General features: G+C 45.6%; 51 protein-coding genes and 1 pseudogene (2 of these 52 cut by a window edge). 21 read left to right on the top strand and 31 right to left on the bottom strand.

Annotation, left to right across the window (positions count from 1 at the left end; translation table 11 throughout):
* The 3 genes from R7093_RS05875 to murQ all read right to left on the bottom strand — a co-directional run.
* Positions 1 to 339 carry the beginning of a porin gene (locus R7093_RS05875; protein ID WP_033907247.1) on the bottom strand. It extends 717 nt beyond the left edge of the window, so the window shows 339 of its 1,056 coding nt (coding positions 1-339); its start codon is at positions 337 to 339; its stop codon lies beyond the left edge, outside the window.
* 148 nt (positions 340 to 487) lie between these two features.
* Positions 488 to 1,942 carry a PTS N-acetylmuramic acid transporter subunit IIBC gene (murP, locus tag R7093_RS05880; protein ID WP_025500819.1) on the bottom strand — a complete coding sequence of 485 codons (1,455 nt, stop codon included), beginning with the start codon at positions 1,940 to 1,942 and terminating at the stop codon, positions 488 to 490.
* A 28-nt stretch (positions 1,943 to 1,970) separates the two neighbouring features.
* Positions 1,971 to 2,873 carry an N-acetylmuramic acid 6-phosphate etherase gene (murQ, locus tag R7093_RS05885; protein WP_136976775.1) on the bottom strand — a complete coding sequence of 301 codons (903 nt, stop codon included), beginning with the start codon at positions 2,871 to 2,873 and terminating at the stop codon, positions 1,971 to 1,973.
* Between the two features lie 242 nt (positions 2,874 to 3,115).
* Between murQ and R7093_RS05890 the strand changes: the two genes are divergently transcribed.
* Entirely contained in the window at positions 3,116 to 3,967 is an 852-nt protein-coding gene (locus tag R7093_RS05890) for an SIS domain-containing protein (protein WP_005383578.1), read from the top strand.
* A gap of 19 nt (positions 3,968 to 3,986) precedes the next feature.
* On the opposite strand, the gene mpaA is transcribed toward R7093_RS05890, so the two are convergent.
* Positions 3,987 to 4,697: a murein tripeptide amidase MpaA gene (gene mpaA / locus R7093_RS05895; protein WP_033907251.1), complete on the bottom strand. Its 711-nt coding sequence runs from the start codon at positions 4,695 to 4,697 to the stop codon at positions 3,987 to 3,989.
* Positions 4,698 to 4,838: 141 nt separating this feature from the next.
* Between mpaA and R7093_RS05900 the strand changes: the two genes are divergently transcribed.
* Positions 4,839 to 6,464, top strand: a complete 1,626-nt coding sequence (locus R7093_RS05900; RefSeq protein WP_054576528.1) for an ABC transporter substrate-binding protein — start codon at positions 4,839 to 4,841, stop codon at positions 6,462 to 6,464.
* Between the two features lie 63 nt (positions 6,465 to 6,527).
* On the opposite strand, the gene R7093_RS05905 is transcribed toward R7093_RS05900, so the two are convergent.
* The 8 genes from R7093_RS05905 to R7093_RS05940 form a co-directional block, all read right to left on the bottom strand.
* Positions 6,528 to 7,112 carry a flavodoxin family protein gene (locus tag R7093_RS05905; RefSeq protein ID WP_054576529.1) on the bottom strand — a complete coding sequence of 195 codons (585 nt, stop codon included), beginning with the start codon at positions 7,110 to 7,112 and terminating at the stop codon, positions 6,528 to 6,530.
* A gap of 135 nt (positions 7,113 to 7,247) precedes the next feature.
* The gene (locus tag R7093_RS05910) at positions 7,248 to 7,841 is read right to left on the bottom strand and encodes a mechanosensitive ion channel family protein (RefSeq protein ID WP_258658510.1); all 594 of its coding nucleotides are present in this window, start codon (positions 7,839 to 7,841) and stop codon (positions 7,248 to 7,250) included.
* A gap of 493 nt (positions 7,842 to 8,334) precedes the next feature.
* On the bottom strand, positions 8,335 to 10,449 hold the full coding sequence (locus R7093_RS05915; protein ID WP_005374556.1) for a type I secretion system permease/ATPase: 2,115 nt from the start codon (positions 10,447 to 10,449) through the stop codon (positions 8,335 to 8,337).
* Between the two features lie 15 nt (positions 10,450 to 10,464).
* Positions 10,465 to 12,378 carry an EAL domain-containing protein gene (locus R7093_RS05920; RefSeq protein WP_005383568.1) on the bottom strand — a complete coding sequence of 638 codons (1,914 nt, stop codon included), beginning with the start codon at positions 12,376 to 12,378 and terminating at the stop codon, positions 10,465 to 10,467.
* A gap of 5 nt (positions 12,379 to 12,383) precedes the next feature.
* The gene (locus tag R7093_RS05925; RefSeq protein ID WP_005374561.1) at positions 12,384 to 13,067 is read right to left on the bottom strand and encodes a transglutaminase-like cysteine peptidase; all 684 of its coding nucleotides are present in this window, start codon (positions 13,065 to 13,067) and stop codon (positions 12,384 to 12,386) included.
* A gap of 114 nt (positions 13,068 to 13,181) precedes the next feature.
* Positions 13,182 to 14,573 carry an HlyD family type I secretion periplasmic adaptor subunit gene (locus R7093_RS05930; RefSeq protein WP_005374562.1) on the bottom strand — a complete coding sequence of 464 codons (1,392 nt, stop codon included), beginning with the start codon at positions 14,571 to 14,573 and terminating at the stop codon, positions 13,182 to 13,184.
* Positions 14,574 to 14,746: 173 nt separating this feature from the next.
* Positions 14,747 to 15,970 (bottom strand): sigma-54-dependent transcriptional regulator, encoded by a 1,224-nt coding sequence (locus tag R7093_RS05935; RefSeq protein ID WP_005374563.1) that lies wholly within the window; start codon positions 15,968 to 15,970, stop codon positions 14,747 to 14,749.
* Entirely contained in the window at positions 15,963 to 17,837 is a 1,875-nt protein-coding gene (locus tag R7093_RS05940) for an ATP-binding protein (RefSeq protein ID WP_262659789.1), read from the bottom strand. The genes R7093_RS05935 and R7093_RS05940 overlap by 8 nt, the downstream gene beginning before the upstream one ends.
* 115 nt (positions 17,838 to 17,952) lie before the next feature.
* Here R7093_RS05940 and pdxH point away from each other — a divergent pair, with 115 nt between their 5' ends.
* Positions 17,953 to 18,588 carry a pyridoxamine 5'-phosphate oxidase gene (gene pdxH, locus R7093_RS05945; RefSeq protein ID WP_005374570.1) on the top strand — a complete coding sequence of 212 codons (636 nt, stop codon included), beginning with the start codon at positions 17,953 to 17,955 and terminating at the stop codon, positions 18,586 to 18,588.
* A 73-nt stretch (positions 18,589 to 18,661) separates the two neighbouring features.
* On the opposite strand, the gene R7093_RS05950 is transcribed toward pdxH, so the two are convergent.
* Positions 18,662 to 19,381, bottom strand: a complete 720-nt coding sequence (locus R7093_RS05950) for a PAS domain-containing protein (protein WP_017820063.1) — start codon at positions 19,379 to 19,381, stop codon at positions 18,662 to 18,664.
* A gap of 974 nt (positions 19,382 to 20,355) precedes the next feature.
* Here R7093_RS05950 and R7093_RS05955 point away from each other — a divergent pair.
* From R7093_RS05955 to putP, 4 genes are all read left to right on the top strand, one after another.
* Positions 20,356 to 21,168 (top strand): AraC family transcriptional regulator, encoded by an 813-nt coding sequence (locus tag R7093_RS05955; protein WP_176311374.1) that lies wholly within the window; start codon positions 20,356 to 20,358, stop codon positions 21,166 to 21,168.
* Positions 21,169 to 21,574: 406 nt separating this feature from the next.
* Positions 21,575 to 24,706: a bifunctional proline dehydrogenase/L-glutamate gamma-semialdehyde dehydrogenase PutA gene (putA, locus tag R7093_RS05960; protein ID WP_042522267.1), complete on the top strand. Its 3,132-nt coding sequence runs from the start codon at positions 21,575 to 21,577 to the stop codon at positions 24,704 to 24,706.
* Between the two features lie 11 nt (positions 24,707 to 24,717).
* The gene (locus R7093_RS05965; RefSeq protein ID WP_005383557.1) at positions 24,718 to 25,425 is read left to right on the top strand and encodes a 1-pyrroline-5-carboxylate dehydrogenase; all 708 of its coding nucleotides are present in this window, start codon (positions 24,718 to 24,720) and stop codon (positions 25,423 to 25,425) included.
* A gap of 136 nt (positions 25,426 to 25,561) precedes the next feature.
* Positions 25,562 to 27,055, top strand: coding sequence for a sodium/proline symporter PutP (putP, locus tag R7093_RS05970; RefSeq protein WP_005374582.1), 1,494 nt, complete (start codon positions 25,562 to 25,564; stop codon positions 27,053 to 27,055).
* A gap of 124 nt (positions 27,056 to 27,179) precedes the next feature.
* On the opposite strand, the gene R7093_RS05975 is transcribed toward putP, so the two are convergent.
* Complete coding sequence (locus R7093_RS05975) at positions 27,180 to 27,713, bottom strand: GNAT family N-acetyltransferase (RefSeq protein ID WP_318146551.1); 534 nt, start codon at positions 27,711 to 27,713, stop codon at positions 27,180 to 27,182.
* Positions 27,714 to 27,861: 148 nt separating this feature from the next.
* On the opposite strand from R7093_RS05975, the gene R7093_RS05980 reads away from it, so the two are divergent.
* Positions 27,862 to 28,101: an RNA recognition motif domain-containing protein gene (locus R7093_RS05980; protein WP_005374587.1), complete on the top strand. Its 240-nt coding sequence runs from the start codon at positions 27,862 to 27,864 to the stop codon at positions 28,099 to 28,101.
* Positions 28,102 to 28,192: 91 nt separating this feature from the next.
* Here the strand turns inward: R7093_RS05980 and R7093_RS05985 are convergent, their stop codons facing one another.
* Positions 28,193 to 28,627 (bottom strand): hypothetical protein, encoded by a 435-nt coding sequence (locus tag R7093_RS05985; RefSeq protein WP_158155582.1) that lies wholly within the window; start codon positions 28,625 to 28,627, stop codon positions 28,193 to 28,195.
* Between the two features lie 18 nt (positions 28,628 to 28,645).
* Positions 28,646 to 29,179 (bottom strand): GNAT family N-acetyltransferase, encoded by a 534-nt coding sequence (locus R7093_RS05990; protein WP_318146552.1) that lies wholly within the window; start codon positions 29,177 to 29,179, stop codon positions 28,646 to 28,648.
* A 358-nt stretch (positions 29,180 to 29,537) separates the two neighbouring features.
* On the opposite strand from R7093_RS05990, the gene R7093_RS05995 reads away from it, so the two are divergent.
* Both R7093_RS05995 and R7093_RS06000 read left to right on the top strand, forming a co-directional pair.
* Positions 29,538 to 29,786, top strand: a complete 249-nt coding sequence (locus R7093_RS05995; protein WP_005374593.1) for a hypothetical protein — start codon at positions 29,538 to 29,540, stop codon at positions 29,784 to 29,786.
* 292 nt (positions 29,787 to 30,078) lie between these two features.
* Complete coding sequence (locus R7093_RS06000; protein ID WP_005374595.1) at positions 30,079 to 30,555, top strand: Lrp/AsnC family transcriptional regulator; 477 nt, start codon at positions 30,079 to 30,081, stop codon at positions 30,553 to 30,555.
* A gap of 102 nt (positions 30,556 to 30,657) precedes the next feature.
* Here the strand turns inward: R7093_RS06000 and R7093_RS06005 are convergent, their stop codons facing one another.
* Both R7093_RS06005 and R7093_RS06010 read right to left on the bottom strand, forming a co-directional pair.
* Positions 30,658 to 31,365: a DUF445 domain-containing protein gene (locus tag R7093_RS06005; RefSeq protein WP_005383549.1), complete on the bottom strand. Its 708-nt coding sequence runs from the start codon at positions 31,363 to 31,365 to the stop codon at positions 30,658 to 30,660.
* Between the two features lie 591 nt (positions 31,366 to 31,956).
* A complete protein-coding gene (locus tag R7093_RS06010; protein ID WP_005374597.1) occupies positions 31,957 to 33,807 on the bottom strand; it encodes an ABC transporter ATP-binding protein in 1,851 nt (616 codons plus the stop codon).
* A 404-nt stretch (positions 33,808 to 34,211) separates the two neighbouring features.
* Here R7093_RS06010 and R7093_RS06015 point away from each other — a divergent pair, with 404 nt between their 5' ends.
* Positions 34,212 to 35,213 (top strand): arginine deiminase-related protein, encoded by a 1,002-nt coding sequence (locus R7093_RS06015; protein WP_158173298.1) that lies wholly within the window; start codon positions 34,212 to 34,214, stop codon positions 35,211 to 35,213.
* 265 nt (positions 35,214 to 35,478) lie between these two features.
* Positions 35,479 to 36,717, top strand: coding sequence for a DEAD/DEAH box helicase (locus R7093_RS06020; protein ID WP_318146553.1), 1,239 nt, complete (start codon positions 35,479 to 35,481; stop codon positions 36,715 to 36,717).
* 65 nt (positions 36,718 to 36,782) lie between these two features.
* Here the strand turns inward: R7093_RS06020 and R7093_RS06025 are convergent, their stop codons facing one another.
* The gene (locus tag R7093_RS06025; RefSeq protein WP_005374601.1) at positions 36,783 to 37,475 is read right to left on the bottom strand and encodes an MOSC domain-containing protein; all 693 of its coding nucleotides are present in this window, start codon (positions 37,473 to 37,475) and stop codon (positions 36,783 to 36,785) included.
* 111 nt (positions 37,476 to 37,586) lie between these two features.
* Here R7093_RS06025 and R7093_RS06030 point away from each other — a divergent pair, with 111 nt between their 5' ends.
* Positions 37,587 to 38,402 carry an AraC family transcriptional regulator gene (locus R7093_RS06030; RefSeq protein WP_053350192.1) on the top strand — a complete coding sequence of 272 codons (816 nt, stop codon included), beginning with the start codon at positions 37,587 to 37,589 and terminating at the stop codon, positions 38,400 to 38,402.
* A gap of 88 nt (positions 38,403 to 38,490) precedes the next feature.
* On the top strand, positions 38,491 to 39,483 hold the full coding sequence (locus tag R7093_RS06035; protein WP_318146554.1) for a zinc-dependent alcohol dehydrogenase family protein: 993 nt from the start codon (positions 38,491 to 38,493) through the stop codon (positions 39,481 to 39,483).
* A gap of 73 nt (positions 39,484 to 39,556) precedes the next feature.
* Here the strand turns inward: R7093_RS06035 and R7093_RS06040 are convergent, their stop codons facing one another.
* The 3 genes from R7093_RS06040 to R7093_RS06050 form a co-directional block, all read right to left on the bottom strand.
* Positions 39,557 to 40,252: a VC0807 family protein gene (locus tag R7093_RS06040; protein ID WP_005383527.1), complete on the bottom strand. Its 696-nt coding sequence runs from the start codon at positions 40,250 to 40,252 to the stop codon at positions 39,557 to 39,559.
* Positions 40,253 to 40,418: 166 nt separating this feature from the next.
* Positions 40,419 to 40,949 carry a sigma-70 family RNA polymerase sigma factor gene (locus tag R7093_RS06045; protein WP_258616870.1) on the bottom strand — a complete coding sequence of 177 codons (531 nt, stop codon included), beginning with the start codon at positions 40,947 to 40,949 and terminating at the stop codon, positions 40,419 to 40,421.
* Between the two features lie 120 nt (positions 40,950 to 41,069).
* Positions 41,070 to 41,756, bottom strand: a complete 687-nt coding sequence (locus tag R7093_RS06050) for a DJ-1/PfpI family protein (RefSeq protein ID WP_005374612.1) — start codon at positions 41,754 to 41,756, stop codon at positions 41,070 to 41,072.
* Positions 41,757 to 41,881: 125 nt separating this feature from the next.
* Between R7093_RS06050 and R7093_RS06055 the strand changes: the two genes are divergently transcribed.
* A complete protein-coding gene (locus R7093_RS06055) occupies positions 41,882 to 42,838 on the top strand; it encodes a LysR family transcriptional regulator (protein WP_017820076.1) in 957 nt (318 codons plus the stop codon).
* A gap of 127 nt (positions 42,839 to 42,965) precedes the next feature.
* Positions 42,966 to 43,505, top strand: a complete 540-nt coding sequence (locus R7093_RS06060; RefSeq protein ID WP_017820077.1) for a CAP domain-containing protein — start codon at positions 42,966 to 42,968, stop codon at positions 43,503 to 43,505.
* A gap of 73 nt (positions 43,506 to 43,578) precedes the next feature.
* Here the strand turns inward: R7093_RS06060 and R7093_RS06065 are convergent, their stop codons facing one another.
* From R7093_RS06065 to R7093_RS06080, 4 genes are all read right to left on the bottom strand, one after another.
* Positions 43,579 to 43,998, bottom strand: a complete 420-nt coding sequence (locus R7093_RS06065) for a VOC family protein (RefSeq protein ID WP_005374615.1) — start codon at positions 43,996 to 43,998, stop codon at positions 43,579 to 43,581.
* A 1,249-nt stretch (positions 43,999 to 45,247) separates the two neighbouring features.
* Positions 45,248 to 46,816: an alkyl hydroperoxide reductase subunit F gene (ahpF, locus tag R7093_RS06070; RefSeq protein WP_005374617.1), complete on the bottom strand. Its 1,569-nt coding sequence runs from the start codon at positions 46,814 to 46,816 to the stop codon at positions 45,248 to 45,250.
* A 334-nt stretch (positions 46,817 to 47,150) separates the two neighbouring features.
* Positions 47,151 to 47,708, bottom strand: coding sequence for an alkyl hydroperoxide reductase subunit C (gene ahpC, locus R7093_RS06075; RefSeq protein WP_005374632.1), 558 nt, complete (start codon positions 47,706 to 47,708; stop codon positions 47,151 to 47,153).
* Between the two features lie 305 nt (positions 47,709 to 48,013).
* Complete coding sequence (locus tag R7093_RS06080; protein WP_047102448.1) at positions 48,014 to 48,472, bottom strand: MarR family winged helix-turn-helix transcriptional regulator; 459 nt, start codon at positions 48,470 to 48,472, stop codon at positions 48,014 to 48,016.
* 137 nt (positions 48,473 to 48,609) lie between these two features.
* Here R7093_RS06080 and R7093_RS06085 point away from each other — a divergent pair, with 137 nt between their 5' ends.
* The 3 genes from R7093_RS06085 (at position 48,610) to R7093_RS06095 (ending at position 49,888) form a co-directional block, all read left to right on the top strand.
* Positions 48,610 to 49,032 carry an organic hydroperoxide resistance protein gene (locus tag R7093_RS06085; RefSeq protein ID WP_047102447.1) on the top strand — a complete coding sequence of 141 codons (423 nt, stop codon included), beginning with the start codon at positions 48,610 to 48,612 and terminating at the stop codon, positions 49,030 to 49,032.
* 264 nt (positions 49,033 to 49,296) lie between these two features.
* On the top strand, positions 49,297 to 49,539 hold the full coding sequence (locus R7093_RS06090; RefSeq protein WP_005383516.1) for a type II toxin-antitoxin system Phd/YefM family antitoxin: 243 nt from the start codon (positions 49,297 to 49,299) through the stop codon (positions 49,537 to 49,539).
* A 13-nt stretch (positions 49,540 to 49,552) separates the two neighbouring features.
* Positions 49,553 to 49,888: a type II toxin-antitoxin system RelE/ParE family toxin gene (locus R7093_RS06095; protein WP_047102446.1), complete on the top strand. Its 336-nt coding sequence runs from the start codon at positions 49,553 to 49,555 to the stop codon at positions 49,886 to 49,888.
* A 53-nt stretch (positions 49,889 to 49,941) separates the two neighbouring features.
* Here the strand turns inward: R7093_RS06095 and R7093_RS06100 are convergent, their stop codons facing one another.
* Complete coding sequence (locus R7093_RS06100) at positions 49,942 to 51,039, bottom strand: YdcF family protein (RefSeq protein WP_047102445.1); 1,098 nt, start codon at positions 51,037 to 51,039, stop codon at positions 49,942 to 49,944.
* A 299-nt stretch (positions 51,040 to 51,338) separates the two neighbouring features.
* Positions 51,339 to 52,227, bottom strand: a pseudogene (locus tag R7093_RS06105) (GyrI-like domain-containing protein).
* A gap of 184 nt (positions 52,228 to 52,411) precedes the next feature.
* Here R7093_RS06105 and R7093_RS06110 point away from each other — a divergent pair.
* Together R7093_RS06110 and R7093_RS06115 are read left to right on the top strand one after the other, a co-directional pair.
* Positions 52,412 to 53,275, top strand: a complete 864-nt coding sequence (locus tag R7093_RS06110) for a helix-turn-helix domain-containing protein (protein WP_017820079.1) — start codon at positions 52,412 to 52,414, stop codon at positions 53,273 to 53,275.
* 91 nt (positions 53,276 to 53,366) lie between these two features.
* Positions 53,367 to 53,954 (top strand): GNAT family N-acetyltransferase, encoded by a 588-nt coding sequence (locus tag R7093_RS06115; protein WP_047102444.1) that lies wholly within the window; start codon positions 53,367 to 53,369, stop codon positions 53,952 to 53,954.
* A gap of 111 nt (positions 53,955 to 54,065) precedes the next feature.
* Here R7093_RS06115 and R7093_RS06120 read toward each other — a convergent pair whose 3' ends face one another.
* The 3 genes from R7093_RS06120 to R7093_RS06130 all read right to left on the bottom strand — a co-directional run.
* Positions 54,066 to 54,332 carry a DUF2999 family protein gene (locus R7093_RS06120; protein WP_004746427.1) on the bottom strand — a complete coding sequence of 89 codons (267 nt, stop codon included), beginning with the start codon at positions 54,330 to 54,332 and terminating at the stop codon, positions 54,066 to 54,068.
* 79 nt (positions 54,333 to 54,411) lie between these two features.
* Positions 54,412 to 55,521 (bottom strand): lipocalin-like domain-containing protein, encoded by a 1,110-nt coding sequence (locus R7093_RS06125; protein WP_047102443.1) that lies wholly within the window; start codon positions 55,519 to 55,521, stop codon positions 54,412 to 54,414.
* Positions 55,521 to 57,671: the 3' portion of an ABC transporter permease gene (locus tag R7093_RS06130; protein ID WP_318146581.1), read on the bottom strand. 381 nt of this gene lie beyond the right edge of the window; only the last 2,151 of its 2,532 coding nucleotides appear in the window; its start codon lies off the right edge, out of view; the stop codon is at positions 55,521 to 55,523. The genes R7093_RS06125 and R7093_RS06130 overlap by 1 nt, the downstream gene beginning before the upstream one ends.

Raw genomic sequence — 57,671 nt, forward strand, 5'->3', positions numbered from 1 at the left:
GCGACCATAATCTTTCGCATCAATACCTGCCCATACATAACGTGCGGTCAGAGACGGTTTGTCGTTTACTTGGTTTGCGTATTCAGCGGCACCCACTTGGTATTGCGCTTGGCCGATGATCGACGCGTACTCGTTGATGGTTTGTGAACCGTTTAAACCAATACGGCCATCAAACTCGCCATTTGCATCGCCATGCTCATCATTTTTACTGGTGACATTGAAACCAAGACGAGAGTAAATATTTAAAACTGACCCATCTTCCGCTTGATACAGCTGCGCTGCCATTGCGTTTGATGCCATCAATGTAGGGAGAAGTAGAGCCAAAATGTGCTTTTTCATGATTAACGACCTTTCATTTCTATTGTTTTAGGTACGACAAAGCCCCTTCCGAGTAACGGAATAAGAAAAATTGTCGTGAAGTAGAGAGAGGGTGCGCCCTTGTTTGCCAAGGACGCGAGCTAGTCCATTCCTATAGGGGAAGAATGATTTAGCTTAAATCGACGTCTTTGCAGCCAAAGAAGTAAGTCGCGAGGAAGCCGACGATGTAAGAGATAAGCAGGCCAGCAACAAACACCATCATGCCCGGGAAGATGCCATTTTCAGATGTCATGAGAGGAATCGCCACGATACCGGATGGGCCAAACACCGTATTAAGACCAACTGGTAAGCCAAGGTAAGAAACTAAACCGATAAAGAAGCCGCCCGCAGCACCACCAATACAAGCGGTAACGAATGGTTTTACACGTGGTAATGTCACGCCGTAAATCAATGGTTCGCCAATGCCTAGAAGACCCGGAATAATAGCGCCTTTAACTTGAGTGCGCAGTAGAGCGTCTTTTTTGGCTTTGAAATACAGCGCCATTGACGCGCCAACCTGACCGCCACCTGCCATCGCCAGGATAGGGAATAGTGAGTTAAAGCCCTGTGCTTCCATCAATGCGAAGTACACTGGAACAAAACCCTGGTGGATGCCAAATACCACAGAAATTAAGAACAAACCTGCCAAGATTGCAGCGCCTAATGGGTTATCGTTTAAGTTGAGGAACAACCAAGACATCCCTTTAAACAGCTCGCCGCCGATTGGCATGATGATCAAGAAGGTTACCGCACCCATGATCAATAGAGTGATAACGGACGTTAAGATCATGTCCAGATCATCAGGCATGTATTGACGAACCTTACGCTCGACTTGTGCACCGATGATCGCTGCCAAAAGTACGCCGATAATGTTGCCGCGCGGATCAATCGCAAAGCCGAAAAACTCGTTCATGCCAGAGTAAATGCCAGATGTTGCCTCTGGGTTGTAACCCAGCACAAACAAAGAGGCGAGAATGGCACCATTAACACCAGAGCCGCCAAACGCTTGCTGCGCGTTGTAACCAATCAGAATACTTAGGAAAGCAAAAAGACCCTTACCAAAGACTTTCATGTAGGCGATCAAATCTAGCATAAACTGGCTTGGTGTCTGGTCGAGAACAAACATTTGTTCCAATAACGTCGCAAAACCTAGCAACAAACCAGCGGCAATAAAGCCTGGGATCAACGGCGTAAAGATGGTAGCAAACTTGCTTAAAAAACGCTGAACCGCACTGGTTTGTTTGCTCTTCATCTGTTTTTTCTGCTCGGCTGCGACGGCAGAAAGATCTTGTTGCGGCATATCTGCTTCTTCACTGTCACCAGAGGTTAAGCTGTCGATCAGTTGATTCATCATCTCAGCCGCTTGTTGAGCTTTTCCAGGACCGAGAATGATCTGAAACTGCTCATCGCTTTCCACCACACCCATTACGCCGGGAATTTGCTTGATAACTGATTGATCAGCCAAGCCATTGTTGGCGAGCGATAAACGCAAACGCGTCATACAGTTACCACATTTGCTTACGTTGCTACTGCCACCCACTGCGGACAGCAACTGCGATACTGTGTTTGAAGTTATTTTTGCCATAGGGTCTATCCTTCAGAACTCGGATTATTTAATTATTATTTAGTGCTGCGCGAATAAAGCCGTTGTGCGCGGCGAGGCGTGATTTGGCTTGTTCGGCATCCAAATCGGCCAAAATCATTAAGATGGCGGTTTTGCAGTGGCGACCACAGGCATTTAATGCTCGCTCTGCTTCTTCTTTTGATGCGTCGGTTGCTTCCACAACAATGTTGGTTTGGCGTAGGATGAGCTTGGCGTTAGTGGCTTCTACATCCACCATTAAGTTGCCAAATACCTTACCGCTACGAATCATTGCGCCTGTCGTGAGCATGTTTAGCACCAGTTTTTGTGCGGTGCCGGCTTTCATTCGAGAAGATCCAGTGACAACCTCTGCGCCAACTATCGGCAGAATCGCGATGTCGGCCGCTTCTGCCATGGTACATTCTGGATTACAAGCGATAGATGCGGTCGTGGCTCCGATGGATTTAGCGTACTCCAAACCACCTAGCACATAAGGTGTACGGCCACTTGCAGCGATGCCTACAACCACGTCATTCTTGGAGAGGTGAAGTGCTTTTAAGTCGTCTTGGCCCATTTTCGCGTTGTCTTCTGCGTTTTCTACCGCTTTCAAAATCGCCTGATGTCCACCAGCAATTAAGCCAATCACCATATCTGGGTGCGTGCCGTAGGTAGGAGGACACTCGCTCGCATCAAGAATGCCTAAGCGACCTGACGTACCAGCTCCCATGTAAATTAAACGGCCACCATTTGCAAAAGCTTGGGTAATTGCGTCAACTGTCTCTGCAATTTGTGGTAGCACCGCTTTTAACGCGAGCGGGACTTTTTGATCCTCTTCATTAATGACTTGCAGCATCTCGATGGTCGAAAGCGTATCGATCTCGGCACTGGCTGGGTTACGGCTTTCTGTCACCAATCTGCTTAAATCAATTTTCATGTTTTGCACTCTTCGTAATGTTCAATCTGAGGGCGATTTTATGGAATAAAATATTCAGGTTTGGTGATAAAAATCACACTTGAGGTTATTCTTTATGCAGGAGAAATTTGGAATAATGAGAGAAAATATACGTCTATTACATCCGGGATTAACTGTCTTGGTTGGAATAATCAGGGGGTTAAATCAAACGCCTATTATTTCTGTTTTGGAATAATTTATTTAAAATTTTTGAGGTTTTTGTTGTGTCAGTTATCAATAGGATAGTAGCGAGGCGTACTCAGCTTTCGCAAAGCGGTCGTTTGGTTGGCGATTGGATTGTTGAAAACGCAGAAAAGGCGGCGCTGCTCACCAGCCAAGAACTTGCGGCGCAAGTAAAAGTGAGTCAATCGAGCATTGTGAAATTTACTCAGCGTATCGGCTTTAAAGGTTACAGCGAGTTTAAGTTAGCTCTGAATGAAGAGATTGGCCGTAAGCATGCGATGCAGTCGACACCGCTGCACAGTGATATTTTGGCTGACGACCCCATTGCGGTAATTTCACAGAAACTGGTGAAAGCGAAAACCGACGCTATGTTTCAAACTACCAATACGCTGTCTTACGAAGCGTGTCACCAAGCGGTGAAATGGTTGAGTGAAGCGCGTCGAGTGCAAGTGGTCGGGATTGGGGGCTCTGCACTGACCGCGAAGGATTTAAGCTTTAAACTGCTTAAACTTGGTATTACGGCGCTTTCTGAACAAGACAGCCACGTGCAGATTGCTGTTGCCCGCACGCTCTCTCCAGAAGATGTTCAGATCGCAATCTCGTTTTCGGGTGAGCGCAAAGAAATTCTCGTCGCGGCAGAAGCGGCAAAAGAGCAGGGCGCGAAGGTGATTGCGTTATCTGCGCCTGGAAGAAGTCGCTTGCGCGGTATTGCCGATATTACGTTTGATACGATTGCCAATGAAACGGAACATCGCAGCTCATCCATTGCTTCGCGTACCGCGCAAAACGTGATCACCGATTTGCTGTTTATCATCTTGGTTCAGCAAAGAGACGACAGTGCCCGTCAGTTGATCAGCGATATCAGTACCGACATCAAACAGATCCTCACATGATCGCTTGTTTAACAGCGGACTAGAGATCCGGATCGTGCCTCAGCAAAGCAATAAAAGCAGAGAGATGTTTTTCAATGGTGAGATCGGCAGAAATCGCTGGTAACTCCAACGTGATGCAAGGTAAATCACGTTCACTACACCAAGTGCCGAATGAGCCGGGTGTTTCGTAGTCGATATCGTCAACGATTGGCAGTTGGAACTGCTCGCCGAGCCATTTGGCAAGGTCGGAATGTTTGGGATCATCCACAAAAGCAAGCGGTTCATGAAACGACACCACAAACTTTGGCTTGCGCAGTTCAATCAAGTTAATTAATGCGCTAACTTCAGGCTCTAGTTGGTTTTTAGTGCCAGTTTTCACCTGTACGTCTCGAACGGGTGTGTGAGAGCTCCATCGATACACTGTGCCATGCTCAGTCCAATTTTGGGTTGGAAACGCGCGATTGAGATCCACTTGGTTTGCATTTGCGCGTGTGCCTAGTTGGTTGCCGTCAGGATTCATTGACAGAATCACATCATGTCGTAAGTTTTCAGCAGGCAAGCTTCTTAGCGCGCAGGACAAACCTGCAATCGAGGCCGTCTCGTCCCCGTGAGTGCCTGCCAAAATCAAACCTCGCGAAGCACTTTCGACTTGAGCCGGAAAATACAGTAATGGCGCACCAAGCACGGATTGACCGTATGATGTTGGCCGAATTAAAAATGCCGCTCTTTCCGTTCTTGGAATTAGACTCACCGTAATCTCCTGATTGATGAAGTAGTATCAATATCTAAGCTAATTACACCTAGCTAAACTGAACCGTTTAAACTCGTCAACGGTTGAAATGTTAATTGTGGAATTTGCTTCACAAGACTCGTTAGGAGAACGAAAAACGATATGGATTTTAAAAAACATTCAACGGCGTTGCTGATTTCCTCTTTATTCACCCCTTTTCTTGCTACATCAGTTGCTGCGGAGACCTTACCTAAAGGCATTCAACTTGCCGCAGAACAGCATTTAGTACGTGCGAATGACGCAGAGGCGGCGACGCTTGACCCAGCGAAAGCCGAAGGTCTGCCAGAAATGCATGTGATTCGTGACTTATTTGAAGGGCTTGTGATTCAAGATCGTGACGGAAACATCATTCCCGGTGTGGCAGAATCATGGGAAACCAAGGACAACCAAACTTTTACTTTTCACTTTCGCAAAGACGCGAAATGGTCGAATGGCGAGCCTGTGACAGCGGATGATTTTGTCTATTCACTGCGCCGAGCGGTAGATCCGAAGACCGCTTCTCCAAATGTTTGGTATCTCAAACTCACCAAGATCAAAAACATCGCCGATGTAGCAGAGGGCAAAAAGCCTTTGGACGATCTCGGTATCAAGGCAGTGGATAAATACACCCTACGTTTTGAGTTGGACAGTCAAGTGCCGTACTTTGTTGCTATGACTGGGCACACGTCCATGATGCCAGTGCATCAAGCGACAGTGGAAAACCGCGACAAGCCGTGGAGCGAACCAGACCAATTTGTTAGCAACGGTGCATTCACATTGGATAAGTGGGTCGTGAATGAACGCATTGAACTGGTTAAGAGTCCAAGTTACTGGGACAGCGCAGATACGCATCTAAACAGAGTGACTTACATTCCGTTTGAAAACCAAAACGCGTCGATCAATCGCTATGCGGCAGGAGAGCTGGATATCACGTCAGATGTGCCGACTCATATGGCGCAGAAGCTTAAACAAGATTACAAGCAGGCTTACACGGTGGTGCCATTATTGTGTACGTATTACTACGCGTTCAATACCACTCGTCCGCCATTTGATGATGTGCGAGTGCGTCAAGCGGTGTCGTACTCCATCATGCGCGATGTGATTACGAATGGTGTCACGCAAGTGGGCAACCTTCCTGCTTATACTTTTGCGCATCAGTACACCGCAGGGTTTGATGCGACGCCGCCTGAATACAGTAAGTGGAGTCAGCAACAACGTGACGAGAAAGCGCGTCAGTTGTTAAAAGAAGCGGGTTACAGCCAAGACAAGCCGCTCGATTTTAAATTGCTGTACAACACCAGTGAGGCAAACAAATCGATCGCGGTTGCGATAGCGTCGATGCTACAAAAAAATCTCGGTGCACACGTGGAGTTAGAAAACCAAGAGTGGAAGTCATACTTAGTGGCGCGTAAACAAGGCAATTTCGATGTGATGCGCGCTTCCTGGTGTGGTGATTACAATGAAGCGTCTACTTTCCTGAGCTTACTTCGCTCAGGTTCTTCGGGTAACTTTGCACGTTACAGCAATGAAGCGTACGACAACGCGATGAACAGTGCATTGGCCGCAACCGATGAGAAAGCGCGCCAAGGTTTCTATGATCAAGCCGAGCAATTGTTGGCGGCGGATATGCCAATCGCACCGATTTACTACTACATGCAAGCGCGTTTGGTTCGTCCTACGGTTGGCGGTTTTGCCAAGAACAACGTAGAAGGTCGTATCTACTCGAAAGACCTCTACATCAAGAAGTAGCGCTCAAAACAAGCGATAAATATGAAGCCCCGAAGATGTATCTTACGGGGCTTCTTTTTATTGTTAGCGAGTGGAGAGCTTGTTCACGAGCATAGCGACTCGTTTGCCAAGATACTCCGCTGTTGCAACATCAGAAGCATGCAACTGACCACCTTCATCACCTTGTGCAACAATACCACCTTGTACACCATAACGATTCAGGTTTTGCTCCCCAGAATTGCTGATCTTATCCAACCCGATCCACATCATGCCGTGTTGGTTAGCGAGCGTTTGTAGATATTGTAATGTGCAAGATTGGTCGCCATTCATTGCCCCACCACTGGTAAAGCCAGCCGCGATTTTGCTCGCCCATTTTTGGTAATACCAAGATTCACTGCTTGCATCTGCAAATGCTTTAAACTGCGCTGCTACACCGCCCATATAGGTCGGTGAGCCAAAGATAATCGCATCACACTCAGCAAGTTCATCCATTAGTTTAGGGTTCACAAAACGTCCCTCAATAATCTCACTGCCTTCAATTCGGTGAGAGAGGATTTCACATTCATCTTGCTGCTTAATGCCTTGTTGTTCAACACCTGCGGCAATCGCGCGAGCAAGCTGACCAGTAACGTCGGTTTTAGAGAAATAAATAATCGCAATTTTGGACACAATGGTTCCTTTTTTCATTGTTGATTTTTAATCGTGCGACTAAGGCTAAAACCTCAAGCTAAGTTGAGGTCAACACTAAAACTTAAAAAGAAGTGCATTAAAAAGCCGATGTAGATACATCGGCTTTTTAGTGGGTTATTTCTTTCTGCGAGTATAAATCCGAGATTTTGCTTTACTTGGCTCTGGCTTGTTTTTCGCCAGCTTTAGCACTGCTTTTTGCAAAATCTGGTTGTTTGGGTAAGTGATCAAGTTACCGTTGTCGTGCTTAATTAACACGTGAAACATACTGATTTCTTGAATCTCACCGCAGATGTCTTCATCTTTATCTACGACTTTAATTCGGTCACCCACTCGGTATGGGAAGACAAAAAAGATCAAAAAGCTGGCAGTGATGTTGCTCAGAATTGACCACTGCGCAATAAACGCCACACCTAATACGGCAAAAATGGACGATAGGAACAAAGACACATCGCCATAGCCAATACCTGTGGCAATGGCAAAAATAGAGGCGGTCAAAAATAGCAGAGCGACATTGAAACAGCGCTGAATAAAACTCAAACGAGCCTTTTTTACACCTTTCGTTGTTGCCAAATTTAGGATGGCTCGATTTACAATCCTCTTCAGGATGCGATACGCGATCAGGACAAAAATGCCCATCAATAGTTTGTAACCGAGGGAGCCCATAGTGAAATACTGGCTCACTTGCTCTAATTGGATCCAATCATTCATTTCTTCATCTCGACGATATCTAGAAAGCGGCTTTTATAGCTGATTTTTTGCTGTAAGTAATCACAATTTTTCTTTACACCATTTGTCTCTGTGTTGAGGTACCACAGAGTACTATATTGGTTAATCAAAGACTTAGTGAGCATTGCGAACTCTTTGGCTGTATTACTTATATTCAACCAAAGCTGACGTGATTTTGAAAAGAGCAATCTTTGAGCTGTATCCCATATCCGACATTCTATGACGCTAGTTCCTTATAAACGAGCTGAATATGACTTTTGTCCTGATAACCTAAGGTGTATTAATTGAAATAGCTTTTAGGGCGTTGAAAAATGGAAGAAGATGAAAAGGCGATTATGATTTTATTCGTGATTGTTGGCCTTGTACTCGTTTGGGTCGCGCTTGAAGAACTTAATTATCTCGGGCTCACAATAAAATAAGCCCCGTTAAACACAAGTTAAACGGGGCCCTTGTCTTTTATCAATGTGAATTCAGGCTAGCTAACCGCACGCACTTTGCCTTGTTTCAAATCGTTCAGCACTTGCGCTTTAGGGCCATCTGCGATGATGCTGCCTTTCTCCATCACAATTACGCGATCAACGATGTCGAGCATAGACGTTTTATGCGTAATCAGAATCAGCGTTTCACTAGGTTTCAACTGTGCTAATTGATGTTTAATGTGCATCTCTGAGCGATTATCCATCGCACTGGTTGGTTCATCCATGAGTAGAACAGGAGGACGACCCAAAAATGCACGAGCGATCGTGACTGCTTGACGTTGACCACCCGAAAGCATTGCACCACCTTCACCAACTTGGCGTTCTAAGCCCGCTGGGTCAGATTGCGTAAACGCAGTAACACCGGCACGATTCGCTGCGTCTAGTACGTCACGGTCATCGGTTAATGGGCGACCTAGCGTAATGTTGTCGCGGATAGAACCAAAGAACAGATTCGAATCTTGCGGCACACAACCAATATTACGGCGAATGTCGACATGATGCAGTTGTGCGATGTCGGTATCATCAATGCGAACATGACCTTCCGTCGGCTGATACAAGCCCATGATGAGACGCTCTAACGTGGTTTTACCCGAACCGATACGGCCTATGATCGCTACTTTTTCGCCTGGGTTAATGGTCAAGCTCAAATCTCGAATCGACGCCACCGGTGAGTCTGGGTAGTGGAAGGTCACGCGTTCAAGTTCAATTTTGCCTTGTACTATTGGACGGTGAATGTAACGTTTACCTTCTTCTTGTTCATCCGGCATTTCCATGACTTGATTGATAATTGTCATAGAAGACTTCGCTTGGTTGTAGCGCGTAGAGAGTAAGGATAACTGAACCAAAGGACCAATCGCGCGGCCGCTAAGCATGGTTGCGGCAATCAAACCGCCCATGGTTAAGTCGCCTTCTGCAATTAAGTAAACGCCTAGGATGATCATCCCTACGTTACTACTTTGCTGGACAAAACCTGCCGCGTTTTGAATGCTATCCGTAATTCGGCGGCTTTTTATATTCCAGTTCGCCATGTGCGCAACTGCCTCTTCCCAGCGGTATTGGAATTGGCTTTGCGCACTGAGCATTTTTACGGTTTCTAACCCAGCCAAGCTCTCTATCAAATTGGCATATTTTTGCGATGCTAGGCGTGAACCCTCCTCAATGGAGCGGCGCAGCGGCCCTTGTATCAGTAGCGAGTGAATAATCAAAATGACCACGCCCACCATCGGTACATACACAAGATCGCCAGCCATTAGCCATATAATCACTAAGAACAGAATGGCAAAAGGCAAATCAATGAGAGCACTGACGGTCGCTGAAGTAAAAAACTCTCGAATAGATTCGAATTCTTGTAAATGGCGAGCGAAGGCACCGACCGAAGGCGGCTTCGATTCCATTCTAATCCCCATCACTTTGCTGAACAGTTTGGATGAAATCAGAATGTCAGACTTCTTGCCCGCCACATCAATGAAGTAATTTCTCAGCGACTTGAGAATGAAGTCGAACAGGAACACGACAAAGATGCCACTTGCTAGTACCCATAGGGTTTCAAACGCAAGATTCGGAACCACTTTGTCGTACACCAAGCGAGTGAATAGCGGAGCGGCAACCGCAAAGAGGTTGATGAGAAGTGATGCGATTAAAACATCGCGGTAGATGCGTTTTGACTGCCACAAGGTTGACCAGAACCAGTGGCCTTCGTTGGTTTTGAGCACTTCGGGAGAGCGCTCATCGAAACGGAATTGCTTTTTAACTAAAAAGTACCGACCAGTGTATTGCTCAAGTAGGTCTTCTAATGGAATAGAGATCGGCACCATTCCACTTTCTAGGGTGGTGACTTCGGCCTCGCGTTTCTCCATATTGATGCTGTTGAGAACGCAAGAGTCACCGCCTTTAAGAACTAAGATTGCCGGCAGAATTAGGCTGGAGATGCTCTCCAGCTCTGCGCGGTTTTCCTTGGCAACCAATCCGGCCCTTTCCGCTGCTCTTGGTAGCAAAAATGGGGTCAGTTTACCGTCAGATAGCGGTAGTCCGTTGACTAGCGCTTCTGGCGAGTTAGCTAACCCATAGTAACGGCTAACGTAGATGAGCGAATTCAGTAAAGGGTCTTTCATCGTTGATAAACCTTTTTATTCCTTGTCGACGATGAATCCTTGGAATACCTCAACAAAATGTTCAGTGAGGAAATCCAACTGGATTTGAGTTTCGATACGCGATGCGATAGTCGTAATACCAAGGTTGTGGGCAGTACGAGAGATCGACGTTAGCGTGAATTTCTGTTTTTCGTCGTGCAAGTTGTGTGTGAATAGGTAATCGAGCTTCACATAGTTCGGGCGGAACTCTTGGATGTATTCCAAAGATTGGAAGTTACGTCCGTAGTTATCTACGCCGAACTCAGCACCTGATTGGCGAATGGCATTACATAACAGTGCTGTGTGGTGAGGCTGATCGATAAAGCATTCCTCTGGAATTTCAAAGTGTAGCTTAGAGGCCACTTTGGCATGTTTTTCCAGCATGCTAGTTGTCCAGCGAATAAACGATGGTTGAGATAAGCTGCTTTGCGCGATGTTAATCGCGACTGGGTCATTAAGTTCACCACTTTCTAGCATCTTAATCATTGATTCAATGACATACTGGTCAAAGATGTTGGTGGCGTCTAACTGTTCTAGTGCGAATAGGTATTGATTCGCACGATACGTTTCACCATCTTTTTCGATGCTTGAAAATACTTCGTTGTGGAATACTTTACCCCATGTGTTTTTCGCAGCTTGGAAACGGAATTTAACCCAATCACTATGAATGGCTTCTTCAACCAACGCTTTCCATTGCTGTTTACCCATCAAACTAGAAGGTGTATCACTGCCAATGAAGCCGTATGGCTTGTCTGGTTGCGCTTTGGCTTTCGATAGTGCGTTGTCCACCATCGAGAGGATTTCAGAACGCGTTTTCTGATCTTTGCTGTGTGCAACCCCTAGTGACGCTTTAGGTTTTGCTAAGCCTGTTGGGTCAGTATTTAGGCCGTTCACACAATTGACGATGCTGTCCGATAAAATGCGTAACTCGCTCTCATCCATATGAGGGAAAAGCAAGCCGAACTCATCACTAGACAAGCGAGCAATCGTGGCACCCGGTACATCAATGGTGTTTTTCAAACGTTGAGACAGTTCTTTAACGTGGGCATCTGCGCGTTGGTAATCTTTGGTCTCGTAAATGTCCCCAATGTATTCAGCATGGAGTAGCGCGATACCCCCTTGCGTTTGCTCTGCAAGCCATTGGTCAATTTGGTTGATGTAGAATGAGCGGTTACCCAATTTAGATATAGGGTCGAGGTAAGCCTGAGCACGCAGACGTTGCGCCTCTTTGGCTTGCTCTTTGAATGATAGCTCAATTTGAGCAGACATCATGTTAATGCCATCTACCACCGCGATAAGATCTTTGGTTCTTGGACGAGCAAGCGGTTCACCAAATTGGTTATTCGCGATTTCATGCATTTTATTTACGATGGCCGTTAATGGTTTTAGCGAGCGACGTAGGATGTATGAAATTGCCACTAAACCAGCTAGAAAAATGACACTGAATACAGACAGCAAGCCAATAAAACCTTGCCAGAGCTGCTCGTAAGCTGCGCCTGGGTGGCTAATGATTTCTACTTCGGCGAGCTGCATCCAACCACTGGTCACAACACGCTTATCGTGAATCGCTTTAAATAGATTCATGTCGATAAACCATTGTGGCACCGTACTTGGTTTAACTGGGTAGGTACGCACGATCTGGTAGTCAGAATCTAATGCTGTAAGGCGAACAACTGAGTAGGTGCTGCCGTCAAACAGAGCATTAATCACGGACTCAACCGCGACTTTATCTTTGTCCTTTAGGTAAGGAGCCAATGCCAAACCTACGGTGTTAATAGTGTTGTTGACCTCTGAACGTTGCTGTTGCTCCAAGCTGTCTCGAGTCGTGTTGAATTGGATTACGAATACTGATGCCAACAAGAGTATAAAGACCGTAACCATCCCCACCACAAGCTTCTTATATAGGGTCATGTTTCTCACTCGTCATAGTTAATTTTAGGTTTATTTAACTGCAACTTACGTTCGCGCGAGCGTAAGTCATTCCAAAGGCTCAACCGTGATGCTTTCCCTGCCAGCTCTCCAGTGCTAGCAGATGACTTCATCAACCACAGGTTTGTACCATTAAAACTGTATATCGGTAGCAAGTCGCTACGCTTAGAGGCTCGGACAATGTCAGGATTGATATTATCGAGAATGAGCGGCTCAGAACTTGGGGTAGGGTAGTAAGCTAATACCATGTGAAACTGATTCAGTTCGATGGCTTTTACGTATATTAACCGCATCTTTGAATCTGGTATTCCTAGCTCGAGTAAAGAGAAGTACTTAGCAATAGTGAAATCTTCACAGTCTCCTGCGTTACTCCCTAAAAATTCGAGTGGCGTAGCCCAATAATCTGTCTTTCCCCACAGTTTTATGTCGTCAACGAAATACAGCTGATTAAAAAAGTCGTTAACGCCAGCGAGCTGTTCATGAGTCTCTAATTGTTTAAATAAGTCGAGGTTCTTTCGCCATGTATTTACGCGCAATCCCGCACGTTCGCCGTACACCGCTGTGACCGTATTGACCCATCGTTGTTCTTTACTGTTCAGCGCACCAAGTTGGAACGACAAACAACTTAAGCTGATTAATAATGTAACTTTACGCTGCAAATTGGATCGCATATTCGACTCGTATCACAAGTATACTCTTCTAGAGAGTTCGTCAGTGAGAAATAAGTGCTTTTTATTTAATCACTTATCGCTCAATACTCCCTATCGCGAGTATCTTAATGTGGTTTACTCCTTCAAGGCGTTCGTTTTGGCACTTAAAATCGGTTTAAGTAGATATTCCAAAACGGTTCGCTTCCCTGTGATGATATCGACCGATGCTGTCATTCCTGGAATGATTGGTAAATCTGCATCTTGACCAAAGTTTGTTTTTTCGGTGCGTACACGAACAATGTAGAAGCTGTTGCCTTCTTCATCTTGAGTGGTATCCGCGCTGATATGTTCCAACTCTCCCTCTAAACCGCCGTACTTTGTGAAGTCGTAAGCTGTAAATTTCACGATAGCATGAAGATCTGGGCGTAAAAATGCGATGTCTTTTGGCGCAATTTTCGCCTCTACCAATAGTGTGTCTTCTGTTGGTACGATCTCGACGATATCCATACCAGGTTGGATAACACCACCGACAGTATTGATGTTCAGTGTTTTGATTTTGCCTGTTACTGGCGAATTCACAACCGTTCGGTTTACTCTATCTTCCAAGCCCACCGCTGATTCAACCAAAGCAGATAACTGGTCTTGGGCGCTGTTGAGTTTCTCTTGCTGTTCAGAGCGGAATTTGAGTGCAACATCAATACGGTTGAGCATGGATTCTCGAATCGCTGATTGCAATACGGGAATCTTGAGCTCACTGGACGTCATTTCACGACGGGTATCGTTGACTTGGCGCTGTAATTTGAGCAGTTCAATACGAGGAACAACGCCCTCGTCTGCCAAAGGTTTGGTGATATCGAGTTCTTTTTTCGCGTATTGGTAGCTTTGACGCAAGTTCCTTACTCGTGCTTGGATCTCTACCAAGTCCTGCTGCTTTTGCTGCACTTGTTGGTCAATAACAGAAAGTTGGTTGCGTAAATTATCTAGATCTTCGCGATATTCTGCTTTTTGACGCTGTGTGAGTTGAGGTCGAGTCTCTTCCAAGGTTGGTGGGAAGGTCAGTTTACCGTAATCAAGTAGTACACTTTGACGCCAGTTTTCAGTTTCAAAATCACGATTAACGGCAACACTGTTAATAGAAGCGGATAGTTGCAGCACAGATGCGGTAAGGTTGGCAACTTGTTGCTCACGTTCACGAAAATCTGAGCGAAAGCGGGTGTCATCGATAAGCAGTAACTGTTGGCCTTTTTCAACCAACTGACCTTCTTTGACCAAGATTTCTTTGACTAAGCCACCTTCTAAGTTTTGGACTACTTGTATCTGTGAGGAGGGAATCACTTTGCCTTGACCAACCGTGACTTTGTCGATTTCAGCCCAAGATGCCCAACCTATTGCTGCAATGAAAAATAGCACCATAACCCAGAGCATAAAACGCGCGCTGTTGGGGGTATTGAGGAGCAATGCTGCAGTTTTGTCATCAACAAAATCCAACTCTTCATCGTTGAGTTTGTTGTAGTTATCTCGGCTCATCACAGTCCCTGCTTATATAATTACGGATTATCTTTTTGATCTTATTATTATTAACCGATCATGTCAGCATGCTCGGCTAATAAAATATGAGAAGAGGGTTATTCTCTCTTCAAATGAGCTTTCTTACACTTTCTAAATCAAACAAAAGCATAATTAGCGCCGGAGTATAGCTATTACGCCTTGAACTTGGCTTTATCCAACTGATGTTTTTTTAGTTTGTCGTACAAGGTTTTGCGTGATACCTGTAATTCTAGTTGAACCTCTTTGAGTCTGCCGCGATGTCTTTGCAATGCATCGAATAACAAGCAATATTCAAAGTATTCTGTGCGCTGAGTCATACTCTGAATTTCAAGACTTTTCTCACTGTTCCAATCTTCCATTCTAAAAGTATCTGGCTTGAGGGCACGAAGTTCAGCAAATTGGCGTAGCTGCTTAACGTTTTCTGGCCATTCGAGACTGGTGAGGTGTTTGACCTCTTCTAGGCTGATATGTGGCGGCTGTAACTGATATCGGCTCGCTGTGTGGCGCACAAAGTGCTTGTATAAAGGCCCTATATCTTCCTTTCTTTCATCGAGCGTCGGTAAGTGAATTAGAGTCGCCAGGGATTTTAGAGGTGGCTCGGCTTGGGTGGTCGCGCCAAAAACACGTTCAAGTTTCGGGTGCTTGAACAAGTATTCCCATTGTTCAAATGATACATGCTCTGCGCTATGTAAGTACAAACTGCAGTGGCGTTTTCCTTCACTTAAGCGGTGTATGGCTTTGTCGAGCGCTTCTAATGAAAGCTCATAGAGGTCTTCACCAGAAGCGGCGATTAGCTCACTATCTGGTGTTGCATGTATGTCGTGGGCAAATTGTGCAGCGAGTCGCCGACCCGTACCATCTTGACCTACAAAAATGAGCGGCTGGCTTGTAGGCGCACTGATCAAGGCGCGACGAATACTAACCATGGCCTTACTGTGACCAATCATTTTCGGACCAACATGAGTTTGCATGTCGAGCTCTTTCTTAAGCCAGATGTTTTCTTGCAACAAGTTCAGTTTATCGCTGGCATTGTTGAGCGATTTCATGAGCTGTTCCGTTGAAAACGGTTTTTCTAGAAAGTCGTACGCGCCGCTTTTCATCGCATCTACCGCGGTTTTCACATCTCCATGTCCAGTAAGTACGATGAATTGAAAGTGATCGTTTTTGCTTCGCAAAGTTCGCATAAACTCCAAGCCATCCATCACGGGCATATGGATATCGGTAATGATAATCGCAGGCGTATTTGAGTCGATTACGCGTAAGGCTTCTACTGCGTTTGGTAAGCAGGTGACGTCTATCCCTTCAATCAGCAGGGCTTGAGACACGGCATCACGAATGTGTGGTTCGTCATCAACAAAGAAAACTGAGTTATTCATGGTCGTTTTCCACTTCTGGGGTACGTTTATTCTGATTGACTATTGGTAGCGTCACGATAAAGGTCATGCCTCCTGCTTGTTGTTCTGTGTTCTGATGTTTATAGGCACAGAGGGAGCCGTGATAGCTCTCTAAAATGCGTTTGGAGATGGTCAAACCTAATCCTAAGCCCTCTGGCTTAGTCGTAAAAAATGGATCAAAGATTTTTGCTAGGGCTTCGTCTGACATCCCTGGTCCGTTATCGGAAACAAGAATGTCGCAACTGTCATCATGACACTGAACAGCAATGGATATTTGCGGATCGATACAGTGGTTTTCCATCGCTTGTGCGGCGTTGTGGAAGAGGTTTATCAGCACTTGTTCTAATTCAACGCTGTGAATGGCCAGCTTCACATCATAGTCGATGGCCGGAACTTTTAGTGTTACTCCTTGCTTAATAAGCTTGTTGCTCAAAATGCTGGTGGCAGTATGTACCGCGTCGTGCAGTACTGAGATTTCATTGTGTGAATCGTGCGTGGCTTTCCGAGTAAAGACTTTTAAGCGGGCAATGACTTCCGAAATAGTGTCATTAAGTGTCAGCATTTTGCCCAAATTGTCGGCGACCATTGGGTATTTTTCCATTGCCAACAAACGCTGCGAGTTTTCGGTATAGGTTCTTAGTGCGGAAAGTGGCTGATTTATCTCATGATTAATACTGGCTGATAGCTCGCCCAACAGTGCCAATTTCGCGGCTTGCGTCAGCTCTTGTTGTGTTTGTTTAAGCTCTTGTTGGCTTTGTTCATATTGGCGGATGGTCTGTTGTAGCTTTTGGTTGGCTTCACTCAGAACTAGTGTCCGTTGCACTACTTTTTCTTCTAGGCTCACATTGAGATGAGCAAGGCGCGCTTTGTTAACTAGGGTTTGGAACCACGCTAACGCAATTAGAGCAATGAGCGCATATAAGATCAGGAAGACGATATCGGCCTGTAAAACGGCGGCAAGAACGCTGTTGTGGTTAATTAAGGCAACTACGCGAAACCCTTTATCCAATAAGTGTGTTGCGTATGCGAGGTAATTCGGTGATAGAAGCAATTGATTGTCATCAAACTCCGTGACACCACTGTGTGCCGTTAACTCACCAAAATATTCGGGTAAGGTATCGCCATATTGACGCGTTTCGGTAAGTTCAATTATTGCACTCGATGACAGTGGGAAAAGTGCACGATAGCGCCAGTCTGGTAAATTGCTCATCAACACGACATTGTGTTTATCTGTAATGAGTACGTCAGTCGTGGTTTGCGAAAGGCGCTGTTCTAATTGCTCCAAGTTCACTTTTACTGTGATCACGCCAACGACTTCCTCATTTACCCACAGCGGAGATGAGAAGAAGTACCCACGTTTATTCGAGCGCACGCCTAATCCAACATATTGAGCGGGCTCACCGCGTCGCGCATTTTTAAAATAGGGGCGATAGCTAAAGCTAGAGCCAACAAACGTATCTTCTTGCTGAAAGTTACTTGAGGCTATGACTAACCCGGTGCGGTCATGAACGTAAATCGTATCGGCCAAACTTTGCTTCAACCAATCTGATAACAGTAGGTTGAGCTCTTGAGAGGGCGTTCCGCGCTCGACTGCTTTGAGTAGTCTTGGGTCGTGACTTAATAGGTTTGGTATCTGTTCAAACTTTGCCAGTTCGTAGTCCACTTCTTGTGACACTTGCGCGGCTTGTCTCTCTAGCTTTTGTTGCCATTGATCATGTTGGTATTGAGTTGCGTAATGATGAGTAAGCGCAAGCCCTGAAATGCCAACGGCACTCAGTAGCAGTAAAAAATGACGTAGGGCTTTGGGGTTGAGTAAGTTCACGATCGGCTCACTGGTTTTTTGTGTCATGGTATCAAATGAAGCACTGTGATGCTGTGAGCGGCAACGATAACAAGCACAATGATGTCCTTGTATTTCCTCAGTATCGGGAGCACAATCGACAAAAACGAGTGAAGGAGTAAAGATGGAACTTGCTGATATTCGTCGTGAGTACACCAAAGGTGGGCTGCGTCGTAAAGATTTGAAAGCTGATCCTATTGATCAATTTAATCTGTGGCTAGAGCAAGCAGTTGAAGCGGGTTTAACGGACCCGACTGCGATGACAGTTGCAACGGTTGATGAAAATGGCATGCCGTTTCAACGCATTGTTCTATTGAAAAACGTCGACAAAGATGGCTTTGTGTTTTACACCAACCTAGGCAGTCGCAAGGCCCAGCAGCTAGAGCATAACAGCAATATTAGTTTGCACTTCCCTTGGCACCCGTTAGAGCGCCAAGTTCATATTACTGGTGTGGCTGAAAAGCTTACCGCCGTAGAGAATATGAAATACTTTACTTCTCGTCCTAAAGAGAGCCAGTTGGCCGCAATCGCGAGCAAACAAAGTAGCCGTATTTCTGCCAGAGGTGTGTTGGAAGGTAAGTTTTTAGAGCTAAAACAGAAGTTTGCTAAGGGTGAAATACCAGTACCAACCTTTTGGGGTGGCTTTCGCGTAAAACCAAAGAGCATCGAATTTTGGCAAGGTGGCGAACATCGCCTTCACGATCGTTTTCTTTTCTCCCAGCATGATGGAAGTTGGGACATTGATCGTTTAGCGCCATAGGCTTATGGTCCCTCATGAATAAACAAACACCGCCGAATTGGGGCGGTGTTTTTGTAGGTAGAAGCGATGCGAATTATCGCTCTCCATTCAACACAACCGATAATTGATGCTTAAGCAGCGTTTTGGGTACAACAGAGCCGTAGCCTGCTTCCATTGCTTTATCTATTAGCTCGTTCTTGCTGTTCGCTGCAAACTTATTACGTAAGCGTGCGACGTGACCTTCAACGGTTTTTGTTGATATGCCCATGACCTGAGAGATAAATTGAGGCTTTTTGCCATAGAGCAAGAGGAAAAGCGTTTCTTGCTCGCGGCATGTGAGCTTCTCTGGTTTTGGTTGTAAGTCAGAGAAACGAAAGATGGATTGTTGATTTGGGTTGGTACTGATTGCACGACAAACCCAATACCCGACTTCAATCACGGCGGTGTCGGTGAGTTCCCTTCCGTAGAAAATGGTGCCTACGATGTCGCCTTTGTCATCTCGCCACGGTGTTTTAGTAAATATATGTGCTCGCCAGCGGCCATCTGGATAAGGGTGGATATCCAGAATTTTTAGTGACTCGCCAGTTTCGAGAACGTGTTTATCTTGGCGTTGAAATTCTTGCGCGCATTCAGTGGTTGGGCTGGCCATATCAAAATCAGTTTTACCCAAGCACTCCTCGGGCGACGTGTGCCCTAACAGTTCTGCGTATTCCTGGTTTACGTATAGGAATACCGAATCTTTATCTTTGCATCCCCAACAACCTGGTAGCTGTTTAAGGAGGGATTGTTCTATGGTATCGACTGAAATATTCACAAAAGGACTCACTACATACTGCTTTTACCAATACAGAGACGTCCGTGTTACATGGCTCGTATTGATGTTGCCAAGTAGGCAGTTACGTTGCTAGAACACGTTCGTTGATTGGCGCTCAATCCAATTAAATTCATGGTGTTCGATGTTTTCGTCAGGTAATCATAGACAACGACGAAATGGAACGAAGAGTTTAATTGGGAAAATGGTCTGTTTCATTACAGATATGTGCGCTCACGGATGTCCGCCTAATGTTCGGCTTACAACTCGTATCGTCCTTGATCATGCTTCCTACAACTCAGTTGTAATGTGGTTGACGTTCATATCACTTGTGAGCGAAAGAGCAGCACCTAAGCATATGAGAGGGACAGTGAGACAAAAGCTATGATATCAGCTTATGCCATTGTTTTCATTGTTGAGAAGCGAAAAAAAAAAGCCAGCCTGAAGACGGGCTGGCAACACAAGATATAATCTTGTCGACGTGTAGAAGAGGTTCTAAATTACCTAGCGAGGGTCTGCTAAGTAAGTTAGAGGTATCAATGAGATACCGAGAGCTTTAGATCGTATGCATCTTAAAGCTCGAGGACTAATGTATTGAATCAGAAGCATATTAGTAAGGGGGGAAATCCCTCTATGTTGAGTTTAAGAGTGGGTTTCGATCCGTTTCAGGGACGAGTTATCTAATATGGAGCACGGTGTTTTACAAAATAACAGATTGTTCGGTAATAAGGATCTTTACATTGATTGATTATGTATACGTAAGGTGTTGCCTATCTATCCGTTTTTGTTAATAAAATTGGTTGCTCACTGACCGTAAATTAACCTCGCATGATCATCGTTCCGGAACTATGATCATGTAAATGCACTTGATCATGCTGATTTGATCTTGTCGATTGAGTTGGGTAAAAGTTGCAACCCAACAAAGAAGGTATATGATGCGAAGACGTAAGCTGACCGTGTAAAGACGACTGTTTAAAATGAGTGACTCAGATAACCAAAAAATCCTTTCATATCAAGAGATTATGCTGCCAAAGCCGGCGGAGCTGATCACACTTCCGTCTTATATGGATTGCCACGATCATTCTTATACGCAGATCGTGATTGGTTTAAAAGGGCAAGCCGAATTTGAAGTGCGCGGGCGAGGTAATCTTGTCGGCCCTGGTCAAGGTTGTGTGGTTACCGCATGCTCTGATCATGCTTTCGGTGGCGTCATCAATCAATCGGATATTTTGGTGCTGAATATGCCCAAACCGACAAATGATGATCCCGAAATGCTTCAAAAAATCAATAACCTGGAGAGAGAGCATGTCTACTTCCAGTTAGATAGTCAAATTCAGAAGCTGATACAGATGTTGGTTCAGGAAATGCGAAACCATCCGGATGACCTGCTGTTAAGTCGTGCGTGTAACGACACTGTGATTGCATTAATGCAGCGCCATATCTCGGCATTTGAGACCAGTCGAAAAGAGTCGCGCTTTGATTTGGAGGCGATTGATCGTTACATTGAGCAGCACCTGAGTCATAAGATTAGTGTGGCTCAATTGGCCGGGCGAGTGTTTCTTGGGGAAAGTCAGTTCCATTGCTTGTTTAAAGAGCAGATGGGGATTACACCTCATCAATATGTTCTCGGAAAGCGTATCGACATGGCTCGTGAATTAATCGAGCAAGGGCACCTTTCTTTAGGGCAAATTGCCGAGTTTACTGGCTTCTCAAGCCAGAGTACTTTTACTCATACTTTTACTCGCTTACAGGGAATATCACCTTCCCGTTATAAAAAACAAGTTGGATAACAACGCGTTTTTTTAGGTCAAATAATCATCAATCAGAATAAAGCCATGCACTATGCATGGTTTTTTTATGTTTTATTCACGTGACCTATCTCTCGTTTTTTTAAATTCTCTGTTCTTTGCAGTGGTTGATATGCCACTTGATCCTACATTTTCTCTTAGAACGAGCTCTTCACAAAAATATTATTGATATTCTTGATATTTTGTTGTGAATGCAATGAAAAAATTAAAATTTACAACACAAAATATTACCTATTTGAATGTGACTATGTGGATGTTTTGTTATAAAAGCGAGTTTTTGGCAAAAATGTCGTAGTTTTTGACAAGTATTCTTATCGGCCTCAAAATACACTGCCAGCCATTGATAATCCTCGAAGCGGTTTTCGAGGAGTGAGATTGAGGAACACACATGTTTACAGCTACGAACGTGTTGACACCGGAATTTATCGGGCAGCCGCTTGATAAGTTGTGGTCACTGATCTCGCCATTATATATGGTGGACGAGTCTCAATGGCTAGAGCAACTATTGCCACTAGCGACGCCGACAGAGGATGAAAAATCGGCGATCACTACCCAAACGACCCACCTTATCGAAGCCATTCGTGCCGATAAGAAGTCAATCCAGATGATTGATGCTTTATTGCTGGAATACAGCTTAGATACTCAAGAAGGTATCTTGCTGATGTGTCTTGCAGAAGCATTAATGCGCATCCCAGATGCCGCGACAGCAGATTCTTTGATTAAAGATAAGTTGAGTGTCGCAGACTGGAAATCTCACCTGAAGAACTCTGACTCTGTGTTTGTTAACGCATCAACATGGGGCCTTATGCTAACAGGTAAAGTGGTTGGTCTTGGTGAGCAAGGCACCCAGAGCCCAGGTCAGGCTGTAAACCGTCTGGTAAATAAATTCTCTGAGCCTGTGATTCGTAAAGCCATGTATCAGGCAATGAAGATCATGGGTCACCAGTTTGTTCGTGGTCGTACGATCGAAGAAGCGCAAAAGAACGGTCGTCCAATGCGCGACAAAGGTTTCACCTACTCATTTGATATGTTAGGTGAGGCGGCGTTAACGACAGCGGACGCGAACAAGTACTTCAAAGATTACCTAATGGCGATCGAAGCGGTGGGTCGCGAGACTTACGGTAACGACACCAGCCCTGCGCCTTCGATTTCCATCAAGCTTTCTGCATTACATCCGCGCTACGAAGTCGCAAATGAAGAACGTGTAATGACAGAGTTGTATGACTCACTAATGCAACTACTAAAACGTGCTATTGAAGTCGACGTTGCAATCACAATCGATGCAGAAGAAGCGGATCGCCTTGAGCTTTCTCTGAAGCTATTTGAGAAAGTGTACCGTAGCGATCTTGTGAAAGGTTGGGGCAAGTTTGGTTTGGTTATTCAAGCCTACTCAAAACGTGCGCTACCAGTCTTGGTGTGGCTAAATGCACTCGCAAAAGAGCAAGGTGACGTTATTCCTCTGCGTTTGGTTAAAGGCGCGTACTGGGACAGCGAAATCAAGTGGTCTCAACAAGCGGGTTATGCAAATTACCCAGTATACACTCGCAAAGAAGCGACGGACGTTGCATACTTAGCTTGTGCTCGTTTCCTACTTAGCGAAGGTGTTCGCGGTAATATCTACCCACAATTTGCAAGCCACAATGCTCACACGGTGACGGCAATTGCTGTCATGGCGGAGCACAAAGAATACGAGTTCCAGCGCCTGCATGGTATGGGTGATTCACTTTATAACCATGTTATGAAAATGTACGGTCAGCCAGTACGTATTTATGCTCCTGTCGGTAGCCATGCTGATCTTCTTCCGTACTTGGTTCGTCGTCTGCTTGAAAATGGTGCGAACAGCTCGTTTGTACACCGTCTAGTTGATGCGCGTTGTCCGATTTATGAGTTGACCCATCACCCTGTGGATGTGTTGACGGGTTTTGACACGCTACACAACGACAAAATTCCATTGCCTGCCGACATTTTCCCTGAGCGTAAGAACTCATATGGCGTCAACATCGACATCGACAGTGAAGCGAAGCCATTTGAAGCTCAGGTCGAAAGCTTCATGGACAACCAGTGGGTTGCAGGCCCGATGATCAATGGTGAACGCTTTGCCGAAAGCATGATCAAGGAAAATGCGGCTGAGATCATCACCGCACCATACGATCGCCGAATTGAAGTCGGCAAAGTGGCATTTGCAACTCTTGATCACGTTTCCGCTGCAATTGATGCGGCGCAAACTGCTTTCTCTGATTGGAAAACCGTTCCTGTTGAGCAAAAAGCGGCTTGTTTAGAAAAGCTTGCTGACTTAATGGAAGAAAACCTGGCTGAGCTGGTGGCGATTTGTCACAAAGAAGCGGGTAAAACGATTCACGATAGCATTGATGAAGTTCGTGAAGCGGTGGATTTCTGTCGTTATTACGCGAAACAAGCGCAAAACCTACAGCCATTTGAGCTAGAAGGCTTTGATGGTGTGAAACGCATTTCTAGCCGTGAAGGTCTTGGTGTGTTTGTGTGTATTAGCCCTTGGAACTTCCCGTTGGCTATCTTCCTTGGTCAGGTGACGGCAGCACTGATTGCGGGTAACACAGTGGTTGCAAAACCTGCTGAGCAAACAAGCTTAATTGCCGCTCGCGCTATTGAACTAATGCTTGATGCTGGCTTCCCTGCAGGTGTGATTCAGTTACTTACTGGTCGCGGCGCTGAGATCGGTCATGCACTGACTTCTCATGATGCTATTGCTGGTGTGGCATTCACTGGCTCAACGGCAACGGCGCAACGCATTAACGTTACGCTCGCGGAGCGCAGCGCGAAACCAGTTCCGTTTATTGCGGAAACAGGTGGCCAAAACGCAATGATTGTGGACAGTACTGCATTGCCAGAGCAAGTGGTGCGTGATGTGATTCGTTCGGCGTTTGCATCTGCTGGTCAGCGTTGTTCTGCCCTTCGTGTTCTATTTGTACAAGAAGATGTAGCAGACCGTATGATCAACCTGATTCAGGGTGCGATGAATGAACTGCATGTTGGTTTACCTTACCTACACAAAACAGATGTTGGTCCGGTTATCGACAGCAATGCAAAACAAAAACTCCTCGCTCACCTTGAGCAAATGAGCAAAACACAGACTAAAGTCGCTCAGCTACAGCTGGATGAATCGTGCCAGCATGGTGACTTTGTCTCACCAAGTGCGTTTGAAATCTCGGGCATCGATGTGCTGAAAGAAGAACAATTTGGTCCAATCTTGCACATTGTTCGCTTTAAAGCGTCTGAATTACCGAACGTGGTTGCGCAGATCAACAGAACGGGTTTTGGCTTGACGATGGGTATCCATAGCCGTAACGAAACCACGTACCGTTGGATTGAGAAACATGCACGAGTAGGTAACTGCTACATCAACCGAGACCAAGTTGGCGCTGTGGTTGGTGTACAGCCGTTTGGTGGTCAAGGCTTGTCGGGTACTGGCCCGAAAGCTGGTGGTCCACACTACCTATTCCGCTTTACTCAACATCTTCTTGCTCAAGCAGAAAACGCATAAGGAGTCGCATTATGGTTCATCAGATCACCTATTTTAAAGATGCATTCTCTGCGTGGGAGCAGTGGAATCTGACTGATTTTGATTACAAATGCGAGCATGTTCTGGCATTTAAATCTGCACTAGAAGGGCAGCAGTCTACCGTTGCCAAAGTGGTTTCTTACCACTTGCAACAAGCATCAGCTCTTCTTGCAGAAACTCACCAGTTAGTTGGCCCTACAGGGGAAACTAACGAACTGTATGCCGCAGGACGCGGTGTGGCTTTGGTGATTTGTGAAAACAACATCGAGCCTGCTGATAATGCGTTATACAGTGCTTTTGCGATGATCACCTGTGCCTTAATTGCAGGCAACAGTGTGGTCGTTTGCAGTGACAATGCAGAGCTAAACCAATTGGTTAAGCAAGCTGTAGCGTTGGCAAACTTCCCATCTAACTTAGTCCAGGTTGTTGCGTACGATGCGTCTGCCCCGTTGCTTGAGAGCGATGTACGTAGTGTGGGTTATGTTGGGCGTTCACAGGTTGAGCATGCGCTCAATCTTCAACTAGCTAAGCGTGACGGTGCAATCGTCGGCTTAGTTTCTGAAACGGATTTAGAGTCACCGAAATTGGCTCATGATCCTCATCTCTCGTTGCGCTTCATTACTGAGCGCACTCGAACGATAAATATTACCGCGGTGGGTGGTAACGCAACTCTACTCGAGTTGGGGAACGAAACTCACTAACCTGACTTGTAATGCCAATCTGGAGTAACTGGACTGAGAGCCGGTCCAGATTGGTTTTTTATACTCTGATGTATTGCTGAGACGGTAAAATATCAGGGCAGGCAAGGAAGGAAATAATTATAACGAGGACTATCTAATGATAGAAAATAGCTTTGCTATCACGTCCACTTTTGTGGCGTATTTACTGATTATGGTTGCTATTGGCGTTTACGCGTATAAGAGGACTTCCAATTCATCTGACTACTTCCTAGGTGGCCGTAGCCTAGGTCCGTGGCCTGCTGCATTATCTGCAGGTGCTTCAGACATGAGTGGTTGGCTGCTGCTAGGCTTGCCTGGCTATGCGTACGCTGCGGGTATCGAGGCCTTCTGGTTAGCCGGCGGTCTACTTCTTGGTACATGGGCAAACTGGCTCATCAGTGCAAAACGCCTCCGTACCTACAGTATCCAAACTGACGCGCTAACGTTGCCAGAGTTCCTGTCACGTCGCTTCAACGATAAGTCGAAACTGATTCAGACAATCTCTGCGTTTTTCATTCTTCTATTTTTCCTTTTCTACACCAGCTCAGGTTTGGTCGCAGGGGGCAAACTGTTTGAGACGGTATTCGGTCTAGATTATACCTACGCTGTTATCATCGGTACGGTGTGTGTCGTTTCTTACACACTATTCGGTGGTTTCCTAGCGGTATCTTGGACTGACTTAGTGCAAGGTCTGCTAATGGCGGCTGCGCTAATGATTGTTCCTATAGCGGTAATGGACGGTGGTTTAGGTCAGCTAAGTTCTGATCTACATGACATCAACCCAGAACTTGCAACGCTATGGAATGACGCGAAAGGCGAACCATTGTCTGCGATTGCCATTATCTCTCTAGCGGCGTGGGGCCTTGGTTACTTTGGTCAGCCACACATCCTAGCGCGTTTTAAAGCGTCTCGTTCAAACAAAGATCTAACGACTGCACGTCGTATCGCAGTGATTTGGACGGCACTATCTATGGTTGGTGCAATGCTTGTTGGTCTTGTTGGTCTGGTTTGGGTTACGGGTCATCCGGGTACTCAACTAGAGGACGGTGAGAAGATCTTCATGCTATTGGTTAACGCAGTATTCCACCCTGTCGTTGCGGGTATGTTGTTAGCAGCAATCCTAGCGGCGGTAATGAGTACCGCTGACTCACAGCTCCTTGTTTCATCTTCAGCGCTTGCAGAAGATTTCTACAAGCAAGTATTCAAGCCAGAAGCGTCTTCTGAAGAAATCGTAATGATTGGTCGTATCGGTGTTATCGTTATTTCGCTTGTTGCGCTATTCCTAGCGATGACGCCTGATAGCTCAGTACTCGGTCTTGTATCTTACGCTTGGGCTGGTTTTGGTGCGGCATTTGGTCCTGCGGTTGTACTTAGCCTTTACTGGAGCGGTATGAACCGTAACGGCGCGTTAGCAGGTATTCTTGTTGGTGGTATCACTATCGTGGTTTGGAAGCAGCTAACTGGCGGTTGGTTTGATGTGTACGAAATCGTACCGGGCATCATCTTCTCTACGCTTGCTATCATTGTGGTAAGTAAAGCAACGGGCGGTGCTGCGCAAGACGTGTTAGACCAACACCAGTCGTTCGAGAAAAAACTGGTTGAACTAGACTAGTAACTTCCCGTATATGAACACAAAGCCCGCTATTTTAGCGGGCTTTGTTTTATCTGAAACTTAATTAACGTTAATGGTGGTAGCTTGAGATCAAAGCTTAGCATTGCTCGGTTAGATTGGAGTGTTAGTCGCGATGAATTTTGGCGTAAATAACGGTGTTACTCAGCTCTCCCGATGTAGTCAGACGTTCGTTTCTGAGCTCTCCTTCGAACTCATAACCACAGCGCTCGGCTACAGCTCGGCTCTTTTGGTTGGTGCTATCAGCATGAATTGCGATTCTCTTGGCACCCAAGTCATCAAACGCATAGCGCTCAACTTCGAGCACAGCCTCAGCAACATAACCATTGCCAACGGCAGCATCATCTAACCAATAACCTATCTCAAAGGATGGTACGTCGGGATCTCGAATCATCAAACCGACCGCACCCAGTAAGCGATCACTTTCCTTTTCAATGATGTAGTAACGCAGCTCTTCTTCGAAGTCTTCAAAGTTTGCGATGGCTTTCTCTGTCCCTTCTATCATCGCTTCTAATGTCAGCACATGAGGCACCCACGGCAGATAGACTTCGAGAGTCTTTTGGCTGCGAACGACAGCTTGATGCGCCTCTTCGGCTCGTTCTAAACAAGCAGGGATGAGTTTGAGACGTTTCGTTTCCATGCCGACTCTCCTATGGGTGAAAAATGAACGGAAAATCATTTAAACAGATGTACTTAGAATGATCTAGTCAACGCCGTCATATTATTCACTTGGTTTGCCAGAGAGAAACTGAGAGAATCGAACCGTTATCAAACCAACTAGGTTCATTATGAAACTTTTAGTAAGAAACTTGGCTCGTCACATGACCGAGCAAGATATCCGTAAATTATTCTCAGCGTACGGCAAAGTAGAACTGTGTTCGCTAGTGCTTGATCAAGACACGGGTTTGTCGAAAGGCTTCGGTTTTGTCATCATGCCGGACGAAGCAGAAGCCATTTCTGCTCTTGAAGCACTGAATTTGACGAACGTAGAAAAAAGCAAAATTCGCGTGAAAGTCGCACAAGACTAATACAGAGAAAAGCCAGCGTTATTGCTGGCTTTTTTGTCTTTCTATTTAGAGACCAAATTGGCAACATTCTAGAATGTCTTCTCTTTTCGTTTTAGCGAGATTGATCATCAATTCTCTCTTCAAGTTGTTTCATTAAATCCTTTAACTGTAGAGAATCGAAATTGTCTGAATTCGGCACTTGGTAAGCGTCGTTGACTGTGTAGAGCATCAAACTTTTGCTAGAGAAGAACTCTTTCTGTATTTGGACTTTGACAATGTCATCAAGAGGTAGACGGAAGTAAACCGTTGAGCCCTGGCGGTACTTCAAGGTGTTGGTGCTTGCATCGATATCTAGCGTTTTAGGATTGAACGCGCGGCGCGTGAAGTACGTTGAGAGCAGTTTCAATCCTATTATTGTGAGTGCTACGAGTCCAAACTCGACGAGCTTGTCTGCTAGGTCGGAAAAATAGAACAGCGACAACGATACCGTTCCCAGCAATAAAGGGTTGTTCTTGGGCAGATTTTGTGAAGTTTCATGTATGATCATCCGACATATCCCTCGACTTTATTCAGAAGCGACGAACGTGAGTTGGTAGACACAAACCTTTCGTTCTTTGCCTTGCATGCGCAATGTTTTGTCACCGACGTAAGGGATCTTTAGTTTTTGGATCACCGATTTAGAACGCAGATTGTCCACCAAATGCATCACGGTTATTCCGTTTAACTCAAAGTGCATTCGAGCAAATTCGAGTAAGGCTTTGGAGGCCTCGAATGCATAGCCTTTCCCCCAATGTGGCACGCCAACCCAGTAGCCTAATGTTCCGTACCCCTCTTCGATACGCGGTAAACTTACCGCACCAAGTAACTCCCCAGTTTTTCGCAAGGTAATAGCGTACGCCACGCCTTGATGCTGCTGATACATCGGATAGTGCCTATCTATCCATGCTTGCGCCATCGGTAGCTCATAAGGATGTGGGATGTTTGCTGTCATGTCGGCAATTCGCTTATCTCCAGCGAGTAAAGCCACTTGTTGGCAGTCATCGATATTGAATGGCCGGAGGACGAGTCTTTCGGTAGTGAGAATCGGTTGTATCGTCATGCATTTCTTCCTTGATGAGACGGCTATAGCTGCTAGCAACTGGTTTGCGGGGTAAATCAAGATAACAAGGCGTCTCGAAAGCTCGATCTAGCCAGCTGTAAAGTTGTCATGCGCCTTACTAAATAATAAGCCCGAACAATTGCTTATGTGTAATGTGTCGTATTATTACACACATAAGCACGTTTGCTCATATTGATGGTACAAAAGTTGAGGTCTGACCAATGTCTCAGTTTTTTGATACTTTCGTTCAATTTTTTGAAGATAGGGCACAAAAAATTAAAGGAGCTTTTTAATTGTGGAATTATTTTGAACAAAATATGTCAATTGTCAGTAGGACGAAAAAGTAGGGAGAAGAGAAATGCCGGATATATATTGCGCAGCTTGTAGAAAATCAACGCAACATAAAGTGATTATGAAGCGTTGCGAGCCTCAGTCTGTTGACTCGTTAACAGGCAAAATGGTGAGTTTTACACAGCTGATGGCGAAATTTGTATCAGGTGAACATTATTACGAGATGGAGCCTCAATACTACTGCCGTTGTTGTAATCATCGTGCAATTGGAGAGGTTGTTCCACATCCTACACGGCATACATCGGCCGCACTCTAACTCTGAGTGATAGCCATGATTAATGGCTAAATAGGGCGGCGTTGCCCGAACGACATATCTATACAGGCGTGTCATGCGCTTTCAAATTTGCGACTCCGCGGGAGCCGCTAGGTTGCTTTTTCTCTTCATATCACGGTTACTAAGTGAGCGGCAATAATCATAGCTCTTTCCCTCCTTCGTTGTTTTCTGGTTATTCTCTGCTGAATTTCACATGCTGTGCATTTGATGGTTTGCAATTTTTTGAGCAACGATTAATGTGATGCTTTCTAAGTGGTTACAAGGAAGTGGGTTAATGAGTTATCAATTGGACCGGATTGATTTACATATTTTGAGAGTGCTTCATTCGAGAGGCAGAATTCCAGTTGTAGAACTAGCAAAGCTGATTAACTTAACGACTTCTCCATGTTCTGATCGTGTAAAGCGGCTAGAAAAAGAAGGGTATATCAATGGTTATCATGCGGAGTTGAATGCGGAAAAGTTGGGGCTGGATGTGCAAGTATTCATCCATATTCGTTTAGACCAAACCAGTTTTTCTATTTTTGAAAAGTTTGCGAAAGCGGTGGAATTGATGCCTGAAATTGAAGAGTGCTACTCGCTCTCTGGAGATTTCGATACCATGATAAAAGTTCGTGTTAAGAGCATGAAAGCGTATCAGGAGTTTATGTCGAGCAAGTTAGGCACGCTTCCGGGCGTGATTCAAACTCGTAGTGAAGTGGTCATAGAAGAACATAAAACGGGATTTGGTGTTAATCCCGAGCTCCTTGGTTAGGCGAGGCATGTGTTGAGCCTCCTTATTTAGCGTGGCTTGGTATATTACTTTTTCACGATTAAAAAAGGAGCCGAAGCTCCTTTTTAATAAATCGGTGAGCGATTATGCCCCGATAAAGGTGCTGATAACGCCAATTAAACCACCAAAAACACCGCCCCAAACGACTAGCCATCCAAGGTGTTGTTTAATCATTTTTTGCACCATTTCTTTAACTAATGCCGGTGTTAATTCGCTTAAACGTTGATCGATGATACCTTCAATGTTCTGCTTTATCTCATCCATCATTGCAGGAGATTCGAATTGCTCTTTCAGTGCTTCTTTGATGTTATCGCTCTTGCTCAACTCAATGATGGATTCTTGCATCTTTTCGACGAAAGGTTGGCGCATGGGTTGTAGCGCTTCCGAGCCGCCAAACATCGCTAGCATGCCACCAAACTGAGAGCCTTCAATTACTTCCACTAGGGAATCAAATGCTGGATTTAAATCTACTTTCTCAATTACTGGTTGAAGATCGATGTTCACACCGCCCGCCATTTCTTTATTCAAGAATCGGTCAATGTTCGCTTCAGTAAAAAACTGTTCCATCATCAGGTTTTTGATAGCCAGTTTAAACTCTTCAAATCGTGCGGGGATCACGCCAGAACCGTATAATCCAGGCACTTTCTCAAACAGCATATGGATGGCGAGCCAGTTGGTGATGGCGCCTGAGAACGCAAACAGCCCTGCATACCAAAGATAGTCGTTTTGTAATTGATGACCTCCAGCCATCAAAGCGATAGCAAGGACATTCGTTAGCAAACTTTTGTTCATAGTGACCAGTTATATGTGAATATCGGAATAAATAAGTGGGCCTGATTCTATACCTAAGTCACATTGAGATGCTAGGTTTTGCCGTGATGAGTGACCGTGTTGCGAAGGGATAAAAATGGATGTACAGAAAAACAAAACCCGACAATCATTGTCGGGCCACTGCTTTTTCTTAGAAAAACTAAGATTCTATTTTTAATTTTAGATGCGGTAGATCTTACAACAAAGTTGGCATTTCCATCTTTCTGAGTAGCCAAATAGCTTGTCAGCCCAACTTGGTTTGAGTTGTACGATCTGCATTGAACCACATTTACACATAAGCTAATTACCTTATTGTTAATATAATAACTAAGCCATCTATTGAGTATAGCTGTTTCTCAAAAAGTGAAATGACAAATGAAGACGGCTCAATACTCTGTATTGTGTTCATTGCAATGGATACGCAACGAGGCGGTATATTAGCAGAAAAAGTGTGAGCTTTATCATGGAGAGTGTTTCATATATGAGAAACCACAATGGCTATATGAGCGTCTAGCCATGGATTAAAATAAAAAACGGCGCTTAAAGCGCCGTTTTTATTGAGCTTATCACTCGTTAAGAAGCGTGTTGATTGTCTAGCTCTTCAGCGATAAATCCGCCAGTTTGATGCGCCCAAAGCTGGGCGTAAATGCCGTTATTCGCAATGAGTTCTTGATGAGAACCTTGTTCAACGATGCTGCCTTTATCTAGCACGATGAGGCGATCCATTTGTGCGATGGTCGATAATCGGTGAGCGATAGCAATAACCGTTTTCCCTTGCATTAACTCATTCAAGCTTTCCTGAATCGCTGCTTCGACTTCTGAATCCAGGGCCGATGTGGCTTCATCCAATACCAGCAATGGTGCATCTTTGAGTAGCACACGAGATATTGCGATACGCTGACGTTGGCCGCCAGACAGTTTCACACCACGTTCACCAACTTGCGCATCGTATCCGACATTACCAAATGGGTCGGTCAGAGTTTCGATAAACTCATGGGCATGCGCTTGCTTAGTGGCTTTCAGCAAATCTTCTTCTGTCGCATCTGGATTGCCATACAAAATATTGTCTCGAATTGAACGGTGTAACAGAGAAGTATCTTGGGTCACCATACCGATCTTTGAGCGCAAAGAGTCTTGTGTGACTTCTGAGATGTTCTGTCCATCGATCTTAATGCTGCCGTCTTCGACATCGTGGAAACGAAGTAACAAGTTCACCAAAGTCGATTTCCCGGCGCCGGAGCGCCCAACCAAGCCTACTTTCTCTCCTGGTTTGATGTTGAGGTCGAGATGGCTAATCACGCCTTTGTTCTCACCGTAATGGAAGCTGACGTTATCAAAGTGAATGCCTCCTTCAGTGACAACCAAGTCTTTTGCGCCTGGTTTATCTTTAATATCAATAGGCTTAGAGAGCGTTTTCATTCCATCGACAACGGTTCCCATGTTTTCAAAGAGGGCGCCAACTTCCCACATTATCCACATAGACATACCGTTTACGCGCAATGCAAGACTAACAGCAATCGCAATCGCGCCAACGCTAATGGCACTATCCAACCACAGGTAAATCGATAAAGCAGCAACGGAAAATACCAAAATATAGTTTGAGATCTCTACAGCGACGTCGAAGCCGGTCACTAGGCGCATTTGACGATAGACCGTATTCAAAAATCCTTTCATGCCTTGCTCGGCATATTGGGTTTCGCGCTGGCTATGAGAAAACAGTTTGACGGTTTGAATATTGGTATAACTGTCGACGATACGCCCTGTCATTGTCGAACGTGCATCGGCCTGCGCTGAAGCGACGTCTTTGAGCTTAGGGACAAAATAGATTTGGATAGCGATGTAAGCGAGTAGCCAGACGATCATTGGGATCATCAAACGCCAGTCTGCCGTCGCTAACATAATGATCATGCTGGTGAAGTAAACCGTAACGTAAACAAACACATCCATAGCTTTCATCACGGTTTCGCGCACAGCTAATGAGGTTTGCATGACTTTCGTTGCGACTCGACCTGCAAAATCATCTTGATAGAAGTTCAAGCTTTGATTGAGCAAATACCGGTGTGCAAGCCAGCGGATAGACATTGGGTAGTTGCCCAATAACGTTTGATGAACGAGCAACGAGTACAAGATCACCAATATAGGCATGACAACCAGCAATAAGGCTCCGTAGAAAATCAAATCCGATTTATTGTCTTGTAAGAACGTTTCTGGATTGCTGGTAGACAACCAATCAACCAGTTGTCCCATGGCGCCAAACAACATTACCTCAACAACAGCCACAATTGTGGCCATCAAAGACATGATGATCAAAGGCTTTTCATAACCACGAGTGTAATAACGCAGAAAAGCGAACATCCCTGAAGGAGGCTGATCCGGTGTAGATTTGGGGAACGGCTCTGTAAAGCCTTCAAATCGTTTAAACATAACTCATCCTAAAGTTAAAACAGTGCCATTTGGGGTGGCTAAATCCATCGATTCACGCTGCTTTGGACGAAACCGCGTGTATGAGAGTTTCTTGCCTGCTCCTCGATAAAGCAGACCGATTGACGAGAGGGGCGAAAAAATAGTCTAACCGATTGTGTCTTAAATGTAACTAGTTGGTTATGAGTGTGATTGTCTATGGTTCTGATTCTTATGATGAATTCTTATCATGTTCATCGTGGTGCCATAAAAGCTCAAACCTGCAAAGTGACAATAAAATTTAAGGGAAAATGAACTTAATGCAGCAAAAATTACTTTTGTGCAATTAAATTAATTGTCAAAACAGCAAAACTGAAGTTAACAATAAATTTACAATCTCCTCATTCTAGTGATAAGGAATGTATTGGATGCTATTACACGAATCAGTGACCCAATTTGCTAATGGGAAAGAAGAAAGCACGCAAAGTGCTCAGCGCCAAACCGCAAACTGCGTAGTGATGGTGCCACCGAAAGAGTTTCGTTTTAATGAAGAAACCGCACAAGATAATGAGTTCCAACATAAAGTGTCACTCAGCCAAGAAGAAGTCTCACGTCGAGTAATGGCCGAGTTCGCGAGTATGGTTGCAACGCTGCGTCAAGAGGGCGTTCAAGTTGTTGAGTTTGATTATCCAACTTCAGATGTTGCGACGCCAGACGCGGTATTTCCAAACAATTGGTTTAGCACTACGCCAGATGGCACGTTGTACACCTTTCCAATGGCCTGTGAAAACCGTCAAAAAGAAGTACGTCCCGATGCGCTTGTGGCAGCACTAGCGCAAGCAGGGCGAGAAGTTCATCGACGCAGCAGTCTAACTGAATATCTTGATGAGCAAGCGTATTTAGAAAGCACGGGTGTGATGGTGTTTGACCACCTAAATAAAACGGTCTACGCCGCACTCTCACAACGTTGTGATCGTCTGGTTTTAGAAGATTACGCCGATCGTATTGGCTATGAACGAGTGATTTCTTTCCAAACTCGTTTGCCGTCTGGTGCGCCGATTTATCACACCAATGTGATGATGGCGGTTGGCGAACAGTTTTGCGTGATTTGTGACGAAGTGATCCCAGAATTTGAGCGTCGTTTTGTAATGAAGTCACTCGCCAAAGACAAGCAAGTCATCTCAATTTCGCTGGAGCAGATGAACCAGTTCTGCGGTAACATTCTGCAACTGGAAACGATCAACGGCGATAAGGTGATTGCGATGTCGCAATCGGCGTACGATGCATTCTCACCAGCACAAAGAAAGCAATTGGCAACGCACGGTAAATTGCTGCCATTCGACGTTTCTACCATAGAATCTATTGGTGGTGGTTCGGTTCGTTGCATGTTGGGTGAAGTGTTCTTACCGAATCGTAAAGCTGTGCTTTAATAAACTGCACATTTCTTTTCAGCCGCAGTGAAAGGCTGACGAAGCGTTCTCTTCAAGGGTTTTTAGCCGTTAGCTCTGTGGCAGTACAGACTAACGGCTTTTTTGCGCTTTTTAGTTTTCTGACGATTTGCGTAGGCGACGCTTGGTTTAAGCGCCTAAAATAGGATGGTTCACCTAGCAGATTGTGGTAAAGTCCGCGCCTGCGTTTTACCGCATCTTCATTATTTTCATTGCTTCTTCAACCCAAAGTACAAGGTTTTCGTTAATGCCATTTTCTACTCTCTCATTGAGTTCTGAGCTGATTCATGCACTGCCAAAAGACTTCAAGAAGCCGACTTATATTCAAGCGTTGGCCATTCCTGAGCTGTTGGCTGGTCAAGATCTATTGGCTTTGGCAAATACAGGCAGCGGCAAAACCCTTGCTTATGGTTTGCCTTTGTTGGAAAAGCTGGGTGTCAATCCAGAGCAAAAAGCGCTGATTCTTGTGCCAACTCGTGAGCTGGCAATGCAAGTGAGTGAAGCAATTAACCAAGTTGGTCAAGTTCTTGAACTCAACGCAGTGTGTTTGTGTGGCGGCGTTGATAAAGAGCAACAACAGCAGGCGCTAGCGACAAATCCTCATATCCTTGTCGCGACGACAGGTCGTTTGGTTGATCTGGCAAAAGACGGTTTAGACTTAAGCAATATCCACTACCTAGTGCTGGATGAGGCGGATCGTTTGTTGGATATGGGCTTTTGGCCTGACGTGCAAAATATTGCGGGGCTGATTTCAAACCAGCGCCAAACCGCAATGTTCTCCGCAACGTTTTCAGATGAGTTGAAGGGTAAAGCGAAGCTGCTTATGCAGGCACCAAAGCAAGTTGCAGCGCATCAAGAAAACAGCACCAACCAAGATATTGCTGAAACGCTGTACCTCGTTAACAAAGGCAGTAAAACCAAGGCATTGATTGAACTGATTCAAAAAAACGCGTGGACTCAGGCATTAGTCTTTATTGGTGCGAAAGAGAACGCCGATGGCTTAGCGAAGAAGCTGAATAAAGCGGGCATCTCAACCAATGCGCTGCATGGCAATAAGAGTCAAGATGAGCGAGAAGAAGCTCTGGCGCAGTTTAAATCTGGGCAAATTCAGGTGTTGATTGCCACCGATCTACTAGCGCGCGGCATTCACATTGAGCAATTGCCTGTAGTGATCAACTTTGAACTGCCAATGCATGCAGAAACTTACGTTCATCGAGTAGGGCGTACCGCTCGCGCTGGCGAGCAAGGTGTGGCGGTGTCATTGGTTTGTCATGGTGAAATGGACGCACTAAGCGCGATTCGTCACCTGACTCAACGTGCATTACCAGTGCAAGATCTGGCAGGTTTTCCAGTAACGGATAAGCCATCAACTGGCGAGAGCAAACGCGCGCCACGCGATAAAAAAGCCAACCGCCGAACTAATGCTAAGAAGAGCATTAAGCAGTTCCAAGGTAAGTCGAAACGCCCAGCCCCGAGTGCGAAGTAAACCAAAAAAACACGCTCTGACGGCATAGTCGGTTCAGAGCGTGGCTTAAATTTTACTTTGGGGTGTTAACCCACAGTTGGGCCAACCAAGCGCATTTCCCAATCTTCAACTTCGCCAGTTTCTAGGCGGCGCTCGACCAACTTGCCCCAAGACTCGACTAACGGCAGCTCAGACAGCTGAGTGAGTTCTTTTCTATCTAAACAGCCAGTGAAAACCGCGCCCATGATGCGAGCCAGTGGCCATTCTGGATAAGGTCTTTCGCACAGAATAATCTCGTCGCCTGCACCGATATCGCCTTCTTCCAACACTCGGAAATACCAGCCTGTTCGAAGCGTATCTTGCAGTCTTCTCGCCATATCGTGTTGGTCAAAGCGTACGTTAAGTTTCCAACAAGGCATGCGACCTTGCGACACTTCCAGTAGTGTTGAGCCGATGCGAATTTTATCTTTCAAGCAAATCGTGGATTCGGTGACGCCTTCGGAGCTGATGTTTTCGCCAAAGCCGCCGGCGGATTGGAAAATGGTTCTTTCGCCTAATTCTTGTTGCCAGATTGGGTAGTGCTCGCTTGGGTAAATATGAAGCGCTTTTTGAATGCCACCATGAAAGCGCGGATCACCTTGCTCATCACTGATAAAACCGAGCTCTGTTGCATGCTGGCGCTCAGGCAGCACTTGTTTGTTGATTGCGCTTTGCGCACCATGAGCATAAGGGACGGTTTTCCCTGCTAGCACAGCTTTTACGACGCCGATTTTCTTCATGTAACCTCCTTATTATTTGAATGAGAGATAAAGTGTTTACCTTCATTCGCGATGCGGAGCATGATAGCCTAGTAAACTTGTGTCGGTGTAGGGGTGAAAAGACAACTAACAATGCTAACTCGCCAAATTGATTCGAAGTCAGGCGTCATCACCTCCAATGAGATGATGGCCGCGAATCCCCATTCTCCTGTTTTGGTGAAAACTATCGACATGCCAAAAGGTTACATTGATGCGCTGCATCAACACACTTGGCATCAAATCATCTTTCCTATCAAAGGGTTATTGCAAACACAAACGGAGCATTATCAGCATTTGGTTCCGCACACTTCTGCGTTATTTGTTCCTGCGGGTGTTCAACACGAGTCGATTGCTCTAAGCAATACGATATTTGTTGGTATTTACCTCAACCCTGAGTTTGGTGCGACGTACGAGCCACAAGTGAGAACCATTGCTTTAACGTCGTTTTTAAATGAGCTTTTACAAGAGATCCGCCGACAGTGTGAAGGTGAGACAAGCCACGAAGAAGTGTTGCATTTGCTGGCGGTGCTGCATGATCAAATTTTGAAACGCAACGTGCAGACATTTCAGTTATTGCTGCCACAAGACAGACGACTAAAACTGATTTTCGAGCGACTGACTGACGAGCCAGCGTTGAGCTGTTCGCTAAAAGAGTGGGGGGAGAAAATTGGGGCATCGGAGCGTACTTTATCACGGTTGTTCGCCAAGGAATTCAACACTTCATTTCTGCTTTGGCGGCAACAAATTCGGCTAATTTACTCGCTTTCTTTGTTAGATGAATCGTTGTCAATCCAAGCCATTGCAGACCTAGTGGGTTATCAAAACGACTCATCCTACATCAAAGCATTTAAAGCCTATTTTGATATGACGCCACAACAGTTTAGAGTGAACGGCGCATCGCGCAGGTAGAAATACAGAGCTTCGACTTCACTTAATGTTTTTGAGTAGAAGTTACGAAACTTTCTTTTTGAATTTCAATTACATGGTATGAATAACAATGGCACCAATGATAAATACTCGAGTGAATCAATTCTGTTTTGGTCAACCCAAAACATCGCTGTCGTTGGAAAAAGAGCCCCTCAATCCGCTTGCTCAGGGCAAGGTTCGGGTGCGACTGGAAGCCACCAATATTAACCCAAGTGACTTGCTTTCCATTCATGGTGTTGGGCAATACTGCCGCGTTCACGTACCACCTCGCGTGCCGGGATTTGAAGCGGTTGGGCGTGTGGTGGAAGTCAGTGCAGTTGGTCAAACTGACCTTCAAGTTGGGCAAAAGGTGTTGGTGGCGATGAGTGGTACTTGGCAATACTACATAGATGCCTCGCCTGAGAATCTTTTTCCGCTACCTGAGAGTTTGGAGAACGGCTATGCCTGTCAGTTGTACATCAACGCGTTAACCGCGTGGGTGATCACCACTAAAGTAGCTAAGTTGAACAAAGACGATGTGGTGATCATCAATGCAGCAGGGTCAGCGATCGGTAAGATATTTGCCCAGCTCGCCCATTCACTGGGTTTTGCACTGATTGCTGTGACCTCAAAGCGAGACGAGTATCCGTACGATACCATTCCAGTGTTGGACGCGAAGAAAGACTTACAAGCGCAGCTGCAAACGCGCCAACTGCCACAACCAACGGTCGCTCTGGACGCGATAGGTGGTGAGGCTGGCACGGATCTCATTCGTACCTTGAAAGAAAACGGCCAATACATCAACTACGGAACATTGTCGTTAACGCCTTATACGCCTGAGTTTTTTGAATCGATGAAGGCCAACAACATCGACTTTAGTACATTCTTTTTGCGGTATTGGGAAGAATCGGTAGGTAAAGGCGGGAGAAAGACGGTGTTCGCTGAAATGTTAGAACACTTTATTAGCAGCGACATAAAGTTAAACGTTGCATATGATCTGTCGTTAGAGGACTTTCAAACAGCGATTGAAATGGTTGAGCGACGCTCGTCAGCAGTGTCAGGAAAAATCATTTTGACGCTGTGAATTACAGTGGGCCTGTTGAGAAAAGGGAGGATAAAATCCTCCCTTTTTTATGGGTTTATTTGTAATGATAGGGCTATTTTAGATGGAAGATTTGCTCTGTTTCGAGCGATGTCATCGCACGTACTTGACGCCAAATGTAATAAAAAATACCGAACATCATCAACATACTTGGGATGGCAATCATTGGGTAACTGTACAGCGTCATTTTTCCTAACTCTTCGTTAAAGGCAGCAGTACCAGAAGGGCTAGTCACAATCCAAGTCGCAAGGAAGTAGTTCATTGCAGATGAAAACGCAAAAGTACTTGCAAACAGGTAGTTAGAAGACATAAGGCAACGTTCGAACGCATCGGTTTTACCATTTTCTTTTAAACGTTGGTTAATCAACGCGAGGTTCAACACAGTGTCATTCAGTACTAACTTCTGCATCAGCGGGTAGCGGGTAAACGTTGAACCCAAAACCGCTAAACCGATCAGGCCAGGAATCAGGGCTTCTTTTAGTGCTAACCAGCGTGTATCAAGCTCTAACAAGCCGATGCCACCAGTTAGTAGAACACTGATAAAGCCCAGAGCAGAAATAAAGTTAAATTTCTTGTTACGGACAAGGTCCATACCGCCATAAATGATAGGAAATAGCAAAGCGACAACCAGCGCCATTGCTGTCCCTAGATGCTCATCGCCACTAAACTTCATCAAAATGAAGGAAGGGATAAATACGTTGAAAAGGATTTCAAATAAGGGATTCGGCTTTTTCGCCGTCGTGTTACTCATAATGTTTTACTGACTCTACTCTATGTCGGCTGTTATTGTACTTTGACAAGAAGTGTTCATCTAGTCGCGCTTGATGTAAAGCGTTAAAGCGTCGAGTTGTGTAACGACTTATGAAATAGACCGGAGCATAGCCAGTTAGTTTACATGATTGACTACTTTTTGTGTCTTAATGACTCTCCTTCTGTGCGATGATCTGATTACGCGCTCTGAATAATCGAGTCGCCACTGTGTTGTGGTTGAGCCTCAAGGCTTGGGCAATTTCATCATGATTCAACCCAGCCACTAAGCTCAAGAGCAACGGCTCTCGGTATTTGGGTTCGAGAATCATCATTTGTTTTTGAAGCCAATCTTGGGCCATGTCGTAGTCACTGCCAGGGTAGGTTTTTGTCTGTATTGCACACTCATCAATGTCGACAAAATCGTACTGTTTTCTATCAAAGCGCCGAGCATTCTCACGACGCAAAATAGTAATGAGCCAAGACTTCGCGGCGTTGGGGTCATTTAATTTATCAAAGAATCGCCACGCTTTCAGAAAGGTTTCTTGCGCTAAATCTTGAGCAAGGTGGTGATCTTTGCATAACCAATACGCGAGACGGTAAATCTCTTGGTATCGATCTCTCGTCAGTGCTTCGTAACGTTTATGTTTTTCCATAGCATTAAGATAAAAAGTTTGGAGAGCACGTTGTGTCTGCCAGATGAACGACAACCCTTTTTATCGCTTTTACAGTGATAAAAAGGGTTGTTCGATTAGGAAGACAAATTCGAAGAGTTAACCTTCCAAATATCGAAGGGTGACTCTGATTTCTTTCTTACACGCTTAAAATGGTTGGTTGGAAAAGCGTGAGTACTGGATGGCATCTGCGACTTCCTGAGCTTTAGACTCTGAAGTCATAAGGTGAAGTAGCTTAAGAGCAGCTTGATAGCTAACTAGGCTACCGTTCGAAGTGATAACGCCATCATCAATGACAAAATTCTGGTCGACTTGTACTTTGACTGCTGGGTAATCTCTTTGAAAGCCGTTTTCACCTCCGGCCCAAGTTGTTGCTTTTTTGCCGTTTAAAAGGCCAGCTTCGGCTAACAAATACGCGCCAGAGCAATTACTTGCCATCCAATCTGCCGCCTTTGAGGTAGTTTTAATAAAGTGAATGAGATCTTTATTTTCGATTAGTGCATCCATGTCATAGCTGGATGTTAAAACCAATACGTCGAGTTCCGGCAGATCACCAATCCAAGCATCCACACCAATTTTTAATCCTTCTTCAGTGGTGATGGTTTTCTGATCTGAGACGGAAATGGTGAGCACGTCATAATCACTAAACCAAGTGAGACGACTTGCGACGCCAAAAACCTCTAAAGGCGCAGTAACATCAGAGGTCAGTACGCCATCGTAAACCAGAATACCAATTCGTTTATCTGCGGCATGTGCTGTTTGAAGCACCCCAAAGAATAGGACTAGTGTCGCTATCAATAGTTGTAGTGCATTCTTCAATCCGTTTTTACCCATGGTTTTTCCTCGCTAACAGAGCATCAAGTTATTGAGGTTCATTATATTTAGGCTAATTAGTGATTGAAGAGCCACTTGGTCTTTACTAAAGTGAATAAAATTCATGAATAGAGTTCATTGGTTATATGGATAAGATACGGTCCCTACGATTTTTTATTGCCACTTTAGATGGCGGTAGTTTTGCTGCGGCTGCCAAAGTGTATGGCACTGACCCTTCGACCGTGAGCAAAGCCATACATCGTCTTGAAAGCGATTTGGGTATACAGCTTTTTCAACGTTCTACGCGACAGAGCCGCCTGACAGAAGCTGGTCGTAGGTACGCAAATACTGCTAGGTTTGTACTGGAGGAGCTGGCGGCATGTGAGGATTCATTAAAAAGTCACAATGATGCGCTTTCAGGGCAGCTTAAGATTAATGTGCCAGTCTCGTACGGTCGCCTCTATATTCGTCCTTTATTAAAAGAGTTTTGTCGCCGCTACCCTAACATCACTATCGATATTCATTACGATGACGCCTACGTTGATATTATTGAGCAAGGTATTGATGTGTCGATTCGCTCTGGTGTCGTTCACGATAGTCAATTGATTGTGCGTCAGCTCAGCCCTATCGATTTTATCATTTGTGCCAGTCAGGATTACTTAGCGCGCCATGGTGTTCCGAGTGGCCCGGATGTATTCAATGACCATTCTTGGGTTCGTTTTCGTTTTAAACAAACGGGGAAACTGTTGCCGATTCGGATGCCAGAACCAGACGGTGCGAGTGAATATGACCCCGAAAGAAACTATATTGTAAATGACGGTGAATCCATGGCAGAGCTTTGCGCAGAAGGCTTAGGATTAACTCAGATTCCTCATTTTATCGCGAGAGACTGGCTTAAAGCGGGGCGTTTAGTGCCGATATTTCCAAGCATGCGCCAAGCAGGAAATGGCGTGTATCTTCTCTATGCCAACCGGGAATATGTGCCTGCCCGAGTGAGGGTGTTCATCGATTTTATCACTCAAGCAATACAGGATATGGATGAAACGCCATTCCATACTTGGGCTGAAACGTTGCCGATTTATCGACCGAACCAAGGCGATTGAAAACTTCATGTGAGTCTTTGGTTAAAAACCCCTAAGCTATATGGTGCTTTTATTGGTTTTTGTTAGTTTATTGGGCGTTATTATCGAAAAGCGCAGTTTGCTCTTCGTCACTCATAAAGGAAAGACAATGCCAACTAAGATCTTAGTGCCTGCTTTGGCCCTACTTCTCAGCGCATGTGGCGGCGATGGGGAGTCGTCAGCCCCAGCAGAAAGCGGCTCACAAAACACAGGTTCCACATCGTCACAAGGCACATTTGCCGAGCAGATGCTTGCAGCGGTCAACAGCGCCCGCTCTACTACACAACAGTGTGGTGCAACCACCATGCCACCTGTTGGGGCCCTGACTTGGAGCTACGATTTGGAAAGCGCCGCTTATCGACATTCAAGCGACATGGCGAACAGCGATTTCATGAGCCACACAGGCTCTGATGGCAGCAAGATGTCAGATCGAGTTAACGCAACGGGCTATGCTTGGAGCGCCATTGGTGAGAATGTCGCCGTAGGGCAAAGCAGCATTAACGCCGTCGTTAATGCTTGGTTATCGAGTGAAGGTCACTGCCTTAATATCATGAGTGCGGATTTTGATCAGATGGGCGCGTCGCTTGTCGAAAATCACTCTGCACGCTACGGGTATTACTGGACTCAGGTTTTTGCCAAACAGCGCTAATGCAGAAGCCTGATAGATAAAATAAAACGCCAGCAGTCACTATCTGCTGGCGTTTTTGTTATTTACATCTCTTTTAGCTTGTCAGGTTACGAAGTTTTGGGTCATCCGCCAGGTATTCAACAAATTCAATCTCAAAACCTGCAGGGTCAACAAAATACACATTTTTGCGATATGGTTCATCAGCACCAGGTTGGGCAATCGGATAACCTGCATCGGTTAGTCTTTTGATGATTGCATCGACGTTGTTGGTCACATAAGCAAAATGCGCTAGCCCAACTTGGTGCCCGCTCAACTCGCGGTTTTCTCCTTCGCCATGGTCACTCATGGCTATGTATTGATACTCGTCGCCAAAATGTAGCCAGTTTCTTGGTTTGCCACTCCATTCGCCTTTACCTTCATCACGCACGTACCAATGTGGAAATGCAGTTTGGTAAAACTTCAGCATTTCAGGGATATCTTTCACGACTAAGTTAATATGTTCTAGTTGGATCATGATGTGCTCCTTTTTGTCATTTTCTAGCCAACGATGAATATGCTAAAACCTCAAGTTAAGTTGAGGTAAAGGGCTTTTTTAAAATTTGTTAGGGTTGATATCTTTGGATCTGGATACATTGAGAGATTCGGTGGGTTTGGTGCTTTGAATCTGCGAGCTGGGTTAGGGGCTTGCAACCTTGTTTCACCTTTTGTTTGTTCGTGTTCTTGCTAAGCATTTTCGATCGAGTTTGTGGTGAGTAGATTCCCAGTCTCACCTAGGTTCGCGGGAATGACGGAAAGAGAGTGCTAAACGAAGAGCGTCATTCTGAAAGAGCCTAAGCGAGTATTTAGAATCTATTTGCAGCGCGTTTTGATGCCGGTGGAGTGAATTGAATTATCTGTGACTGTAAAACTTGCCACCTGCACTCGGAATGCTGAGATCTTAAGAGTTTGATATAAGCGAAGGTTAGATGGGATTGGTGGTTTGAGGTTGAGAGGAGGATCATGTTCATGAACCCTCCAACCGTTGATGCGTCACGTGTATGTGTGTGAATGTCTTTCGTTCGAGCTTTAGGTAGGTAGATTCCCAGTCTCACCTAGGTTCGCGGGAATGACGGAAAGAGAGCTAAACGAGCAGCGTCATTCTGAAGGAGCCTAAGCGAGTATTCAGAATCTATTTGCAGCGCGTTTTGATGCCGGTGGAGTGAATTGAATTATCTGTGACTGTAAAACTTGCCACCTTGCGCTCCGAATGATGAGATCTTAAGAGTTTGATATAAGGGGGAGGTTAGGTGGGGTCGTTGGTTTGAGGCTGAATGTTGGGTTAGGTGTTTGCAACCTTCTTTCACCTTTTGTTTGTTCGTGTTCTTGCTAATCATTTTCGATCGAGTTTTTGGTGAGTAGATTCCCAGTCTCACCTAGGTTCGCGGGAATGACGGGAAGAGAACGCTAAACGGACAGCGTCATTCTGAAGGAGCCTAAGCGAGTATTCAGAATCTATTCGCAGCGCGTTGTGATGCTGGTGGAGTGAACTGAATTATCCGTGATTGTAGAGCCATTCCCTCCAGTTTGAACTCGGAGCGCTGAGGGATTTGCTTACACCTCTCCCCAAACCAAAAAAGCCAGCAGTTAGTACCTGCTGGCAAAGTCTTTGGGCTTCTAGTTTTTTGATTTTATTTCTTGTTACTCATCGCTGTCACGGTGCCCCGATTGGTTTTCCGGGGAAGAAAACACAGCACCGTGCGCTTTGTGTCCAAGAAATTTGGAGATTAGCCTTGCTTACGGATTAGGTAGTCAAATGCGCCTAAGCTTGCTTTTGCACCTTCACCCATCGCAATGATGATCTGCTTGTAAGGAACGGTTGTTGCGTCACCCGCTGCGAACACACCTTCTAAGCTAGTATCGCCACGGCTACCGACTTCAATCTCGCCGCGCTCAGATAGGGCTACTTCTGAATCTTTTAGCCATTCTGTGTTTGGTACTAGACCGATTTGAACAAAGATACCTGACAATTCAATCTCTTTGATCTCATCTGTGTTGCGATCTTTGTACTTCAAGCTTGTTACGCGAGTACCGTCACCCACTACTTCTGTTGTTTGCGCCATCGTGATGATGTCTACGTTTGGTAGTGAGTTCGCTTTGTCGATAAGCACTTGGTCTGCACGAAGTACGTCTGCAAATTCAAGAACCGTTACATGTTCTACAATACCAGCAAGGTCGATAGCAGCTTCGATGCCTGAGTTACCACCACCGATAACTGCGGTTTTCTTGCCTTTGAACAGTGGGCCGTCACAGTGTGGGCAGTACGCGACACCTTTGTTGCGGTACTCTTGCTCACCCGGAACGTTCATTTCACGCCAGCGTGCACCAGGGCTTAAGATGACACTCTTACTCTTCAGCGTTGCGCCGCTTTCAAGTTGGATGTGAATCAAACCATCTTCTGTATGTGCTGCGCCCATTAGCTTCTCAGCTTGTTGCTCAGTCACGACGTCTACGTCGTATTCTTTTAGGTGTTCTGCTAGGTCAGTTGCTAGTTTTGGACCTTCAGTACGTTTTACCGAAATGAAGTTCTCGATTGCCATGGTGTCCATAACCTGACCACCAAAACGCTTAGCAACAACGCCAGTACGAATACCTTTACGAGCAGCGTATAGTGCAGCTGCACTACCACCAGGACCACCGCCGACAACAAGCACGTCGTATGGGTCTTTTTCGCTCAGTGCTTTCGCCGCTTTCTCGCTCGCGCCGTCATCCACTTTGTTTAGGATTTCAGTCAGAGACATACGGCCTTGACCGAATAGCTCACCGTTCACGAATACACTTGGTACTGCCATGATGTCGCGTTGTTTCACTTCATCTTGGAACAAACCACCGTCGATCATGGTTGCTTTTACTTTCGGGTTGATCGCCGCCATCATGTTGAACGCTTGAACCACGTCCGGACAGTTTTGACACGACAATGAAATGAAGATTTCTACGTCTAGATCTTTGTCTAGTGCTGCGATTTGCTCAATCACTTCTGGTTCTAGTTTGATTGGGTGACCGCCAGAATGAAGCAGTGCCAATACTAGAGAGGTAAATTCGTGACCCATTGGCAAGCCTGCAAAGCGTAGTGCTGTGCCTTTAGCTGGGTTAGTTACCGCCATCACTGGTTTACGTGCGCTTGCGTTGTCGTCACGTTCAACCGTGATTAGGTCGCTCATCTCTGCGATTTGGTTCGCTAGAGACAAAATGTCATTCGATGCTTTGCTTTCATCTAGACTAACCACTAAACGAACTTCTTCTTTTACATTAGCCAGATATTGTTTGAGTTGTTGTTGGATCGCTTGGTCTAACATAGTTGTTACTACCTTAATTAAATAGTTACCAATCAAAACAAGTATTTGTTCATTCTTGCTAGCTAAAATCGTTGATAACTGCGTTATAGGCTTTGTAGTTAGAGGAACTAGCTATCGAAAATCTATGCCTGGTTCTAAACGATTTTTTCTACGCAATTACTGCACACCTACTTATTCAGATAGGTAATAAAAAGTGGTTACTGTAGATAAAACCTGAGGGGGAGAGAGCAAATCAGGCAGAAGGTCGTCAAGGTATCTAACCTGAAGTGCTCTCTAATTCAGTTCTAATCAGAAAAAGGAAATCGGAACTGATTAGAACTTAAATTTCAGTGGCTTAGATTTTGCCAACTAGGTCTAGTGATGGAGCTAGTGTCTCTTCACCTTCTTTCCATTTAGCTGGACAAACTTCGCCTGGGTGCGCTGCTACGTATTGAGCTGCTTTCACTTTGCGTAGTAGGTCTTCTGCATCACGACCGATACCTTCAGCAGTGATTTCCATTGCTTGGATAGTACCTTCTGGGTCGATTAGGAACGTTGCACGGTCTGCAAGACCTTGACCTTCACGCATCACACCGAAGTTGTTTGTGATGTTGCCTGTTTGGTCGCCAAGCATGTAGTACTGAATCTTACCGATTGTGTCTGAGCTGTCGTGCCATGCTTTGTGAGTGAAGTGTGTGTCAGTTGATACTGAGTAAACTTCTACGCCACGTTTTTGTAGCTCTTCGTAGTGGTCTGCTAGGTCGCCCAGTTCTGTTGGACATACAAACGTAAAGTCTGCTGGGTAGAAGAAGAATACTGCCCATTTACCTAGAACGTCTTGTTCTGTTACTTCAACGAATTCGCCGTTTTTGTACGCTGTAGCTGCAAATGGTTTGATTTGAGTATTAATCATAATTTACTTTCCTTTGAATGTTTTAAGCTGAGCTGTTGTTGCTTTCGGAAAGTATATTCTCATCGGAGTGTGTTTAAGGAAAATCGCTTGTAACTATCCTATTGATAGCCATTTCCTATTTCACTTGATAGGGAAATCCGATGTAAGTGAGTTTGCTTTGATAGGTTTTATTGAAGATGAAGGCAGATTAGTAATAGAGAATACCGATGATTACTTTGAGTAGATCGTCTAACTAAGATCGAAGGAGCCTGCATCTCGGCAGGCTCTTTCTAATAGGAAGTGGTGAAGCGGATGCTTCTATCTTGTTAGCTCAGATTGTCGAGCACTTTGCCGCACAGCTTCTTCAGCATGATCATTTCATCCAGCTCTAATGTGATTTTACACATCATGGCATTTGGCACCGACTTAGCTTGTTCTTTAAGGTCACGACCTTGCTTGGTTAGGTTGAGTACGCGAACGCGTTCATCGGTTTCACTGCGACCACGCTCTACATAGCCTTTTGCTTCTAAGCGTTTAAGCAGCGGTGTGAGTGTGCCTGAGTCCAAATGCAGTTGTGACCCCAACTCTTTCACACTGGCACCATCTTTCTCCCACAACACCATCATCACTAAGTACTGCGAATAAGTCAGATCAAACTCGTCCAGCAACGGGCGGTACGCTCGGATCACTGCATTTGCTGCGCTGTAGAGCGGGAAGCAGACTTGGTTTTCGAGTAAGAGTTTATCGTCGTCGGTCATGGTGTTGTCGGTGTAACACTGGCTCATTGGCGTTGCCTACCTGCTCACAGGGAAAGAGAGTCATAAAATAAATTGTGCACAATATAGTTGCAAACGATCTTTACTTCGATATAAGATTGCAAGCAATTAAATTGTGCGCAACTTAAATTAAGAAGGACACTCGCATGACTACTCTATACAAAACTCAAGCTACCGCTTTGGCTGGTCGTAATGGTCAAGTAAAAACTGATGACGGTCTTCTCGAACTAGAGCTGTCATACCCGAAGGAAATGGGCGGCACAGGCGCAGCAACTAACCCAGAACAGCTGTTCGCAGCGGGCTATTCGGCATGTTTTTCTAACGCGATTTTGCACGTAGCACGTGAAGGTAAAGTAGACCTGAAAAGCGCACCCGTAACAGCGGAAGTAGGTATCGGTCCGAACGACAACGGCGGCTTCGCTCTAACAGTGAGTCTAGCGGTAGAGCTAGATATGCCACAAGAACAAGCGCTAGAGCTAACGCGCATTGCACACCAAGTTTGCCCATACTCAAACGCAGTTCGTGGCAACATTGATGTAGCAGTAACGGTAAACGGCGAAGCGATTTAAGCGGTTCTTACCACGTTACAAAGACAAGAAAGCCTGCAAGTACGCAGGCTTTTTCTATATTTGAAGTAGGAGTCTAAATTTAAACTTAATTTGGTTTGTTCGAAATGCACAGGTATAGTTGGAAAGATTAGGTCAAAATCTAAACGAAAAATAGAATGTGATTAGCACTTTCTATTGATTCAAATATTTCGGTCAAACCTGCAGTATAGCTCGGCTGGTTTCGCTTGTTGTTACACCAGCGGGGTTGCCGATAGGAGTCATGTGATGAGCACTGAAACGGTAAGTTATCTAAAAAAGAATGCTGCGAAGCTTGAACTGGATGAACCAATGACGATTACGCAAAATGGTAAGCCTATTTATGTCGTTGAGTCTTATGAAGAACGTCAGAAGCGCGATGAAGCCATTGCTTTAATGAAGTTTGTTAGCTTTGCTCAAAATGATGTTGCGAATGAACGTGTAAAGTCATCAGAAGATATGAAGAGCACGTTAGCAGCACTCAAAGATTGAGTTTGATACGAGCATGGAAGCAAAAGTTCTCTATACACAAACCTTTGAAAATACGGCTATTCAGACTATTAACTATTTATCGAACTGGAGCGCTCGCAACGATGTGATTGATAGATTAATTGCGGTTCAGCAGAGGTTTGAACACAACGTTTTGAATAACCCGTCTATCTATCCCCCTTGTTATGAACTGACAACAATCGGTGTTTACGACATCCGGCAATTTAGCTTTGATGGATTCAAGCTGCTTTACCGAATTGGTGACAAAAATACTATCTATGCTCTCGTGATTCTGAGTGACAAACAAAACCTACAAAACGCATTGATTGACCACTGCATCATGTTCAAATGATTCTATGAGAGACCGCATTAACGCGGTCTCTTTTGCTTTCTGGCTCTAGTGTATTAACGCGACTCTAGCGGGTAAGAGCGGTAGCTCCACATACCGTAGGTACGCAGTGCATCGCGGTAGATACCAAGCAATTCGCCATCGCTGGCTTTGGCTAAGTCTTTCAGTGGCTTGTCTGGATAGCTCACTGTGTCAAAAGTGATGTCTTGCGGGCCAGTTTGCCAGCTTGCGATTTCAAACAAGGTTTGACCACGGCGCACATGGCTCGCTGAGCTTATGATGGTTGCGTGCTTGATGTTATGACGCGCCAATGCGTAGCTGCTGAATAGGGCGTTACCTACCGTGCTGGTGGCGTAGTTTTCTTCAATGATGCGATCTTTGCTGATGCCTTTTTCAATCAGCCAATCCGCCATTAACTTGCCTTCGGTTTTGTGGTTCTTCGGTACACCACCCGTCAATACGATCAACGCGTCTGGGCTTGCTTTTGCCATGGCTAGCGTGGTTTCCAAACGCTCAACTAAGATCTGGTGCATTGAACCATCTGGGTTCAGCGCGTATCCCAATGTGACGATTGCGCCTTTGTCATCCAATTTACCTTTGTCGGCTTTCTCTTTTAGTGGCGTGGCAAGTACGCGGTCTACGGTGTCGAAGATGCGTTGGATGTCTGCGGCTTTACCTGCATTGAGCTTAGTGAGCGTCGCCATGTGTTTCGCTGATTCCGCTTGGTTGCCCTCAAAGCGTTGCCATACCGCTAAGTAAGCGTGCAAATCCACATCATCTGGTGCAACAGAAAGGGCTTGTTCAAACAGTTCAATCGCGCGGTCTGCATTCTTGTTGTAGATCTGCGCGTTTGCTGCAGAAATCAGTAGGTCAGTACGGTACGGCTCAAGTTTGTACGCTTCTAATAAGCGGTCGGTAACAATCTCCATGTTGCTCGGCATTTTGGCGGTAAAACCCGCATGTGAGATACGCGCAGGGGATTTGAATGCTTGTACCGCGTCGTTGAGAAGTTGGTCGACAACCTGACGTTTAGTGACGATTTGTGAGTAATCGGCGGAAGATTGGACGGCAGCATCGTTAGCCGCGATAGAGTATGGGGCAGCAGTCAGCGCAATCACGCTACCAAGAGCAATGGCAAGTAAGTTCTTCTTCATGGAATGTCCTAGAGGTGCTGTAGCACCTAGTTTTTATTGTGCCTAGCGTTGTAGGTCGAACGGGGTCGATGGAGTTTTTTTCAGTCTAGGTTCGCTTCATGAATAATCTGTGAAATGAATCCCAACTCAGTCGAGCGAATGAACGCGCGTAGTCAAAACGCGAAGTAGGATCACGAAAATAAAAAGGTATTCGTTCGTATTCTAAGTAATTGGATTAAAAGATAAACAGCGTTTAGAAGAAGGGATTTAAGCGACCAGAGTAAGAAATGAAAAAGCCTGCAACGATGCAGGCTTTTGGTTTATTTGATCGCGGTGCAGAAGCTAACGTCTGCATGATGCGTTTGTGGGTCGAAGCTGTGGTAAAGCTCAAAGCAAGGACGGTCGTCGTTCTCAATACCGGATTCAATTACCTTGCTCATGACATCATCCCATGCTTTTGAGTATTGGCTCGGGTCAGTAATGTGCTGGCGCATCACCGCATATTGACCACCGGGGAAGTCTTGCAGCTCAATGCCTTTTGGAACTTCCGTATCTTCTGGCACCATCAAGCAGATATCAGTGCGACACTTCTCGTCTGGCGTGATTTCTGGATTGTCATGGTAGATGAAGATGCAGGTATTGCCTGCCAAACCTTTCATTCCTGCCCATTGATACAAGCGACCTGATGGCTCCTCATAGCCTTGGCCGTAAGGGCCGTTTACGCGAATGTAAGCCAGTTTTGCTTTTTCAAAGTTTTGCGTTTCCATTGTCATGCTCCATTTGGTGAGTTCAGAGCCAGTATATGAATCGCTTGGTGTTACTTCGTTTCCATTCTTGCGCAACGTGTGTCCAATCTTGCTGTTTCGTGCTAATTCAGAAAACTGCTGGTAGTTTTCGCAGTCGCGAAAGGCCGTAGGTGTAACGCCATAATGTTGCTTGAAGGCTTTGGCTAAGCTCTGTGAGCTAGAAAATCCCAATGTTTAATACCGGTTGCTTGGATTTGAATAAGTCATCGGCGGCGGCTTCTAGACGCAAACGTCGAATGAAATCAGCCAATGTCTCGCCTTGCACGGCTTTGAAGGTGCGATGAAAGTGATAAGGAGAAAGGTTCGCCAGCGCGGCCACTTCTGGCAGATTGAGTGGTTCATTAAAGTGTTGTTCTAAATAACGAATCACAGGAACCAGTCGTTGGTGGTAGTCGACGCGCATCGGGGGATTTCCTTGTTCTGTTCAGCTTGTTTTCTCTGCTCAAAGCCTACCGCAATCCAACAAGCTTGCAAGGGAGCAGCGTGAGAAATGCGTGGCGAGATGAGCGTCAATCAGTCACACTCAACGAGCAGATGTTTAAGCAAAAACGTTGCGCCCATTATCTTTACTAACCGCTAGGACAATCATGATAGCTTGGAAACAGTCTCTGCCAGAGTACGAATGGCTCATTCATCAAGTTTGGTACTTGGAAGTGCCAGAGGGTGAAGTCATTGACCCCAAGCCGCACCTTATCCCAAACCCGCGTGCTCATTTACTCTTTACGCCACCAGAGCAAGGCTACAGCTACGATACGGGACACACAAAGCTTGCTGGCAAAGGCTGCCACTTGTTAATGGCTAACGAACATTTACTGTTGTTGGAAGATACGGCTCCCATCAAGCGTATTGGTATCACCTTTCGCCCAGAGGGTTTTTATGCCATTGAATCACGGTTTAGTGATGCATCCCAAGTTAGTGCAATTAACCAATGCGAATGGTTTGATTGGCTTAACGCGGCGTTTGATGAGCGCTTTCAACAAGGCTTATGGCAGTTAGAGTTGCAAGGTTCATCGCAATGTTTGCTGAACTACATCAAACAACATTTAGATGCGTTAGATATCGAACCTTGCCGTACCAAACCGTTTTTGGCGTCACAAAAAGCGGTATCCGTGATGGACGCTCAAGCGCTACGTTCACCTGAGTTAGCGATGGATATTGATGAGATAGCCAAACAGTGCGCCTGTTCTCGCAGAACGCTTGAGCGCAGTTTCAAACAAGTGGTGGGGTTGAGCGTTAAGCAGTATCAACAAATGGCGCGTCTGGAGCAGATGATTTTGACTCTCTACAAGCAACAAGAAGCGATTGATTGGGCGAGTTTCTCACAACAATTTGGTTTCAGTGACCAATCGCATTTGATTCGTACCCTCAAACATCAGCTAAGAAAAACGCCGAGCAAATACCTGAAAAAACGTGACTTAACCATCGATATCTATGGCGATTTTGAGTCGTAATACATTGCTAATCAGCCCGAAAGTTGTCGCAAAAATCCAATTTTTCTCTTATCCGCTGGGCTACTATTTTCAGCAGATAACGAGGTAACACATGTCATATCAAAAACTAAAACAAGGCGAAGCCATTCCATTTAATGAATCGTTGACTATCCAACTGATTCAAGGCTCTGATCTACAAGATATTATCGAGATGCTGAACGACGATAAGGTCAATCAGTATCTGTTCTTCGCACTTGCTGATAACAACCTGTATGAAGGCTTCTTTGGCCCTATTATTGAAAATACGGCACAAGCGATTAAAGACGGTGTTTGGTCAGATAGCCCAACGTTCGTGATTCGTGACCAGCAAGGTCAGTACATGGGAATGTGTGCGGTGACCGCAGTGATGTTCTTAACTGGCAACTACGAAGTGGGTTATCAGTTACCTACTTGCGCATGGGGCAAAGGCGTCGCGACTCGCGCTTGCCAAATGATGACCGAGATTGGATTTACTGAGTTAAACGCCCATAAAGTCAGTGCCGATTGCTACGCTTCTAATGCTGGTTCTTACAAGACGTTAGAGAAAAATGGTTTTACTCAAGAAGGCCGTCAGAAAGACTACTATAAACTAGAGCAAGGCTTTGACGACAAGCTCTACTACGGTATGACCGCAGAGCAATTCGCGTCTTTAAATCGCTAATAATTAGCCGACAAAAAAGTAGCTAACAACAACGTAGCGAACAAAAAAGGCCGTTAACCCACATGCTCGGGTTAACGGCCTTTTCTATATTCAGCGCTAAATGGCTAAGACTTAGTTGCCTTGGTTTTGGCTTTGAAGCTTCTCTTTTGCTTCTTCAACCTTTGAGAAATCCAATCCCAACTCGTCTACGGCTTCTTTGATTAGCGCAGGGTTTTGCATCACTTGCGCCATCAGCATTTGTAGCTTGTCTTGTGGCAAACCTAGTTGGCTGATTGTTGCCATTGCCGCTAGAGGGTTTTGCGTCAGAGTCTGAAAAATCTCGTTGATTTGCTCATCGCTGATGTTGTTCTCTTTCAGCAAGGCGATAATTGGGTTCATCATATTTCCTTTCAATCAGTGTATGACTTGGTTGCCAGTATTTGTTCTAGTAGAATAATTGGGGCTCCCGCTCAACATTTCAATACCCCGTTAGCTCCATGTAACCCGTCCCGGAATGAGAGCCATCAATACGCACTGGACCTTCCCAATAAGGCACAGAAAGTGGCATTTTCGCATTCGGGTTGAGTGCAGAAACCATAAGTTCGATTTGCTGGTTAGGAATCGACACTTGCCACTCGGTTGGATACTTTCGCCCTTGGATTTCGGTTTGCTTGGTTGCCTCTAACTGAATGTCTTTTTGTGGGATAGCAAGGCCGGAACCATCTTGCTGCATCAGCCTTGCGCTGGAGTAGCTGGCTGCTCCAGTTTTGGAATCACGCAATTGGAACACCACCAAGCTGGTTTCGCCACTCAATCTTAAGGCAAACCAGTCCCAGCCTTGTTGTGAGTCGAGTAAGAATTGCGAGCTCCACTCTCGGTCTATCCAGCCTTTGCCGGATACTTGATGGGTTTTGCCGTCGATCGTGACTTCACCGGAGACATCAATAAACGGTTGGCTGTAGTAATACGAAGCCACCTGACCATCGGCGCTTTTGGTGCTGTACCCTTGCTCGCCTTGCTTTTGATAAGGTGCGCTGCTGGTAAGGGTCAGCGCATAGCCAAACTGTTCGGAGTTCGCCTTCAATGTTGCAGGGAAGAGGTCGTTGGTTGAAGAGGTCCACTGCCAATCATCGAGATAAACTCGAAATGGTGAAGTGTCGACGCCAGCGAGGGATGTTTGATCGCGCGACCATTTTTCATCGGCGTAGTGTTTGTCCGCGGTCGTGACTGCGCTGTGCGCCATGTAGATTTGTTGAGCTTGCCACTCGGTTTTCTTCACGTCATCTTCGTCCTTTGGCGGCGCAGCAGCAAAGCGAAATTGTGTCCACTGGACGCCAAGTGGGTTGCCGTTTGCATCGATTAAGTTAGCGGTTAAGTACCACCATTCATGACGAAAATCCGGGTGTGCTTGATGATCGGTAGGAAAGGTGAGTTCAACCCCTTTTTCTACGGGTGTGAATAGGTTGCTCTCGCTTTGCATATCTCCACTGCCCAGCAAAGTGCCCATATTTTGTTGTTGGGGATCTTCACAACCGAACAGGAACAGACTGCTCATGAATAGAGTAAGTGTGCTTGCTAATCGAACCATCACAACACCTCGCTTTGCAAACTGGATACGACAGGCTTGCTGACCAATCGCCACAGCGGAATCAAGGTTGCAATCACCGCCACCAAGATGGTGATCGCCGCAATACTGAGGGCGTCACTCCAATTCCACAGATAATTTAAGCCCCAACCAAAAGCGCGTAAGGTGACGATGTCTGTCAGCACATAACCCACCATGGCTCCGAGGGGCAGGGCGACAACCAGAGTAAAACTGACTAAAGCGACGATCTGTCCGACCACCATGGTCATTAATTTACGACGGCTGACGCCAAGTGCATACAGCCTTGCAATGGCGGCTTTGCGCGCGTCGAGCAACATAAAACAAGCACTGAACAAACCAATCACCGCGACCATCAACGTCACGCCGTTGAGTGCGCGTGTAATGGCGAAGGTCTGCGAGAAAATATCCAACGCGATGGATTTGATTTGCGCCTGGTCGTAGAGTTGACTCGGATGCAGATTCAATTGCTCGCGCAGTTGCTCGTAGACGATTTGTGGGTCCCCTGAGACTTTAATGCCAAGGCTTGTTGACAGGTCGGTAAAGCCACTCTCTTGCCATAACTTTGGTGCTAATAAGACTTCACCGTTAGGTGAGCCGTAATCATGGAATACCGCACCCACAAGGAGGTTCTTATTTGGAACGGCATCAAGCGTGAGCTCGCTACCCAGAGATAAACCCAGTTTGACCGCGGTTGGTTCACTGATAGCGACCAACTCACCTTGGTAAAAGCGTGACCAGAAGTTCTCCAAACGCGATTTGAACACCATTGTTTGCTCTAAGGTGTCTTTGTCTTTGGTGCCAAGCAAAATCGGTAAGCCTTGCAGGTTATCGTCGACGTAGTATTGCTTGTAGACGGTCTCAACATTGTCAAACTGTCCTAATGCGCGCTCTACATCTGCGATTTCCCCTTGCGCAGGGCTGACGTAAATATCGGCGTGTAACCTTTGTTCTAACCACTGCTTTAGGGTGGATTCAAAGCTACCAACTAGCTTGTTCATCCCCATATTGGCAGTAACGGCGAGTAGCAGTGCCATCATGGCGAGAGAAAGCGGAGAAATCAGCTCACGCAGCTCAGCAAACAGATACTGCATCAAACCGGAATTGGTGCGCTTCTCACACCAATTGGCTAAGACGCTGAGTGTTTTGGGTAGGTACAAAGGAATCGACACTACAAGCACGCCGAGCCACGCCATGGTGAAGCGGTGATGCTCACTCAGCCATAACCCTGCGAGTGCGAGAGTCGTCAACGCAGCACCTATCACGAACAATTGGTTTTCGTTAGAGGCTTCAGGCGCTTGATAAAACCCGCCATGAGAGGAAAGCGGTTGGCGCACTCGCTGTTTAAAGTGCTGCCAACACGCCAACAGGGTTGCGGTTAACGTGAGCAGCAGCGCTTGCGCCCACCATTGCCACTGCCAAGTTCCGGGCAGAAGTGTCGCGCCATAAAGTTGTTCTAGAGTCAGTGCCACGGTCGGATGTAGCCAATGGCTAAGCTGCATGCCCAATACAAAACCGAGGGAAGCGCCGATGGTAACGAGAACAGTGAGTTCAACTAACAGCGCAGAGAGCACAATGCTCGGCGCAACGCCCGCCTGTTGAATCTGCACTAACAGCCGATTGCGTTTAAGCAAGCTGTACTTAACGCCGTTGTAAGCAATGAACAGCCCGACTAAAAACGCGAGTAAGCTCATTGCGGTGAGATTGAGGTGAAAGCTGTCGGTCAGTGAGCCAAGGTCTGTGCTTTGATTATTGGAAATCCATTGTCCTTGCTCGCCAATGATGCTTTGCCAATTTGCTTGCGTGTCTTTATTCCCTTTATCACCCGAATGGAAAACCGCAATGTAACTGAGCTGCCCTTTTTTATTGAGCAGTTGCTGGGCAAAGCCAATGTCCATCAACATTCGGCTACCTAACTGCCATTCGTCAGGCAACACCACCACTTGGGTTGGAATGTCGTCCAGAGTTAGGGTTTCTACCTCTCCTAAGTTTTGATGTTGAGATTGGCTCATCATCACGATTGGCTTGCCAGCTAAAAGCTCAGGTAGAGGCAAAGCACTGTCGAACAAAGACACGTTCTGTTGGTTATCTGATGACTTTTGCTTGTTATCCGTTGAGTAGCGCGAACGTGAAGA

The sequence above is a fragment of the Vibrio sp. 1580 genome (assembly GCF_033340055.1).

Coding starts and splice junctions, on each gene's coding strand:
- R7093_RS06115 (WP_047102444.1), top strand. CDS start 53,367: ATGTCATATCAAAAACTAAAACAAGGCGAAGCCATTCCATTTAATGAA.
- R7093_RS05985 (WP_158155582.1), bottom strand. CDS start 28,627: ATGATCATACATGAAACTTCACAAAATCTGCCCAAGAACAACCCTTTA.
- R7093_RS06015 (WP_158173298.1), top strand. CDS start 34,212: ATGCTATTACACGAATCAGTGACCCAATTTGCTAATGGGAAAGAAGAA.
- R7093_RS06060 (WP_017820077.1), top strand. CDS start 42,966: ATGCCAACTAAGATCTTAGTGCCTGCTTTGGCCCTACTTCTCAGCGCA.
- R7093_RS06025 (WP_005374601.1), bottom strand. CDS start 37,475: ATGAAGAAAATCGGCGTCGTAAAAGCTGTGCTAGCAGGGAAAACCGTC.
- R7093_RS05940 (WP_262659789.1), bottom strand. CDS start 17,837: ATGACACAAAAAACCAGTGAGCCGATCGTGAACTTACTCAACCCCAAA.
- R7093_RS06020 (WP_318146553.1), top strand. CDS start 35,479: ATGCCATTTTCTACTCTCTCATTGAGTTCTGAGCTGATTCATGCACTG.
- R7093_RS05925 (WP_005374561.1), bottom strand. CDS start 13,067: ATGCGATCCAATTTGCAGCGTAAAGTTACATTATTAATCAGCTTAAGT.
- R7093_RS05965 (WP_005383557.1), top strand. CDS start 24,718: ATGGTTCATCAGATCACCTATTTTAAAGATGCATTCTCTGCGTGGGAG.
- pdxH (WP_005374570.1), top strand. CDS start 17,953: ATGGAACTTGCTGATATTCGTCGTGAGTACACCAAAGGTGGGCTGCGT.
- R7093_RS06085 (WP_047102447.1), top strand. CDS start 48,610: ATGACTACTCTATACAAAACTCAAGCTACCGCTTTGGCTGGTCGTAAT.
- R7093_RS05900 (WP_054576528.1), top strand. CDS start 4,839: ATGGATTTTAAAAAACATTCAACGGCGTTGCTGATTTCCTCTTTATTC.
- R7093_RS06125 (WP_047102443.1), bottom strand. CDS start 55,521: ATGGTTCGATTAGCAAGCACACTTACTCTATTCATGAGCAGTCTGTTC.
- R7093_RS06080 (WP_047102448.1), bottom strand. CDS start 48,472: ATGAGCCAGTGTTACACCGACAACACCATGACCGACGACGATAAACTC.
- R7093_RS06005 (WP_005383549.1), bottom strand. CDS start 31,365: ATGAACAAAAGTTTGCTAACGAATGTCCTTGCTATCGCTTTGATGGCT.
- R7093_RS06120 (WP_004746427.1), bottom strand. CDS start 54,332: ATGAACCCAATTATCGCCTTGCTGAAAGAGAACAACATCAGCGATGAG.
- R7093_RS05920 (WP_005383568.1), bottom strand. CDS start 12,378: ATGACCCTATATAAGAAGCTTGTGGTGGGGATGGTTACGGTCTTTATA.
- ahpC (WP_005374632.1), bottom strand. CDS start 47,708: ATGATTAATACTCAAATCAAACCATTTGCAGCTACAGCGTACAAAAAC.
- R7093_RS05930 (WP_005374562.1), bottom strand. CDS start 14,573: ATGAGCCGAGATAACTACAACAAACTCAACGATGAAGAGTTGGATTTT.
- R7093_RS06095 (WP_047102446.1), top strand. CDS start 49,553: ATGGAAGCAAAAGTTCTCTATACACAAACCTTTGAAAATACGGCTATT.
- R7093_RS06100 (WP_047102445.1), bottom strand. CDS start 51,039: ATGAAGAAGAACTTACTTGCCATTGCTCTTGGTAGCGTGATTGCGCTG.
- R7093_RS05990 (WP_318146552.1), bottom strand. CDS start 29,179: ATGACGATACAACCGATTCTCACTACCGAAAGACTCGTCCTCCGGCCA.
- R7093_RS06000 (WP_005374595.1), top strand. CDS start 30,079: ATGAGTTATCAATTGGACCGGATTGATTTACATATTTTGAGAGTGCTT.
- R7093_RS05975 (WP_318146551.1), bottom strand. CDS start 27,713: ATGGAAACGAAACGTCTCAAACTCATCCCTGCTTGTTTAGAACGAGCC.
- murQ (WP_136976775.1), bottom strand. CDS start 2,873: ATGAAAATTGATTTAAGCAGATTGGTGACAGAAAGCCGTAACCCAGCC.
- R7093_RS06065 (WP_005374615.1), bottom strand. CDS start 43,998: ATGATCCAACTAGAACATATTAACTTAGTCGTGAAAGATATCCCTGAA.
- R7093_RS06110 (WP_017820079.1), top strand. CDS start 52,412: ATGATAGCTTGGAAACAGTCTCTGCCAGAGTACGAATGGCTCATTCAT.
- R7093_RS05995 (WP_005374593.1), top strand. CDS start 29,538: ATGCCGGATATATATTGCGCAGCTTGTAGAAAATCAACGCAACATAAA.
- R7093_RS06040 (WP_005383527.1), bottom strand. CDS start 40,252: ATGAGTAACACGACGGCGAAAAAGCCGAATCCCTTATTTGAAATCCTT.
- R7093_RS06055 (WP_017820076.1), top strand. CDS start 41,882: ATGGATAAGATACGGTCCCTACGATTTTTTATTGCCACTTTAGATGGC.
- murP (WP_025500819.1), bottom strand. CDS start 1,942: ATGGCAAAAATAACTTCAAACACAGTATCGCAGTTGCTGTCCGCAGTG.
- R7093_RS06035 (WP_318146554.1), top strand. CDS start 38,491: ATGGCACCAATGATAAATACTCGAGTGAATCAATTCTGTTTTGGTCAA.
- R7093_RS05935 (WP_005374563.1), bottom strand. CDS start 15,970: ATGAATAACTCAGTTTTCTTTGTTGATGACGAACCACACATTCGTGAT.
- R7093_RS05955 (WP_176311374.1), top strand. CDS start 20,356: ATGAGTGACTCAGATAACCAAAAAATCCTTTCATATCAAGAGATTATG.
- R7093_RS06090 (WP_005383516.1), top strand. CDS start 49,297: ATGAGCACTGAAACGGTAAGTTATCTAAAAAAGAATGCTGCGAAGCTT.
- putP (WP_005374582.1), top strand. CDS start 25,562: ATGATAGAAAATAGCTTTGCTATCACGTCCACTTTTGTGGCGTATTTA.
- R7093_RS05980 (WP_005374587.1), top strand. CDS start 27,862: ATGAAACTTTTAGTAAGAAACTTGGCTCGTCACATGACCGAGCAAGAT.
- R7093_RS06030 (WP_053350192.1), top strand. CDS start 37,587: ATGCTAACTCGCCAAATTGATTCGAAGTCAGGCGTCATCACCTCCAAT.
- R7093_RS05910 (WP_258658510.1), bottom strand. CDS start 7,841: ATGAATGATTGGATCCAATTAGAGCAAGTGAGCCAGTATTTCACTATG.
- ahpF (WP_005374617.1), bottom strand. CDS start 46,816: ATGTTAGACCAAGCGATCCAACAACAACTCAAACAATATCTGGCTAAT.
- putA (WP_042522267.1), top strand. CDS start 21,575: ATGTTTACAGCTACGAACGTGTTGACACCGGAATTTATCGGGCAGCCG.
- R7093_RS06010 (WP_005374597.1), bottom strand. CDS start 33,807: ATGTTTAAACGATTTGAAGGCTTTACAGAGCCGTTCCCCAAATCTACA.
- R7093_RS06050 (WP_005374612.1), bottom strand. CDS start 41,756: ATGGGTAAAAACGGATTGAAGAATGCACTACAACTATTGATAGCGACA.
- R7093_RS05915 (WP_005374556.1), bottom strand. CDS start 10,449: ATGAAAGACCCTTTACTGAATTCGCTCATCTACGTTAGCCGTTACTAT.